The sequence below is a fragment of the Actinacidiphila sp. bgisy160 genome (genome assembly GCF_057707815.1).
Genome location: NZ_JBYIQW010000009.1, coordinates 1 through 55,364, shown reverse-complemented (window position 1 = coordinate 55,364; position 55,364 = coordinate 1). Strand labels below are relative to the sequence as shown.

Genomic DNA, 55,364 nt, shown 5'->3' with positions numbered 1-55,364 from the left:
AGGGAGTAGCGCAGCATGGGGCTCGGTTTCCAGCTCACGGTCGTTGCCACTTCCTTCGTTTCCCTCGTTCCGGTCCGCGGGACGGACCTGACATACCCGTATCAGTGAAGCACGGGCCCGGGACCGTCAGGTCAGCGGGAGCCACATCGTGATGTCGTCACGGTCGTCACCTGCGGCGACGCGTATCGCCGCGGGAACACGCCCGACCTCCTTGTAGCCGGCCGAGGCGTAGAAGCGCTCCAGCCCCATGCCGCCGCGGCAGGTGAGCTTCAGTCCCTCCAGACCGAGGTCGCGGCCGGCCCGCTCCGCCGCCCGCAGCAGCTCCGAGCCGTTCCCGCAGCCCTGCAGGGACGGGTCGACCATGACGGTGTACAGCCACGCCCAGTGCCTCATCAGGCGGTGGGTGTTGAAGGTGAGGAAAGCCGAGGCGACCAGCCGGTCGCCGCGGAAACCCGCGACCATGTGCGCCCTGCCCTCGGACAGCGCCGCGTAGTGCCGTTCGGCTTCGAGGGCGACGTCGGCCCGGCCCACGGGCGCGACGAAGCCGACGGCGCCGCCCGCGTTGGTGACGTCGGTCCACATGCGGACGAGCCGGTCCCGCAGTCCGGGGGTGAGCTCGGGGTCGAGGGTGAAGCGCAGTGCCATGGCGCACACCCTAGGCATCGAGGCTGACAGCACTCGACGGGCGTCCGGCCGCCGGCCGACATCGGGGTTAAGTCGGAACCTCGTCCCCGGTCTCACACGCGCATCGGCTGCGGCGACTCACGGCGGGCGGCATCGGGACCGGGGTACTCGCGGATGATCTCGTACCGGGTGTTGCGCTCGACCGGACGGAAGCCCGCGTCCTGGATGAGCTCCAGCAGGTCGTCGCGGGTGAGCTTGTTGGGCGTCCCGTAGTTGTCGGCGTCGTGCGTGATCTTGTACTCGACGACCGAGCCGTCCATGTCGTCCGCACCGTGCTGCAGCGCCAGCTGGGCGGTCTGCACGCCGTGCATGACCCAGAACACCTTCACGTGCGGCACGTTGTCGAACAGCAACCGGGAGACCGCGAAGGTCTTCAGCGCCTCGGCGCCGCTGGCCATCGTGGTCCGCGCCTGGAGGGTGTTGCGGACCTTGCCGTCCTTCAGGTCGACGAAGTCGTGCTGGTAGCGCAGCGGGATGAAGACCTGGAAACCACCGGTCTCGTCCTGCAGCTCGCGCAGCCGCAGCACGTGGTCCACCCGGTGCCGGGGCTCCTCGATGTGCCCGTACAGCATGGTGCACGGGGTCTTGAGGCCCTTCTCGTGCGCCAGGCGGTGGATGCGCGACCAGTCCTCCCAGTGGGTGCGGTGGTCGACGATGTGCTGCCGCACCTCCCAGTCGAAGATCTCCGCGCCGCCGCCGGTCAGCGACTCCAGGCCGGCCTCGATCAGCTCGTCCAGGATCTCGCTCGCGCTCATCCCGGAGATGGTCTCGAAGTGGTGGATCTCGGTGGCGGTGAAGGCCTTCAGGGAGACGTTCGGCAGCGCCTCCTTGAGCGCCCTCAGCGAGCGCGGGTAGTAGCGCCACGGCAGCGTCGGGTGGAGGCCGTTGACGATGTGGAGCTCGGTGAGGTTCTCGCCCTCCATCTGCTTCGCCAGCCGGACGGCCTCCTCGATGCGCATCGTGTAGGCGTCCTTCTCCCCCGGCTTGCGCTGGAAGGAGCAGTACGCGCAGGAGGCGGTGCAGACGTTGGTCATGTTGAGGTGACGGTTGACGTTGAAATGGACGACGTCACCGTTCTTCCTCGTCCGCACGTGGTGGGCGAGCCCGCCCAGCCAAGCCAGGTCGTCGGACTCGTAGAGGGCGATGCCGTCCTCGCGGGTCAGCCGCTCACCCGCGTAGACCTTCTCCTCCAGCTCGCGCTTGAGCCCCGCGTCCATCGTCCGCCTCGCCTTCACCATCCGAATCGACCGTTCGACCTTACGCCTAGCTTGTCTCGGGGAGTTCGCCGACCCGGTTCTCCCACTTCGTGGAGAGCACGATCGTGGTGCGGGTGCGGGAGACGCCCTTGGTGCCGGACAGCCGGCGGATGGTGTGCTCCAGGCCGTCCACGTCGGGGACGCGCACCTTGAGCATGTACGAGTCGTCGCCGGCGATGAACCAGCAGTCCTCGATCTCGTCCAGGTCGCGCAGCCGGGTCGCCACGTCCTCGTGGTCGGCGGCGTCGCTGAGCTGCAGGCCCACCAGCGCGGTCACCCCGAGGCCGAGTGCGGCGGGGCGGATCGTGGCGCGGTAGCCGGTGATCACGCCGGCCTGCTCCAGCCGGTTGATCCGGTCGGTGACGCTCGGTCCGGACAGGCCCACCAGCCGGCCCAGCTCGGCGTACGAGGCCCGGCCGTTCTCACGGAGGGCCTGGATGAGCTGCCTGTCCACCGCGTCCATCAGACTGGACCCCTTCATTCGTGCCGCGACTGCGCTGCCAGGACAAGAATCTAAGGCATGTACGGGGATGTGCCCTGCGCATCAATCCGCGGCAGCCCCGTCCACCCCGGCCCCGGCGGCGCCCAGCTCGCCGTCCCAGCGCCGGTACAGCTTGTGCGGGACCCCCACGGCGTCCAGCACCCGGCCGGCGACGAAGTCCACCAGGTCCTGTATGTCCCTGGCCCCCGCGTAGAAGGCGGGCGAGGCCGGGAGTACCACGGCGCCCGCCTCGTCCAGCGCGACCAGGTGCCGGAGCGTCTGGCCGCCCAGCGGCGTCTCCCGTACGGCGACCACCAGCGGCCGGCGCTCCTTGAGGGTGACGCTCGCCACCCGCTGCAGCAGGTCCTTGGAGAGCCCGAGGGCGACGCCCGCGACGCAGGCCGTGCTCGCCGGCACGATCAGCATCCCCTTGACCTGGTACGAACCCGAGCTCGGCCCGGCCGCGAGGTCCCCGGCGGACCAGTAACGCACCCGGCTCAGATCGGTCTCGAACCGGTCCGGGGTGCCGTCCGCGCCGCGGGCCAGCCAGCGGGCCAGGTCATCGCGCCAGTGGGCGTCCCGGAAGGGCGCCCCGGTCTCGTCCAGGACGGTGAGCCGGGCGGCCCGGCTGACCACCAGGTCCACCGCCTCACCGGCGTGCAGCAGCGCCCGCAGCACCGCCGCGGCGTACGGCGTCCCGGAGGCGCCGGAGACCCCGACCACCCAGGGTGCCCCGCGCTCGCTGTCGTCCATGACGCGAGCCTATCCGGCCGCTCGCACAACCTTCCGGCCACCTCGCGGATCCTTGGCGCGCTGCCGCTGTCCGTCGGCCTCGCCCCCGACGCGGCACCCGTCGCCGCCCCGGCAGGCGCCACCCCGCTCGACCCTCAGGACGTCATGGGCGCCATGACGCAGTTCATGATGGGCGGAATGGACGAGTAGGCCCGGGAACCGCCACGGATGCCGTGGCCGTTGTCTACCGTGAGGGAAGCCTGGCCGGCCAGGCGGGCGGTGGACCACCACGAGGGGGAACCTGTGGCGTACAGACCCATCGCCGGCCGTGACGCCGGTGGCCCCCGGCGAGGCGTTCACGGTGACGCCGCGCCGGGTGCGGGCGAGCGGGCCAAGACGGCCGCCGCGATCATGTTCATCTGGGTGGGGCTGCTCTGGCTGATCGAGTGCGTCGACCTGATGACCCATCACGCGCTCGACACCTTCGGCATCGTGCCGCGCCGGATCGGCGAGCTGCGGGACATCATCCCGGCCGCGTTCATCCACTTCGGCTTCGACCACGTCGCCACCAACAGCCTGCCGCTGCTGGTGCTGGGCTTCCTCGCGGCGCTGCGCGGCACCGGCCGCCTGCTGAGCGTGGTCTTCGTCATCGTGATGACGAGCGGTGGCGGGGTCTGGCTGGTGGCCCCGCCGCACACCAACACCGCGGGCGCCTCCGGCGTGGTCTTCGGGCTGTTCGGCTACCTGCTGGTGCGCGGCTTCGTCGACCGGCGCCTGATCGACATCGCGGTCGGCCTGGTCGTCGCGGTGGCGTACGGCTCGATCCTGTGGGGTGTCCTGCCCACCGCGCAGGGCGTCTCCTGGCAGGGTCACCTCTTCGGCCTCGTCGGCGGCGTCGTGGGCGCGTTCCTCTTCCGGGACCGCCCCCGCCGACGGGTTGATCAGTTGAGGCCGTAGGATCCCGGGAACGAAGCGACGGGGGGCGGTTGTCCATGACCGATTTCAGCAAGCACGACGAGGTACCGCCGCGGGACACGGCACCACCCGTGCCGCCCCAGGGACCGGCCCAGGGCCCCCACGCCATGGCGTCGCCGCCACCGCTGCCCCCGTACGGCTACGGCTACGCCCACGGGCCGCTGCCGTACCCGCCCCCGCCGCTGCGGCCGCCCACCACTCCGGCCATGTGGGCCCATCTGGGCGCGCTGCTCACCCTGGTGGCGGGCAGCAGCGTGTGCTGCGTCGGCTGGGCGCTGGCCTGGGTGGCCCCGCTGATCGTCCGCTCCAACCAGCCCAACAAACACGACCCGTTCATCCGGCACCACGCCGCCCAGGCGATCAACTACGGCATCACCACGGCCATCGTGGGCCTGCTCGGCATCATCGGCTACGGGGGCGGCTTCGCCTGCCTGGCTGCCTACGAGGACGGCGGGCCGGTCTGGCTGCCCATCACGGCCTTCTCCCTGACGGCCGCGGCCGCGCTGTACCTGCTGACCGGGCTGGTCTTCTGCATCATCGGCAGCACCAAGGCCAACAGCGGTCAGTGGTGGAGCTACCCCAGGTTCTTCGCCCTGCCGTTCGTGCGCGGCTGACCGGTCGCGGCCCGGGCGTCAGACGCCCAGGCCGCGCACCGCGAGGTCCAGCAGGGCGCAGAGGAACAGCGCCATGCCGATGAAGCCGTTGACCGTGAAGAACGCCCGGTTGAGCCTGCTGAGGTCGCCGGGCTTCACGATGGTGTGCTCGTAGACGAAGGCGCCGCCCACGATCAGCATGCCGGCCCACCAGAAGGCCCCTGCACCCACCGCCAGTCCGTACCAGACCAGCAGCACGGTCGTCACCACGTGGCTCACCCGCGCCCCGTACAGCGCGCCGTCGATGCCGAACCGGGCCGGCACCGAGCGCACCCCGTGGGCGCGGTCGGCGGCGACGTCCTGGCACGCGAAGATCAGGTCGAAGCCGCCGATCCACACGCCCACCGCGAGGCCGAGGATCACGGCGTCCCACGACCAGGAGCCGGTGACCGCGAGCCAGGCGCCGACCGGGCCCATGGCCTGGGCGAGGCCGAGGATGGCGTGCGGGTAGTCGGTGAACCGCTTGCCGTACGGGTAGACCACCATCGGGACGACCGCGATCGGGGCCAGCGCCAGGCACAGCGGGTTGAGCAGCGCGGCGGCGCCCAGGAAGAACACGACGGCGATCAGCGCGCCGGTCCACGCCGAACGCACGGACACGGCGCCGGTGACCAGTTCGCGTCCCGCGGTGCGGGGATTGCGGGCGTCGATCTCGCGGTCGATGATCCGGTTGCAGGCCATCGCGAAGGTGCGCAGGCCGACCATGGCGACGGTGATCAGGAAGAGCTGCCACCAGTGGACGGTCCGGTCCTGCGCGAACATCGCGCTGAGCGCGGCGATGTAGGCGAAGGGCAGCGCGAAGACCGAGTGCTCGATCATCACCAGCCGCAGGAACGCCCGTACCTTGCCGTCCGGGCGCGGAGAGGGTCCGAAGAGATCCGGAGTCGCGGATTCGGCGCTCACAGGCCGTACTCCTTCCAGCGGCGGTCGACCTTCGCGGCGGTCTCCGGGTCGGAGAGCACCATCTCGGGCCAGCCGCCGTCTCGGGTGTAGCCCTCCTCGGGCAGCTTCCGGGTCGCGTCGATACCCGCCTTGCCACCCCAGAACTGCTGGTAGGAGGAGTGGTCGAGGTGGTCCACGGGACCTTCGACCACCGACAGGTCCCGGGCGTAGTCGGTGTTGCCCAGCGCCCGCCAGGCCACCTCGTGCAGGTCGTGCACGTCGCAGTCGGCGTCGACCACGACGATCAGCTTGGTCAGCGACATCATGTGCGCGCCCCAGATGGCGTGCATGACCTTCTGGGCGTGCTTGGGGTACTTCTTGTCGATCGAGACGATCGCGCAGTTGTGGAAGCCGCCGGCCTCCGGCAGGTGGTAGTCCACGATGTCCGGCACGACGACCTTCAGCAGCGGGAGGAAGAACCGCTCGGTGGCCCGGCCCAGCGGACCGTCCTCGGTGGGCGGCCGGCCCACCACGATGGACTGGAGCAGCGGGCGGCGGCGCATCGTCACGCAGTCGATGGTCAGCGCCGGGAAGGGCTCCTGCGGGGTGTAGAAGCCCGTGTGGTCGCCGAACGGCCCCTCGGGCAGCATCTTCCCGGGCTCCAGCCAGCCTTCCAGGACCACCTCGGCCTGTGCGGGCACCTGCAGCGGCACCGTCTTGCAGTCGACCATCTCGATGCGCCTGCCGCCCACGAAACCGGCGAGGAGGTACTCGTCGATGTCGCCCGGCAGCGGCGCGGTCGAGGCGTACGTCACGGCCGGCGGGCACCCGAACGCGATGGCCACCGGCAGCCGTTCGCCGCGCCGCTGGGCCACCTGGTAGTGGTTGCGGCTGTCCTTGTGGATCTGCCAGTGCATCCCGATGGTGCGGCGGTCGTGCCGCTGCAGCCGGTACAGGCCCAGATTGCGGACGCCGGTCTCGGGGTCCTTGGTGTGCGTCAGGCCGAGGTTGAAGAAGGAGCCGCCGTCCCCTGGCCAGGTGAACAGGGCGGGCAGCGCGTCGAGGTCGACGTCGTCCCCGGTGAGGACGACCTCCTGGACGGGCGCGTCCTTCACCTTCTTCGGCGGCACGTGGGTCATCCCGGCGAGTTTGCCGAAGGCCTCGCGCACGCCGACGAAGCCGTGCGGCAGTTCCGGCTTGAGCAGCCCGCCGATCCGGTCGCCGATGTCGGCGTAGGACTTCAGGCCGAGGGCCTTCAGCAGCCGGCGGTCGGTGCCGTACACGTTCATCGCCAGGGGCATCGAGGAGCCCTTGACGTTCTCGAACAGCAGCGCCGGGCCGCCCGCCTTGTTGACGCGGTCGACGATCTCACCGACCTCCAGGTACGGGTCGACCTCTGCCTTGACACGCCTCAGGTCCCCCTCCTTCTCCAGGGCCCTCAGCAGCGAGCGAAGATCGTCGTAAGCCATGCGGTCCAGTATCCGGCACGCACTACCCTGGATCCGTCACCGGGGCCCTGCCACGCCCCGCCGTCGCTGTCTGGGGGGCATGCCCGCGATGATCCGGTACATCCCGTTCCTGCTGGTGCTGGCGTTGTGGATCTACGCCTTCATCGACTGCCTCAACACGCCCGAGGAGCAGGTCCGCGGCCTCCCCAAGGTCGTGTGGGTGATCGTCATCCTGCTCTTCGGCGAGGTGCTGATCGGCCCGATCGCCTGGCTGGTGGCCGGCAAGCACCGCACGGCCCCGGCGGGCGGGAGCACGCCCTCGGAGTGGCACCGCAACCACCGCACGCAGTGGGTCGCCCCGGACGACAACCCGGAGTTCCTGCACTCGCTCCGCGAGGAGAACAAGAAGGACGAGCAGCTGCTGAAGAGCTGGGAGGCCGATCTGCGGCGCCGCGAGGAGGAGCTGCGGCAGCGCGAGAACGGCTCCGGCGACAGCCAGGACAACCAGCCGCGCGGCTGATCCTGCGGGACACTGGGCGTCATGGACGACGCGCGGGCGATGCTGGCGACGGCCGTCGCGGAGGCCCGGGCGGGCCTCGCGGAGGGCGGGATCCCCATCGGGGCGGCCCTGTACGGCCCGGACGGGCACACGGTGCTGGGCCGCGGCCGCAACCGGCGTGTGCAGGACGGCGATCCGTCCATGCACGGCGAGACGGCGGCCTTCCGCGCGGCCGGGCGGCAGCGCACCTACCGCGGCACGACGATGGTGACCACGCTGTCGCCGTGCTGGTACTGCAGCGGCCTGGTCCGGCAGTTCGGGATCTCCCGGGTCGTCATCGGTGAGGCCCGTACCTTCCACGGCGGCCACGACTGGCTGGCCGAGCACGGCGTGGAGATCGTCCTGCTGGACGACCCGGAGTGCGTCGCCCTGATGACGGACTTCGTCGCGGCCCGTCCCGACCTGTGGAACGAGGACATCGGCGCGTGATCCCCGCCATCGGCGCCGGGCCCCGGCTCACCGCGGACGCCGTCGGCCGCGCCCGCGTCGCCGCCGCCGTCGACGAGGCGCTGTGCTCGGCCGGCCTGAAGGTCACCGGGCACGGTGCCGACCCGGGACTGCGCGCGGCGATCCGGGAGGCCGCGCGCGGCTTCTTCCGGCTGCCGGCCCCCCGGACCCGGGGTCAGAGACCCGCGTAGGAGTGCTTGCCGGTGATGAAGATGTTCACGCCGTAGTAGTTGAACAGGAAGCAGGCGAAGGCGAGCAGCGCCAGGTAGGCGGCCTTGCGGCCCTTCCAGCCGGCGGTGGCGCGGGCGTGCAGGTAGGCCGCGTAGACCACCCAGGTGATGAAGGACCAGGTCTCCTTGGGGTCCCAGCCCCAGTAGCGGCCCCAGGCGGCCTCGGCCCAGATCGCGCCGGCGATGATCGTGAACGTCCACAGCGGGAAGACCATGGCGTTCACGCGGTACGCGAACTTGTCCAGGCTCGCCGCGGACGGCAGGCGGTACATGATGTTCGCCCAGGTGCCCTCGTTGCCGCCCGGGGCCGCGAGGCCGGTCTCGTAGCGGTCGCGGAAGAGGTAGAGCACGTTCGCCACCGCGCCGAGGTAGAGCACCGCGCCGGAGATGATGGCGCACGAGACGTGGATCCACAGCCAGTACGAGTGCAGGGCCGGGACCAGCTGGTCGCTGTCGGTGTAGAGGACCGAGACCGCCAGGCCGAGGTCGAGCAGCACCGTGGTGGTCAGGAAGAGCCCGATCCAGCGGACCTTCTTGCCCAGCAGGAGCAGCACCAGGTAGGCGGTGACCGCCGTGGCGCCGAAGGTGGTGGAGAACTCGTACATGTTGCCCCAGGGGGCGCGCTGCACCGAGAAGGCACGCGCCGCCACGGCAGCCACGTGCAGCGCCCACGCCAGCACGGTCAGGGACACCGCGATACGGCCGTACAGGTCGCCCTGCTCGGTGTCGCCCGCCGCGCCGGGGCCGTCGGCGATGCCGCGGTCACTGGCGGAGGCCCGGGTGACGACCTTGGGGCGGGCCAGGGTGGCGGTGCCGCCGCCCTGCTTCACGGTCACGGTGACCGGGGGCGCGGCGGCGGCGCCGGGGGCGAGCGCGGCGGAGGTCCTGGCGACCTTGCTGCGGCTGCCGAAGACCCACTCCGCGATGTACGCGAGGAAGGCGAGCGTGTAGACCGCCATCGCCGAGTAGATCAGGTAGTTGCTGGTGTGGGCGACGTTCTCGTTGACCGCGGCAGCGATGGTCACGCGCGCGCTCCTTCGTCATGGGGCAGGGGTTCTTCTGAGGCTTGGGGGGCGGCTTGCGGGTCCGCCTCGGGCAGCGGCGGGGCCTCGACCGTGAGGTCGGCGGCGAGCGCGCCGAGCTCGTCGGCGATCCGCGCCGACTCGCTGCGGCCGAGTCCGGCCAGCTCGACGACGGTGGCTCCGTCGTCGCCGCGTACCGCGCGCACCCAGATCCGGCGGCGCTGGATGAACAGCGAGGCCGCCAGGCCGGCGATCGCGGCCACGGCACTGACCAGCGCCCAGCCGTTGCCGACCTGGTGGGAGACCTGGAAGGTGGCCCAGGTCTTGATGCCGTCGAAGGTGAGCGAGCCGTCGCCGCCGGGCAGCGCAAGGGTGTCGCCCGGCCGCAGCATGTCGCTGAGGATCTCGCCGTCGGCGCCCTTGTACTGCTTCATCTTCTTGGTGTCGAGCTGGTACACGTTCTGCGGCAGACCCGCGTCCACGCCCAGGTCGCCGTGGTAGGCGGTCAGGACCAGCACCGGGTAGTCCAGCGCCGGGAAGGTCGAGTGCGGGCCCTGCTGCGCGTCCAGCGCGAAGGTCGGGGTGAACAGACCCTGGAAGCCGTACTGCGTCTTCTTGCCGGCGTGGTCGCGGACGTCCATCGCCTTGATCACGCCGGCCGAGGTCTGGTTGCCGTCCCGCGGCAGGAACGGGACCGGGCCCTGGAAGACGACGTTGCCCTGGCCGTCCTTGACGGTGACGACGGGCGCGTAGCCGTGGCCGATCAGGTAGACCTTGGAGCTGTCCACCTCCAGCGGCTTGTTGACCTCGATCGTGGACTTCGTCTGCCTGCCGCCCGGGCTCGTCCAGTAGTGGATGTTGGCGCGGAAGGTGCGCGGGGTGCCCTTCTGCGGGCCGCTGCGCGCGTACGAGGCGGTGAAGCCGTCCAGCTTGAAGCCGAAGGTGTCCAGGTCGTCCGCGTTGTAGAAGGTGCCCGGCTTGAAGTCGTCGTACTGGGTGAGCGTGTTGTTGAAGCCGTCGCCCTCGACGATCAGCTTGCCGCCCTCCGCCTTGAACAGCCCGCCCACCGCGAAGGAGATCAGCAGGCCGAACAGGGCGATGTGGAAGGCCAGGTTGCCGGCCTCGCGCAGGAAGCCCTTCTCCGAGGCGACCGCCGTGCCGGTGATCCGGGTGCGGAAGCGGCGGCCGCGCAGCGCGCGCTGCGCGGCGGCGAGCACCGCGTCCGGCTCGGCCTCGGTGCGCCAGGTCGCGTGGGCCGGGAGCCGGGTGAGATTGCGCGGGGCGGCCGGGGGCTTGGCGCGGAGCTGGCCGACGAACTGCCAGCTGCGCGGCACGATGCAGCCGGCGAGCGAGACGAACAGCAGGATGTAGATCGCCGAGAACCACACCGAGCTGTAGACGTTGAACAGCCCGAGTTTCTCGTAGAGCGGCGTCAGCGTGGTGTGGGCGGCCTTGAAGTCCTGCGCCTTGAGCTCGTCGACGGCGGTCTGCGGCACCAGCGAACCGGGGACGGCGGCCAGCGACAGCAGGAAGAGCAGGATCAGCGCCACCCGCATCGAGGTGAGCTGACGCCACGTCCAGCGCGCCCAGCCCCCGACCTCGCGGCCGGTCCAGGCGAGTGCGCCGGCCGGGCCCGGCTTGCGGACGCCGCCGAAGGAGCCGGGCACGGCCTGGCCGAGGTCCTCGACGGGCGCGGTCGACAGCTGTGCGCCGGCCGCTCCGAGATCGGCCGCACCGGCGTCCGCCGCCGCGCCGGGGGGTGCCCCCGCGGTGTCTTTGGAGCTCATGGATCAGATCCCTGGAGTGAAGCCGGACGACCAGATCTGCATCTGGTAGACGATGTGGTCCCAAACGCCGGTGACGAGCAGCAGGCCGACGGCGACGAGCATGCCACCGCCGATCCGCATCACCCACACATAGTGGCGCTTGACCCAGCCGAAGGCGCCGAGCGCGCGGCGGAAGGCGATGGCGGCCACGATGAACGGCAGGCCGAGGCCGAGACAGTAGAAGACGGTGAGCAGCGCGCCGCGGCCCGCGCTGGCCTCGTTGAAGGCGAGCGTGTTGACGGCGGCCAGGGTCGGGCCGATGCAAGGGGTCCAGCCGATGCCGAAGAGCAGCCCGAGCAGCGGCGCCCCCACCAGCCCCATCGCGGGCCTGCGGTGGAAGCGGAACTCGCGCTGGGTGATCCCGCCCACCAGGCCCATGAACGCCAGGCCCATGACGATGGTGAGCGCGCCGAGCACCTTGGTGATGACCGTCTTGTGCTCCTGCAGTGTCCAGCCGAAGTTGCCGAACAGCGCGCCGCCGGAGACGAAGACGGCGGTGAAGCCCAGGACGAACAGCGATGCGCCCGCGAGCATCCGGCCGCGCCGGGCCTCGGCCAGGTCGGTGCCGGTGACACCGGTCACGTACGACAGGTAGCCGGGGACGAGCGGCAGCACGCACGGCGAGAAGAACGAGACCAGACCGCCGAGGAGCGCGATCGGCACGGCGGCGAGCAGGGCGCCGCTGAACACGGTCTGGTTGACGTCGCCGGTCGCGGCGAGTGCGCTCACGTCACTTCTCCGCGATCACCGGGTCGAGGACCTCGTGCAGTTCGTCCGCGCTGAGCTCCTTCAGCGCCCGCACCGCGATCTTCCCCTGGCGGTCGATGATCAGCGTGGAGGGGATGGCCTGCGGGTTGACGCTGCCCTTGGGGAAGCGCAGCACCAGGTCGCCGGACGGGTCGTAGAAGCTCGGGAAGGGAATGGCGAATTCCTTCTCGAAGGCCTTGGCCTGCGCGGTCTGCAGATCCCGGGTGTTGATGCCGAGGAACTGGACGCCCTGGGACTCGGTCTCCTTCGCCACCTTGGCCAGGTGCGGCGCCTCGGCCCGGCAGGGCGGGCACCACGAGCCCCAGATGTTGAGGACGACGACCTTGCCCTTGTGGTCGGCGAGGCTGAGCGGAGCACCCTCGACGGACTTCCCGCTCAGCTCCGGCGCGGCCACCCGGTGGCCCCGCTCGACCGTGGAGATCTCACCGGTGCCGCCGACATAGTTCGTTCCGGAGCCGGTGCCGTTGGAGGACGCTGTGGAGGTCGAGCAGGCCGTGACGGCCAGCGCGAACGCGGCTGCCCCGGCGAGTGCCGCGGCACCGCGGAGCGGACGGCGTCGGAGGGCGCGCGTAGGACTCATGTGAAAAGTTTCGCATGTGGCCCGGGGCGATCTCGCGCACCCCCGACAGCTTTGCCGAAAGCGGCAAATGCCCCAAGTAAGCGACGGTTAATCGCGGCTCCCGGTCTGGTGCGCGAACTCGTCCACCAGTGCGTCCTGGAAGGCCTTGAGGTCACCGGGCCTGCGGCTGGTGACCAGGACGTTGGGGCCGTCGCAGTCGACCACGACCTCCTGGTCGATCCAGGTGCCGCCGGCGTTGGTGACGTCGGTGCACACGCTGGGCCAGGAGGTGAGGGTACGCCCGTGCACGACGCCTGCCTCCACGAGCAGCCACGGCGCATGGCAGATCGCCGCGACCGGCCGGCCCTCGGTGAAGAAGTCCCTGGTGAAGCTCACGGCGTCCGGGTCCAGCCGCAGCAGGTCGGGGCTCACGACGCCGCCGGGGAGCACCAGCGCGTCGAAGTCCGCGGCGACCACCTCGCCGAGCGTGTCGTCCACCGGGAACGTACCCGCCCGGTCGAGGTGCTCGAAGGCCTGGACGCGGCCGCGGCGGGTGGAGACCAGCCGGGGCGTCCCGCCCGCCTCGCGCACCGCCTCCCAGGGGCCGGTGAGTTCGCTCTGCTCGGCGCCCTCCGGCGCCACCAGGAAGGCGATCTTCCTCCCGTGCAGGGACGCGCGCATGACCTCCGCCCTCCTCGGCTCGGTCCTCGGGGACGTTCCCGTTCACCGCCTCGCCTGCCCGCCGCTTTCCGAATGAAACGGACGGATCGCTCAGGAAGGGGAGGGAAGGAATGAAGGGGAGGAAGGGGATGAGGTGGACTTGGAGGAACGTTCCTGCGCGAGGAAGCGGCGCCAGCCGCCCGCGGGACGCTGCCCCGGCCCGAGGGTGCGCAGCTTCGCCAGCACCGCGGGGTCCTGCCCGTCCAGCCAGTCCACGAACTGGCGGAACGACACCAGACGCACGTCCCGGTGGTCGGCTATCCGCCGGAGCGCGTCCTCGACGGCGTCCATGTAGATCCCGCCGTTCCACTGTTCGAAGTGGTTGCCGATGAACAGCGGCGCGCGGTTGGTCTCGTACGCCCGGCGGAAGCCCCCCAGGTAGGCGTCGCGCGCCTGCCGCTGCCAGGCCGGGTAATGGGCGGGGTTGCCGCGCGTGGAGTTCACCGACTGGTTGGCCAGCATGTTGTAGTCCATCGACAGCACCTCGAAGGAGCGGCCGGGGAACGGCAGCGCCTGCAGCGGCAGGTTCCACAGCCCGTGGCTCCTGCCCGGCCACACCTGCAGACCGCCGGGTGAGCTGGCGTCGTAGCGCCAGCCCAGGCGGGCGGCGGTGGGCAGCAGCGAGCGCTGGCCCAGCAGGCAGGGCGTACGGCCGCCGACCAGTTCCTTGCGGTAGTCGAAGGGCAGCGGGGGCAGGTCGGTGAAGCCTGTGTGGGTGCGCCAGTTCTCCACGAAGCCGACGGCCTGGTCTATCTCGCTGCGCCAGTCGGCCGGGCTCCAGCGGCCCACCGAGCCGGATCCCGCGCAGAAGTGGCCGTTGAAGTGCGTGCCGATCTCATGGCCCTCCAGCCAGGCCAGCCGCAGCTGCTCCAGGGTGGCGCGGACGTGGGCGTCGGTGAGGTAGCCGATGTCGGAGGCGCCGACGGGATTGCGCGGCGGCTTGTAGAGCCTTCTCTTCGACTCGGGGAGCAGGTAGATGCCGGAGAGGAAGAACGTCATCTTCGCCCCGTGCTCACCCGCGACCTTCCGGAACCGCGCGAAGAGGCCGTTGTCCAGCTCGCCCGCCCCGTCCCAGGAGAAGATCACGAACTGCGGCGGCGTCTGGCCGGGTTCCAGGCGCTCCACGGCGGGCTGGTGGGGCTGCGGCCCGGTGTCGGCCGTGGAGCCGTCGCCGATCGCCCGCACCGACGGGGAGGGGGAGGGGGTGGGCTTCCCCTGCCGGCCCGTGGACGGTGTCGGCGAAGCCGGGGACCCCCCGTTCACGTGCCGGCCACCGGGATCCTCACCGGCACAGCCCACCAGGCCGGCGGCGGCCGCTCCGGCCGCCAGGCCCAGTACCCCTCGTCGGCTGATGTCCCGCATTCCGCGCCCCAATCCCCGTGCGTCGCCCCGGCCTCACCGCGTCACCGCCCTAGATGCCGTGCGGGCGCGGCGGGTTCCGTCGCGGGGAGCTGGATTTCACCGGACGGGCACCGGATCGGGCCGGGCGGCGGCAGCCGTCACAAGGCGTGACGGAGCGCACCGGCCTCCGTGGCCGGCGCCCTCGTGAGGGACGGTCGCCGGGTCCTGTCGTCAGCGTGCGGCTCCCCCGGCCGGCTCCGCGGCGGGGGCTCCGCCGACGACAGGACCTACGCGCCGAAGCCCTTGCTGCCGCCCTTGACCGGCTTGGCCCCGGCCAGCAGATGGGCCGGGACGAGGTCACGGGCGGGCTCGGTGTAGCCGACGGAGACGATCCTGTCGTCCTCGAACGTGAAGGAGGTCAGGCTCGCCAGGGTGCACTGCCGCTTGCGCGGGTCGTGCCACAGGCGTCGCTGCTCGACGGCGCTGCGCACGATCCAGATCGGCAGTTGGTGGCTGACGCACACCGCCTCGCGGCCGCGGGCCGCGTCGCGGGCCGCCTCCAGCGCGGCCGTCATACGGACGACCTGGTCCGCGTACGGCTCGCCCCAGCTCGGCCGGAACGGGTTGACCAGGTGCTTCCAGTTGGCGGGGCGCTTGAGCGCGCCGTCGCCGACCCCGAAGGTCTTGCCCTGGAAGACGTTGTCCGCCTCGATCAGCCGCTCGTCGCTCGCGACGTCCAGGCCGAGGACGGCGCCGATCGGCGCCGCCGTCTCCTGGGCGCGCTCCAGCGGCGAGGCGACGACGTGGGTGATGTCACGGCCCGCGAGGTGCTCGGCGACCCGGTCGGCCATCTTCCGGCCGAGGTCGGACAGGTGGTAGCCGGGCAGGCGCCCGTAGAGCACGCCGGTGGGGTTCTCCACCTCGCCGTGCCGCATCAGGTGGACGACCGTGATCTCGCTCATGCCGTGGCCTCCGCGGCGGCGCGGGCGGCGGCCGGCAGGGCGGCGGCGACACGCTCGACGGCGGCGGCGTCGTGCGCCGACGACACGAACCACGACTCAAAGGCGGAGGGCGGCAGGTACACGCCCTGGGCGAGCATCGCGTGGAAGAAGGCGGTGAAGCGGAACGCCTCCTGCTTCCTGGCCTCGTCGTAGTTCGTCACCCGGTCCTCGGTGAAGAACACCGAGAACATGTTGCCCGCGGTCTGCAGGCTGTGCGCCACGCCCTCCTTGGCGAGAGCGGCGGAGACCAGGCCCGACACCTCCGCGGCGACGGAGTCGACGGTCTCGTACACCGCGTCGTCCAGCAGCCGCAGCTGGGCGAGGCCCGCGGCGGTGGCCACGGGGTTACCGGAGAGCGTGCCCGCCTGGTAGACCGGGCCGGCGGGCGCGAGGTGCGCCATCACGTCGGCACGGCCGCCGAACGCCGCGGCGGGGAAGCCGCCGCCCATCACCTTGCCGAAGGTCATCAGGTCGGGGCGGACGCCGTCGATGCCGTACCAGCCGGCCTTCGAGACGCGGAAGCCGGTCATCACCTCGTCGGAGATGTACAGCGCGCCGTTCTCCCGGCAGAGGTCCGCCAGGCCCTGGTTGAAGCCCTCGGCCGGCGGCACGACGCCCATGTTGCCGGGCGACGCCTCGGTGATCACACAGGCGATCTCGCCGCGGTGGGCGGCGAACGCGGTCCGTACGGCCTCGAGATCGTTGTACGGGAGCACGATCGTGTCTCCGGCCTGCGCGCCCGTCACCCCAGGGGTGTCCGGCAGCCCGAAAGTGGCAACCCCGGAACCCGCGGCGGCCAGCAGCGCGTCCACATGACCGTGGTAACACCCCGCGAACTTGATCACCTTGGCCCGGCCCGTGAACCCGCGCGCCAGCCGGATCGCCGACATCGTGGCCTCGGTGCCGGAGGAGACCAGCCGCACCAGCTCGACCGGCGCGACGCGCGCCACGATCTCCTCGGCCAGTTCCACCTCGCCCTCACCGGGCGTGCCGAAGGACGTACCCCGCGCAACCGCCGCCTGCACGGCGGCGATCACCTCGGGACGCGTGTGGCCGAGGATCATCGGCCCCCAGGAGCAGACGAGGTCGACGTATTCGCGACCATCCGCGTCCTTCAGGTAGGGACCCGTTCCGGACACCATGAACCGGGGCGTACCGCCCACGGCACGAAAGGCGCGCACCGGGCTGTTCACCCCACCAGGGGTCACGGCGGCCGCTCGATCGAACAAGGTCTGAGAAACTGGCGCTTCGTAGGCGTACGGATAGCTCACAAGCACATGTTCTCAAATGCCGGGCGTTGCGCGACAAGGTATCGACCGTGCATCTGAGACGATGATCGGGTTGCGCGGTTGGGTCTGCGGATGGTCGGGTAGTGGAATGCAGCGCGGTGGCGAACGCGGTGACGTGGGCGGCGGGGCGGACGACCCCGACGCGGAGCACGCCCGCCCCACCGGTCGGCGCCGCCGGCCGCCGAAAGAGCGCGACAGGGCCGTTGAGAAAAGCGGGAGCAGGGGTGGCCGAGTGGGGGTGACCTACAAGTACTTCGGCGCACCCGATGGTGCCACCGCCGCGCGGGTCCCGATCTCGATGCGACCCGAGGAACTCGGCGGTGACGAGCTGGGCCAGGGCATGTACACCAAGGTCAAGCCGGAGACGATGGCCGCCATGGTGCTGACCGGGATCGAGGGCATACCCCCGGCGAAGGTCCCGCCGCTGGAACTCGTCGTGCTCCATCCCGACTACGCCGTCGTCAAGCTGCCCCACTCCGTCGTCGAGCCGTTGCGCAAGGCCGACGAGGAGGCCCTCGGCGCCGCCGCCTTCATCTGGTCCACCGTCCCCGACCGCCGCGGTCCGCGGGACGCTTTCGTGATCTACAAGATGCTGCACGAGTGGCAGGACTTCGCCCAGCGCTGTCACGAGAGCGGGCACCAGCTGTACTGCCTGGTGTGGCCTTGACGGGCGCCGGGCGGATGCGGGTTCACTGACGGTTACAGGACCACCACGACGACGCCGTTGTCATAGCCGTAGCCGTATCCGCCGTAACCTCCGTAGCCATGGCCGTAGCCGTAGCCGTAGCCACAGTCGTCGTGGAAGCGATCGTTGTAACGCCATCCGTAACCCCAGTCGCCGTAGCCCCCACAGCCGTCCCCATGGGTGACGACGGACTGGTGCGAGGCGGGGGCGGCCTGTTGCGGAGCCGCCCCGGCCGCGCCGGCTCCGACGAGGGCGAGGATGGGTGCCGCGAGTGCCGCTGCGGCGACCCGGCGGATGGTGATGCTCGTGACGCGCATTGTCGTTCCCCTTCGAGGTGCGGAACGTGGGCGCCGGTCGCGTGCGCGACCGTGCGCGGATCGCACCGGCCGATGGGGGTGGCACTGGTGCGACAGGGGGTGCGCCTGGACCTCGGGTGCGGACGCACCATCACAGACGTGAAGTGTCGGACGGGATGCGGCTCATAGGAGTCGCCCTCTGACATGAACCTTAGGTTCCATTACTCCCCGCAGTCAATACATAGGGTGAAATACCCTAATTTCGGACCCGATTCATGCGGTGGGAACTCCTCCGGTCACGAAGGGTGACCAAACCGGTGACGTTCCGTCGTGCGCCGGTCACACGGGAGCATCGCGCAACCGGGGTTGATCCGGACGGATCGGGCACAACCTGGCAGGCGGGGCGGTTCACCGCCCTCCCCAGCGCCGTTCGCGCGGACGAAGACGAGCATGAGCGAGTCCCACGAGGTGCGGCCGGCGGAGACCAGCGGCTGCCCGCTCCGCCGGCGGCGGATCCTGCTGCGGCGGCCACCCCACCACGAACTCACCGGTCGCCCGCGGCCGTTGACCGGGCCACCCGGGCCGCCGGGTCCGGCGGCCCGGGTGGCCCGGCGCACGGGACGTGACGGCCCGCGCGGCGAAGTGCAGTTCGCTCAGCCGGGCGAGGGCGTCGCTCGCGCCGAGCAGTACCCCGCACAGCCGCCCGGGCGGCACTCGGGGCAGCGGTGGCTGCGGTGCGGGCGGCCGGCTGCGGCCCGGCATGACGCTTGCCCTCAGGCTCCTGCCCGGCGTCCCTCACTCAAGGACGCCGGTCCTGGCCTGTCAATCGGCGCCCGGGGCACGACGGGGCCCCGGGCGGGCCCGTCGGGGCCCACAGGGAGGCCGGCGACGGGCGGTGGCCGCCGGGACGCCGCGGCGCCGGCTCGCGCACGGGCTCCCGCCAGGGCCGATCGTACGACCGGCCGAGCCCCGGACCCGCCGTCTGCGGTACGTCCGGCGCCCGCGGCGCTGCGATCGCCGCGGGCGCCGGCACGCGGACATACTGGGCTACTGCACCACAAAGGGCGTGACCCACCCGGAGGCACCACGATGCCCGTGTACGAGATGCGCGCGGAGTACGACACCGAGGATGGCGGACCGGCCGGCGACGGCGCGGTGCGGGCGTGGCACATGGTCCAGGACGGCGCCGCGACGGGGCTGTGCGGTCGGGGGCTCTCCCCCGCCGCGGCCGTACAGCCGGAGGACGTGTGGGGGACGCCGCAGGCACAGCCCTTCTGCCACAGTTGCGGCGCGCTGTATCTGCGTCAAACCGCCTGAGGCGGCGGAGGATAGCCGCTCGAACGCTTGTCCCGCATGCGGAACCCCGAGATTCCGGAGCGGGTGGAATCATGTGCGGATGCTGCTCACCGAGATCGACGCCGTCAATTGGAATGCCATTCCCTCGCCACGGCCACGCCCTCGGACCGCGGATGCCCGGGACGGCCTGAGGGCACTTGCCGCCGCGCGGGACCTCGACTCGGTCGCCTCCGCCGTGGCGGCTCTGACCAGCGGTTCGCTGCTCCGCGGGGGCAACGGCGAGGTGCTGCCCGGCGCCGTGGTCGCGACCCCTTTCCTGCTGGACATCGCCGAGCACGGGCATCCGCACGCCCGGGAGTCGGCGGTCGTCCTCGTCGACCGCGCCATGCGGTCCGCCCCGCTCGCCGGTTTCAGCCGCTTTCGCACGACGGCCGGACATGACGCGCCGTTGTGCTGCGCGATAGCCGAACTCGTCCGCGACCGCCGGGATTCCCTGGCGGAATGCGGGAGGTCCGGGAAATACCTCCTCAAAGCGAGTGACGCCCATTGGCGTTTCGACATCCGGGAGGCCTCGGGCACGTCCGGTGACGTCGTCGCCCTCGGCACCCTCCAGGGCGGGCTGCCCGCGCCCTGCACGGGCGGGGAACTGCACCACGACGGCGCGGTGACCGAGGTCGGCTCCGTGGGCGTCGAGTGCCCGCCGGTGGACGCCACCGCCGAGGCCTGCCTGCGGCTGTCCGGCCTCGCGGCCGGTGCCGCCGAGGACGGCGGCCTGGTCGGCGCCGTGCTCTACCCGGCGGCGTGCGGCGGCCATGGCCGCTGAACCCGCGGCCGGCTGGGAGCCGGGCGCACCGGGGGTGCTGCGGCTGCCGTCGGGGCGGCTGGTGCGCGGGCGGGGGCTGCGCCACCCGCTGCCGGCCGGGCCCGTACCCGCGTTCGGGCTGTACCTGCTGGGCCACGAACCCCCGGCGGTGGCCTGGGAGAGCCGCTGGGTGCGCTGGCCGGACTTCCGGCTGCCCGCGGACCGTGCGGACGCCGCTCAGGCGCTGCGCGCGGCATGGCGGCGTGCCGCGGACGAGCGGGTGGAGGTCGCCTGCGGCGGCGGACTCGGCCGTACGGGGACGGCCCTGGCGTGCCTGGCGGTGCTGGACGGGGTGCCCTCCGGTGAAGCCGTCGCCTACGTCCGGGAGCACTACACCCGGCGCGCGGTGGAGACGCCCTGGCAGCGACGCTACGTGTCGCGCTTCGCCTGAAGGTGCGGGGCGTACGCCCTGACCGCCTCCCTCAGCTGCCGCAGCGAGGGGTTGACCATGGGCCGTCCCGCCACGGTGACGGTCGGCACGGTCTCGTTCCCGTCCGCCACCGAGCGCACGAAGGCCGCGGCGTCCGGATCACGCCAGATGTTGACCTTGGTGTGGCGCAGCCGCGCGAACCACAGCTGCGCCCGCAGCTTCATGCAGAAGGTGCAGCCGGGCCGCCAGTAGACGATGATCCCGCCCTCGTCCGTGTACGCGTCGCTCATGCTCCCCCGATCGGCAGGCGTGGCAGCCGGGTCCCGTGCAGCCATGGATGGAAGACCAGCGCCTCCAGCGGCCGGTCGGTGTGCTCCCGGGCCAGGGCGGTGAACTGCCCGGTGGTCACGGTGCCATGGCGGTGGGCGGCGGTCCAGGCCCGCAGCAGCCGGAAGAACGCCGGATCGCCCATGACCGTGCGCAGCGCGTGCAGCGTGAGGGCGCCGCGCTTGTACACCCGGTCGTCGAACATGCGCCGGACACCGGGGTCGGCGAGCCGCAGGTCCTGGGGCTGGGCGGCGAGCTTGGCGTGGGCGCGGGCCGCGTTGCGGGCGGCGGTCGTCTCGCCGCAGGACTCCGCCCACAACCATTCGGCGTACGCGGCGAAGCCCTCGTTCAGCCAGATGTCCCGCCAGTCGGCGAGGGCGAGGCTGTTGCCGAACCACTGGTGGGCGAGTTCGTGGGCGACGAGGCGTTCGCAGCCGCGGCGGCCGTCCAGGTGGTTGCGGCCGAAGACGGACAGCCCGTGCGCCTCGACGGGGACCTCCAGCTCCTCGTCGACCACGACGACCGCGTACTCGCCGAAGGGGTAGGGCCCGAAGAACTCGGTGAAGGCCTCCACCATCCGCGGCTGGCGTCCGAAGTCGTGGGCGAAGTCGGCGGTCAGGCGCGGCGGGACGGCGGCCGGCTGCGGCAGCGGGCCGCCGAGGTGGTCGATCAGCTCGTACCGGCCGATCTGCACGGTCGCCAGGTACGGCGGCATCGGATGCGGCTGGTCGTACACCCAGGTCGTGGTGGAGGCGCCCACCCGGTACGACTCCAGGCCGCCGTTGGCGACGACCGTGTACGGCGAGGGCGCGGTCACCGTGATCCGGTAGCCCGCCCGGTCGCCGAGGTGGTCGTTGCAGGGGAACCAGGAGGGCGCGCCGATGGGCTGGCTGGCGACGAGCGCGCCGTCCTCCAGCTGCTCCCAGCCCAGCTCCCCCCAGTCGCGGGAGCGGACGGGCGACGGGTTGCCGGCGTAGCGGACCTCGACCGTGAACGGCCCCTCGGGCAGCGCCTTCGTGGGCTTGACCCGGAGCTTCCCCGCCCGGTGCGTGTACCGGGCGGGCCGTCCGTCGACGAGGACCCGGTCGAGGCGGAAGGCGCCGAGGTCGAGGCTGAACGCGGAGAGGGCCCGGTCCGCCACCGCGGAGATCCGGGCCCGGCCCGAGAGGCGGTTGGCCGCCGGGCGGTACTCGAGTTCCAGGTCGTAGCGGGTGACCCGGTAGCCGCCGTTGCCGTGCTCGGGGAAGTAGGAGTCCGCGGACACCTCCGCCCCGGGCGTGGCGGGGACGACGGCCCCGCCACGCACGCGCTTGCCGTTGCTCACCCTGTGCGGGCCCCCTCTGTGTGCCAGGCGGAGATCGGGTTGCCGAGCCAGCGAGTGCCCTCCGGCACGCTCTCGCCCCGCATGACGAGCGAGGCCGGGCCGATCGTGCCCCGGGCCCCGACGGCCGCGCCGGGCAGCACGATGCCGTGCGGGCCGAGGCTCGCGCCCTCCCCGAGTACGACCTCGTCCATCCGCAGGATCCGATCGTGGAACAGGTGTGTCTGTACCACGCAGCCGCGGCCGATGGTCGCGCCGTCCCCGACCCGGACCAGGTCCGCCTCCGGCAGCCAGTACGTCTCGCACCATACGCCGCGCCCGATCCTCGCCCCCAGGCACCTCAGCCACAGGTTCATCAGCGGCGTGCCGCCGACCGCCCCGACCAGCCACGGCACGGCCAGCACCTCGACGAAGGTGTCGGCCAGTTCGTTGCGCCACACGAACGAGCTCCACAACGGCCGTTCGCCCACCCGCACCCGCCCGACCAGCAGCCACTTCATCACGACGGCCACCGCACAGGCGACCGCACCGGCGCCCGCGAGCAGCGCTCCGCCGGCGGCGAGCGCCACGGGCACCCCGTAGCGGCCCGCCAGCGCCGCGTACCCGGCGAGCACCAGCACCGCCAGCGCGACCGCGCACATCACGGGGACGACCCGGCACAGTTCGACGGCCGCGCGGGCCAGCACGAGCCGCCGGGGCGGCGCGAAGGTGCGGCTGCGGTCGCCCTCCTCGGGGACCCGGGGCAGCTTCATCGGCGGCATGCCCAGGTACGAGCTGCCCGCCTTGGCGCCCTTGGGCGTCGCGGAGAGCACGCCGACCAGGCCGTTCTTCGGCACCGCGCGGCCGGGGGCGGTCATGCCGGAGTTGCCGAGGAAGGCCTTCTTGCCGATCCGGGCCTCGGCGATACGCATCCGGCCGCCGCCCAGCTCGTAGCTGCCGACCATGGTGTCGTCGGCGAGGAAGGCCCCGTCGCCGAGGGTGGTCATCGCGGGTAGCGCCAGCACGGTGGACGCCTCCACACGGCGGCCGACCTTCATACCGAGCGCCCGCAGCCACACCGGCGTCAGCAAGCTGGCGTAGAACGGGAACAGGTGCGCGCGGGCCCGGTCCATCAGCCGGGCCGTCGTCCAGGCCTGCCAGGCGACGCGGCCGTGCACGGGGTGGTGGCCCTCGCGCAGCCCGACGCCCAGCAGCCGCACCCCGGCCAGCACCAGCAGCGCGTACGTCAGGAGCCAGGCGAGCGTGGCCAGGGGGACGGCCGTGAGCGCGGCGGGCAGCGGCGCGGCGGCGCCGCGCAGGCACGGTGCCAGCACCAGCAGGGCGGGCAGCGCCGACACCGCGGGCAACAGTTCCAGGGCGAAGGCGGTCGCCTCGTACGCCGCCGACCAGCGCAGCCGTCGCGGCGGACGGGAGTCGGCGCCGCGGTGCGGGGCCTTGCCGGTACGGACGGCCGGCACCCCGCCCCAGCGCAGCCCGGCCCGGACGGCGCCCACGACCCCGGAACCGGGGGCGATCTCGGCGCGCTTGCCGATCCGGGCGCCGGGCAGAAGGGTGCTGCGCGAGCCGACCGTGGCACCCGCCCCGACACGGATCTTGCCGATGTGCAGCAGGTCGCCGTCGAGCCAGTGCCCGGACAGGTCGACCTCGGGCTCCACCGCGCTGCCCTTGCCGAGCTTGAGCATGCCCGTGACGGGCGGCAGGGAGTGCAGGTCGGCGCCGTCGCCGACCCTGGCGCCCAGCGCGCGGGCGTAGTGGCTCAGCCAGGCGCCGGTGAGGTTGCCGGCGCCGCTGACCTGCGCGAGGCGTTCGGCGGCCCACAGGCGCAGGTGCACCGCCCCGCCTCGCGGATACGTGCCGGGGCGCACTCCGCGCAGCAGCAGCCGGGCACCGCCCGCGGAGACGGCGACCCGTCCGGCGGGGCTGATCAGCAACGCCCAGCCGGCCAGCACCCACCACCAGGAGATGGCCGGGACCCCCGGGAAGGGACCGAGGAGGTGCAGCGCGTTGCCGATCGCGGCCGCCACGACGCCCCAGCGCAGTCCGGCCAGGACGAGCAGCGGCGGCAGCAGCGCCAGCTGCACGGCGGCGGCCCGCCGGGGCACCGGCCGTACCGGGCGCGCGGCGGCGCGGCGGGCGTCGGCCTCCTCCAGCCGGGCGGCGAGCGCCCCGAGGGTGGGGTGCTGGTAGACGTCGCCGACCGCGGCCGAGGGGTAGCGGCTGCGCAGCTGCGAGACGAGGCGGGCGGCGGTCAGACTGCCGCCGCCGAGCGCGAAGAAGTCGGCGTCGGGCCCGGTCACCGGGGCGCCGAGGATCTCGCCCCACAGCCCGGCGAGCAGCCCCTCGGTGCCGGTGAGTTCCGTGGCGGGCGTGGTGGGCGTGGCGAGTTCGGGCAGCGGCCAGGGCAGCGCGTCCCGGTCGACCTTGCCCGAGGTCCGGGTGGGCAGGGTGCCGACGACGGCGACCAGCGGGACGAGGGCGGCGGGCAGCGCCTCGCGGAGCCGGGCGAGGGCGTCGGCCTGGTCGAAGTCCTCGGTCACCGCGACGTAGCCGACCAGGATCTGGTTGCCGCCCTTGGTGGTGCGTACGGCGGCGGCCGCGCCGGCGACGGCGGGCAGCGCCTGCAGGGCCGCGTCGATCTCGCCCAGTTCGACGCGGCGCCCGCCGAGCTTGACCTGCTCGTCGGCTCGGCCCACGAAGACCAGGCCCTCCGCGTCCGCGCGGACCAGATCGCCGCTGCGGTAGGCGCGGTCCCAGCCGAGGGCGGGCAGCGGCGCGTACTTCTCGGCGTCCTTGGCGGGGTCCAGGTAGCGGGCGAGGCCGACCCCGCCGATGACCAGCTCGCCGGTCGCGCCCATGGGCAGCGGTTCGCCGTGGGCGTCCACGACGGCCAGTTCCCAGCCGTCCAGGGGCAGCCCGATGCGGACCGGGCCCTCGCCGGTGAGCTGGGCGGCGCAGGCCACGACGGTGGCCTCGGTCGGGCCGTAGGTGTTCCACACCTCACGGCCCTCGACGGCCATCCGCTCGGCCAGTTCGGGCGGGCAGGCCTCGCCGCCGAAGATCAGCAGGCGGACGTCGTCGAGCGCCTCGACCGGCCACAGCGCGGCCAGGGTGGGCACCGTGGAGACGACGGTGATGCCCTGCTCGACGAGCCAGGGACCGAGGTCCGGGCCGGCGCGAACGAGGGAGCGCGGCGCGGGCACCAGGCAGGCGCCGTGCCGCCACGCCAGCCACATCTCCTCGCAGGACGCGTCGAAGGCCACCGACAGCCCGGCCAGCACCCGGTCGCCGGGTCCCAGCGGCTCCTCGGCGAGGAAGAGCCGGGCCTCGGCGTCGACGAACGCGGCGGCCGAACGGTGGGTGACGGCGACGCCCTTGGGTGTGCCGGTGGAGCCGGAGGTGAAGATGATCCACGCGTCGTCGTCCGGCCCGGGACGGCGGCCGACCGTACCCCCGGGCTCGGCGCACGGGGTGATCGTGAGGTGCTCGCCGATGACGGCGCACACCCGCGCCTCGGAGAAGACCAGCCGGGCGCGTTCCTCCGGGTCCTCGGCGTCGACCGGCACATAGGCGGCGCCCGCGGAGAGCGCGGCGAGGACCGCCACGTACAGGTCGGCGGTGCCCGAGGGCACCCGCACCCCCACCCGGTCGCCGGCGCCGATGCCCGCCTCCGCCAGACGGCGGCGCAGGCGCTCGGTCGCGGCGGCCAGGGCGCGGTAGCTCAGCGTCGTGGTGCCGTCGTCGACCGCGGGTGCGGTGGGGTGCGCCCGGGCGGTGGCGGCCAGGACGCCGAGCAGGGTGCGCTCGGGGGCGGCGTCGCCGGCCCGGAAGAGCGCGGGCGCGGGACCGGTTTCGCCGGTGCCCCCGGCGACTCCGGCCGACGCGGGGTCCTCCAGGAGAGGGACGGGCGAGTCGACGAGCGTCATACGGTGCTCCCCGGCTCGGCCGAGCCGGGGGTCGGCGGCGCGGCCGCGGACGCGCTGGGCACCTTGTCACGGTCGCTCACGGCCAGAGACGGACGCATGTCGAACCCTCCAAAAAGCTCACGACCACTGCGGTGCCGGTGACCTTCGACCGGCCGGGGACCACGGCGTCCCGGCCCGCGGGCTCGTTCCCGCGACTGGCGTACGCCCGGCATCCCCGTACCGCGGCCGTCCGGACCGGACGGCGGGCGGGCTCCTTCACCCAGCGTCACACATGACGAACAGGGAGTTTACCGGCGCTCGATCCCCCCGGCCCGCCGAAAAGGAGGCCACGTGGCCGCTCTCACAGCCGTGCCGGGCCGCGCGGGCGTCGTCACGACCCTCCTTCCCGCGGCCGCTCCAACGGTCCCGACGCCGTTCACCCGCCCTTCCCGGGTGGTGGGCCGGGGCCCGCACGCCGCGCATGGCGTCCTCGCCCGACGCTGCCCGACCTGCGAGACGCGGGATCATGCGCTTGCCGCCGCTCCCTGCTGGTGGGGGGCGGGACTGGCGGGTGCCGCCGTCGCGGGACCGTCCGCGGCGGCGGCCGCGTCTGCCGCGCCCATCACGGCGACGACGCCGCACGGCGGTCCGTGGCGCCCCGACACCGACGACCCCCGCTTCACGCTGGTCGTGATGCCGGACACGCATTACCTCTTCGACGGGGCGAGCATCCATCCGGCCCCCGTCGAGGCGTCGTTCCGCAAGGTGAGCGGCTGAGGCCGGACGAACTGCGCGAACCGTCCGCCGACGATCCGGCGGCCGACGGCTGGAACGCGATTCCACGGGGGCGACCTGTCCAACTGTGCGCCATTGCAGAGGAGTTCGCGGTACGGGCGGGACTCCCGGCCTCCCGCCGCGGCGAGTTCGTCCTCGCGGTCAACGAGGTAGCCTCCAACGCCATCACCCACGGCGGCGACCGTGGCCGCCCGATGCTGCGCCGCATCGACGGCAAGGTGCAGTGCCGATCACCGACTCCGGCCCCGGCTTCACCGCCGCCGTCAACCCCGAACAGCTCCCGGGCCACGACTCCCACTGCGGGCGCGGCCTGTGGCTCACCCGCACGGTCACCGACCACCTCACGATCGCCACGGCCACGGTCGGCGCCGTCGTCACCCTCGCCCTCCGCCCCCACTGAACTGGCGACGCCGGCGCCCGGGGCGGCTCGACGCACGGCGACGCGTCAGGTCACCAGCCGGGCACCCGCGGATGTCACCACGCGAACAGGCCCGCCACCCAGGCGAACCTCCCGGCGGCGCCATCGAGCACGCCCCCGAGTGCGCCGCGCCGGGGCGCTCACGGCAGGACCGGGAGGGTGCCCGCGCGGGGGATGTGGATCCAGCCCTCGACGGCGGCCGCGTGGGTCTCCTCGGGGCCGGCCGGGGCGCGGGTGAGTCCGCGCCGGACGGCCCGGGCGGCCAGCGCGGCGATCAGCGCGTCGAAGGCGTGCTCGCTGCCGTCGTACGCGGCGCGCTCGGCCGGGCCGAGCCTCAGCCAGGGCGCGGCCGCGCGGAGTTCCGCCGTCGAGCGTTCGGGGCCGAGGCCCCATTGCCGCCGGGACGCCGCCGGGTACACCTCGGCGATCCGCCCGGAGCCGTCGCGGGCCACCGGCCGGTCACGGGCGGCGAGTTCGTCGGCGAGGTGGGCCCAGCGGGCGGTGGTGGCACCGAGCCGGTCGAAGGCGACGGACAGCGGCCACCGGCCGCCGAGTTCCTGGTGGGTGAGGATGTCGGTGCGGCGGTGGCGCAGGGTCGCCCGGTGCGCGGAACTGCCGGTGCCCCGTCCGGGCCAGGGCGTGCCCGCCGCGTGCGCGGCGACGGCCTCGACGAAGGGGATCGGCCAGCCGAAGGGGCAGTCCACCCCGGCCCCTTCCCCCTGTTCCAGGCCGCCGAGCAGGTCGACCAGTACCTCGTCGGTGCACCCGAGCAGCGGCGGGGAGACGACGGCCGTGCCGTCGCCGGGCCAGGTGACGACCGCTGCCGCTGTCGTCCGGGGGCTCGCGGCCAGGTCGATCCCGAGGGTGCGCACCGTCCCATCGTCCCCGCCGCGCGGGGACCCCGCCCGCGCGGCTGAACGTTCCGGTGCCGGCGTGCGTATCCCCTGGCGTACCGCACTGCAGCCAATGGTGAGGACCGGCCGATGAACGCTCAGAGCAACGTCCCCTTCCAGGGCCTTCAAGCGCTCCCCGACGGCGAGGCGGAACTGCCGCTCGTCGTGCACCTGCGCTGGGAGGACCTCGCCGCGCTGGGCCGTGAGGCGAGCCGGCTGGCGGTGCGGCTGCAGCGGCCCGTGAGCCTCGACGAGGCGGCCGGGCACCACCTGCGGACGCGGTTCGGGGTGAGCCACACGCCCGACAAGGACGAGCACCCGAAGACCGAGGCGCCCCGCGCGGTCACCGCGGCGGTGCCCTCCTCCGCGGCCCCGATGGCGATCGCCCCGGGTACCGCGCAGCAGTCCGGCGGCGCCCACGCGGCCCCCGCCCAGACGACCCCCACCCACGCGCCCCACACATCGGCGCACACGACCGCCCCGGCCTCCGGCACCGGACTCACCTCGGCCCGGCAGCCGGAGCCCCCGGGCCGGGTGGCGCCGCTCGGCGGCCGGAACGTGGTGGAGCAGCCCGCGAGCGCCGCCGGATAGCCGGCCCCCGGCGGCCGCTCACATCGCCGCGAGCGCGCGTCCGACGTCCCGCGGACGCCGTACGTGACAGGTCCGGCGAGTCCGGGCCGAGCGTCACCCGGCAACGGCCCTCGTCCAGCGGCTCGCCCGCCCGGGCGGCGGTCAGCGTCGCGTCGAGGTACGCGGCCGGGTCGGTGCCCGGGCCGCCGGGAAGGTCGCGTCCCCGACCTCACCGGGCAAGACAGCTAGCCCTGCCGGACGGCCCTGGCCTCAGCGACCCACCGGCCGAGGACGTCGCGGACGTGGTGGGCGTGGTCGGCGGGATAGCCCCGCGGGCCGCACTCGACGACCAGGATCAGTCCCAGGTAGACCCGGTACAGGGCCAGCCGGTGCAGCGTGGAGGGCCCGAAGTCGAGTGCGCCGCCCGCCTCGTGGTAGCCGGCGACGAGGTCGCTGCGGGGGCCGGCGTCGCCGCCGAGGGCCAGGGAGACCAGTTCGGCCACCGGGTCGCCCCAGAAGGCCCGCTCGTGGTCGATGAGCCCGGTGACGGCGGAGCCGTCGTCGGCGACGAAGACGTTGCCGGGCCACAGGTCGAAGTGGACCAGCCGCGGTTCGATCACCTCCGCCAGGACGTCCGCGCCCTCCGCGACCAGCGCGCGGATCTCGTCGGGGGCGACGCCGAGCGGGGTGCGCCAGTGCTCGGCGTCGTCCAGCATCGCGTCCACCATGGCGCCGAACGCCGTCGGCCAGTCCGCCGCGGACAGCTCTGCCTCGGGCGCCGGGTAGCCGTACCAGCCGTCCTCCGGGGCGAGCGTGTGCAACCGCGCCACGATCCGGCCCAGTTCACGGCGCAGCCCGGCCTGCCGGTGCGTGGGGATGCGCTCGGCCGCCTTGTCCCAGGGGGTGCCGGGCAGGACCGACAGCGCCATGAAGTCCGGTGCGGTGTGCAGGAGCTCCGGCAGCGGCACGTCGCCGAGGGCGGCCATGCGGCGGTGCGCCATGACCTCGGTGGCCATGATGCCGCGCTCGTAGCGCAGCACCACGGCGTCCGGCGGTGGGGCGATCTTCACCACCGCAGGACGCCCGTCGTCGAGCCGCACCCGATAGGCGGCGTTGAACCAGCCGTCCGTCAGCTCGGCCTCCATCGTGCAGCCGACGCCCGCCGACTCCCGCAGCAGGGCAGCCAGTTGCTCGGCGGACAGGGCGCGTTTGGTGAGGCTCCTCATGTCCCCGCATGCTATGAGAGCGCTCCCACGCTGTCACCGGCCGCATGCGGCACCGCCCTCACGGCGCCGGCCCGGGCGACGGCGCGTCCGTGGCACGCCGTCGCCCGGATTGCGGGGCGGGGGCTACACCGTCACACCCGGTACCGCAACCCCTACGCGACTGGTCTGTTCCCGGGCCACTTTCATATGGCAATCTCATCTTCACGTCGTACGCTCAGGCCCCACGTCCCCCACGCTCACCTCCTCAGCCCCAGGTTCCTCAGGATCGACGAAGAGAAGACCGCCGTGGCGTCCCTGCCCCTCACCCTGGCGGCTCGTCTGCTGCCCACCGCCGTACTCGCCATCGTCGGCTGGACGATGGCCTCCTCGTCCCACGAGGACGCCGGCCGCACGTCGGCGAACGGGTCCCAGACCGGCTCCGCCGCCCCGTCCACATCGGACTCCGGCTCGGGTTCGGACTCCGGTTCCGGATCGGACGGCTCCAAAGACGTGCCCGCCACGTACTCCAAGCCGCCCGCGCCGTGCACCGCGATCAAGACCGCGACCATCAAGAAGCTGGTGCCGGAGGCCAAGACGGCGGGCAAGCAACTCTCCCTCACCGACCCCTCGCACCGCACGGGCTGCTCGTGGAACGCCCTCAAGGGCTTCGACTACCGGTGGCTCGACGTGACCTTCGAGGTGTCGACGACCAGCGGCGGCCAGGACGGCGAGGCGGCGGCGAAGGCCTCCTACAAGCGCCTGAAGAAGGCGACCACGGCCTCCGGCATCGGCGACGAGGCGTCCGTGTCCGTGGAGCTGACGACCGAGGACAAGCAGCAGACGCGCGAGGCGGTCGTGGTGTTCCGCAAGGGCAACGCGGTCGTGACCGTCACCTACAACGGCAGCGACTTCGAGAACAAGAAGGCGCCGGGCGAATCCGAGGTCCGAGACGGCGCGCTGGCGGTGGCCAAGGACGCGCTGGCCGGGCTCGGCCCGGGCACCAACGTCGAGGGCGACCAGAGCGCCTGAGCCGGGCCCGTCCGGCCCGGTTCAGGCCCCCGGTGTGCACCACGTCGCGTGGCGGACGCCGGGCGAGGCGCGCGGCCGTCACGGGGGCCGGCGCGGTCGTGATCACGTGGGTCGCGGCCGGCGCGGCCGGGTCCCCGTCGGCGGACTCGGCGTCGGGGACGGCGGCCCGGCCCTCGAAGAGCCCGGCCGGACCGGCACCGATGCCGCGGCCCCGACGCGCGGCACGATGACCGCGAGGACGTTCTCCGGCTCCATACGTCGTCACCCCCTCGTTCGCGGGTCCGCTCCCGCGGACACCGGCCGTCGCCGGATCAGGGCGCCGCGGCCGTCAGGTAGCGCTGGACGGTGGGTCCCAGCCAGGCCACGACCCGCTCGCGCGGCATCGCCGCGGCCGGCGGGAAGCGGAGGACGTACCGGCTGACGGCCATGCCGAGGATCTGCGAGGCCACGAGCACGGCGCGTTCCGCGGCCCGGCCGGGCTCCGGATCGGGGCACACGGCGGCGACGACCGGCGCCAGTTGCCGCTGCAGGATCGACCGCATCCGCTCGGCGCCGGCCGGGTTGGTGACGCCGACGCGCAGCAGGGCGGTCAGCGCCTCGTCCTCCTCCCAGCGCTCCAGGAAGTGCGCGACGAGGACGGCCCCGACGTCCCCTGGCGCGACCGCGGTCAGGTCCGGCATACGCAGGTCGAACTCGGAGGCGGCGGCGAAGAGGCCCTCCTTGTTGCCGTAGTAGCGCATGACCATCGACGGGTCGATGCCCGCGTCCCTGGCGATGGCGCGGATGGTCGCGCGCTCGTAGCCGTCGGCGGCGAAGCGGTCGCGGGCCGCGGCGAGGATCGCCGCACGGGTGACGTCGGAACGGCGGGTGGAGGGGGGCTTCGCGGTCATGCCCACAACTGTAGGCCAACAGTTGTTGACATAGCCAGCCGGACAGGAATACGTTTGCCAACAAGCGTTGACCAACACACGTTGGCCCACAAGCGTTGGCACTCGAGGAGGCCGCCATGAACACCGAGAACCGCAACCACGCCGCCCGCCTGGGCGGCAAAGACCGCCCGGCCGGGGTCCTGGTCGTGGGGGCCGGTCCGACCGGCCTGCTCCTCGCCGGGGACCTCGCCGCCGGCGGCGTCCCCGTCACCGTCCTGGAGCGCCGCGCCCCGGGGCACGGCAACCTGAGCCGGGCCTTCGGCGTCCACGCCCGCACCCTCGAACTCCTCGACGCCCGCGGCCTGGCCGACGAGCTGGTCGCCACCGGCCACCGCCTGCGCGGCCTGCGGCTCTTCCGCCGGCTCTCGCTGGACCTGACCGACCTGCCCTCCCGCTTCCCCTACCTGCTGATCACCCCCCAGTACGAGGTGGAGCGGCTGCTGGAGCGCCGGGCCCGCGCCGCGGGCGTGCGCTTCGAGCACGGCACCGAGGTCCTCGCGGTACGCCAGGACGACGCGGGCGTCACACTCGACGTCCGCGCCGCGGACGGCACCCTCGCCACCCGCCGCGCCGCGTACGCCGTCGGCACCGACGGCCACCGCAGCGCCGTCCGGACCGCCCTGGGCCTGCCCTTCCCCGGCCGGTCCGTGATCCGGTCGATCGTGCTCGCCGACGTCCGGCTCGCCGAACCGCCCCCGGAACTGCTGACCGTCGGCGGCACGGGCGACGCCTTCGCCTTCGTCGCGCCCTTCGGCGACGGCTGGTACCGCGTGATGTGCTGGGACCGCACCGGCGAGCGGCCGGACGGTGACCCGGTCGGCCTCGACGAGGTCCGCGACATCACGCGCCGCGCCCTGGGCACCGACCTCGGCATAGGAGAGGCCCGCTGGCTCTCCCGCTTCCACAGCGACGAACGCCAGGTGCCCGTCTACCGCGCCGGCCGCGTGCTGCTCGCCGGCGACGCGGCACACGTCCACTCCCCCGCCGGCGGCCAGGGGATGAACACCGGCCTCCAGGACGCCGCCAACCTCGGCTGGAAGCTCGCCGCCGTGGCGCGCGGACGCGCGTGCGACGCCCTGCTCGACACCTACCAGGCCGAACGCCACCCGGTGGGCGCGATGGTGCTGCGCAGCAGCGGCGGCATCATCCGGCTCGCCATGGCCCGCAACGCCCTCCAGCGGGCCTTCCGCGACCTGGTCTCCCTGGCCGTCGGCCACCTCCCGCCGCTGCGCCGCAGGGCCCTGGGCGCGGTCACCGGCATCGGCATCGCCTACCCCGCCCCGCGTGGCGCCCACCCCCTGACCGGCGGGCGCGCGCCGGACCTGCCCCTGCGGGAAGGGCGGTTGTACGAGGCCCTGCGCGCCGGCCGCTTCGTGCTCGTCACCCCCGAGGGCCGCGCGGACGGTCCCGCCGACCCGCGCGCCGTCCACGTCACCCGTACGGACGGCGGCCGCACGACGTTGCTCGTCCGCCCCGACGGATACGTCGCCTGGGCAGCCGAGGGCGCCGACGACGGCGTACGCGCCGCCGCGCTCACCGCGTGGGCCGGGGAGGCGTGACGAATCGAGCGTCCCGGCCCTGGCCGCGCCGACGGGCGGCGCGACGGTGTTCTGGCCGTGGTTCACCCGGCGGACCGCCCTGAGAGCCCTCGGCGTCACCGCGCCTATGCTGCAAGCGTAGGCGGGCACTTGTCGCTCCCGACCTCCCGACCTCCCGACCGGCGAAAGGCAGCACGACCATGAGCCCCCGTACCGCAGTCGTGACCGGCGCGAGCAGCGGCATCGGTGCCGCCACCTCCCGCAGGCTGGCCGAAGCCGGCTACCACGTCGTGCTCACCGCGCGGCGCGCCGACCGTCTGGAGGCGCTCGCCAAGGAGATCACCGCGGCGGGCCACTCCGCCGCGGCCGTCGCCCTCGACGTCACCGACCGCGGCGCCGTCGACGCGCTCGCCGCCTCGCTGGACCGGGTGGACGTCCTGTTCGCCAACGCCGGCGGCGCCCTCGGCGCGGACCCGGTCGCCACCGCCGACCCCGCGGAATGGCGCACGATGTACGAGGTCAACGTCCTCGGCGTGCTCAACACGGTCCAGGCGTTCCTGCCGGGGCTGATCGCCTCCGGCGACGGCACCGTCGTCGTGCTCTCCTCCACTGCCGCGTTCACCCCCTACGAGGGCGGCGGCGGCTACGTCGCGGCCAAGCACGGCGCCCACGCCCTCGCCGGCACGCTCCGCCTGGAGCTGCTCGGCGAGCCGGTCCGCGTGATCGAGATCGCCCCCGGCATGGTGAAGTCCGAGGGCTTCGCCCTCACCCGCTTCCACGGCGACAAGGAGAAGGCCGCCGCTGTCTACGCGGGAGTGGCCCAGCCCCTCACTTCCGAGGACATCGCCGACACGGTCACCTGGGCGGTCACCCGCCCGTCCCACGTCAACGTCGACCTGCTGGTCGTCCGCCCCCGCGCCCAGGCCGCCCAGCACCGGGTGCACCGCGAGCCGTAGTCGCCCGGCGCGGTCGGGGGGGAGCACGAGCGACGTGCCGGGGGTAACCGTCCGGGCCCGCGGAGCGCCCTCGGCCGGTCGACCCGGCACGGGTCGACGACGGCCTGTCCCCCCGGCCCGCGCACCCCGGGCGTCGCCCAGAGCTCTGCGGGAGCCGCCGGAGGGGGCGCGCGTTCGCGCAACTCGGCGACGCGCGGCGCGGCGAGACCCGCCCGGCCACTCAGACCGCCTCGACCCGGGCCGCACAGGCGCACCGCCCGCCCTCGCCGTCACCGTACGGCCGGCACCCCCGGCCGGGCTCAGCCCTTCACGCAGACGACCTGCTTGAGCTTCGCGACGACCTCAACGAGGTCCCGCTGCTGCTCGATCACCTTCTCGATCGGCTTGTACGCGCCCGGGATCTCGTCCACCACACCCGAGTCCTTGCGGCACTCGACGCCCTTCGTCTGCTCCTCCAAGTCCCGCGTGGAGAACCGCTTCTTCGCCGCGTTGCGGCTCATCTTGCGGCCCGCGCCGTGCGAGGCGGAGTTGAAGGCGTCGGTGTTGCCGAGGCCCCGGACGATGTACGAACCGGTGCCCATGGAACCCGGGATGATGCCGTGGTCACCACTGCCGGCCCTGATCGCGCCCTTGCGGGTGACGAGCAGGTCCATGCCGTCGTAGCGCTCCTCGGCCACGTAGTTGTGGTGGCAGGAGATGACCTCGCCGAAGGTGACCTCGGCCTTGCGGAACTCGCGCCGCAGCACCTCCTGGAACAGGGCCATCATGATCGCCCGGTTGCGCTTCGCGTAGTCCTGCGCCCAGAACAGGTCGCGCCGGTAGGCCGCCATCTGCGGGGTGTCCGCGATGAAGACGGCCAGGTCGCGGTCGACCAGGCCCTGGTTGTGCGACAGCTTCTGGGCCTCGCCGATGTGGTGCTCGGCGAGTTCCTTGCCGATGTTGCGCGAGCCGGAGTGCAGCATCAGCCACACCGCGCCGTCCTCGTCGAGGCAGACCTCGATGAAGTGGTTGCCGGAGCCGAGCGTGCCCATCTGCTTCGTCGCGCGCTCGTGCCGGAACCTGACGGGCTCGGCCAGGTCGTCGAAGCCGTCCCAGAAGCCGTCCCAGCCGGCCGCGGACAGGCCGTACAGCCGGGCCGGGTCGACGGCCTCGTCGTGCATGCCGCGGCCGACCGGGATGGCCTGCTCGATCTTGGAGCGGAGCCGTGAGAGGTCACCGGGCAGGTCGCTGGCCGTCAGAGAGGTCCGCACCGCGCTCATGCCGCAGCCGATGTCCACGCCGACCGCGGCCGGGCAGACCGCGCCGTGCATGGCGATCACCGAGCCCACCGTGGCGCCCTTGCCGTAGTGGACGTCGGGCATGACGGCGAGTCCCTTGATCCACGGCAGCGAGGAGACGTTGCGCAGCTGCTGCATGGCGACGCCCTCGACCGCGGCCGGGTCGGTCCACATGCGGATCGGCACCCGCACTCCGGGCACTTCTGTGTACGACATCTGTTCCCCCCGGGTCGGACGGTGAGATCCATCAAGGCAACACAAGCAACGCGCCTCAATGGAAAGCGGAATAAAGGGCGAAGTCGCGCATACAGCCCTATGATCCGGCGACGGCCGCAGCGCGTGCGGTAGACATTGTGTCTACCCGTCGCCCACCCCCGCCAAGGGATTTACGCGGGCGCCGGACCGATCGCCGGAGGAAGGGGCCACCTCAGTGCAGCCAACGGGAGACCGCGTCCACCGGGTCCGGGGCCTGGTGGCCGCGGCGTGCATGACCGCGTTCGGCGTCGCGGCGCTGGCCGGCTGCTCGGGGTCGAGCGGCTCCGGGGACGGCGCGCGCAACGGCGACATCGCGGACGGCGGGCAGTCCACCCCGGCGGCCCCGCCCGGCCGGTACCGGGTGCTGCCCGAGCCGTGCGGCTCGGTCGCCCCGGACACGCTCAAGAAGTTCGTCCCGGACGCGGACGACTACGCCGGCGAGGCGACCGTGACGTTCGACACGGACCGCAAGGCGGGCTGCAAGTGGACCGGCCGCACCGGCCTCGGCAACCGCTACCTGCACATCGACCTCGAGCGCGTCGTGTCGTACGACACATCCGTCAGCGACGAGAGCCAGGCCACGGCGGACTACGACAACCGCGCCGCCCAGGCCCACATCCCGGCCTCCACGGCACCGGCCGGCGCCGCCGCCTCCGCGTCGGCGGCCTCGGGTCAGCCCAGCTCGGAAGCGGGGAGCCCGGTGGCACCGGACATCCCTTCGCCGTCCGCGACCGCCACCGGCGACACCTCCCCTCGCACCCTCGACGACCTCGGCGACGGGGCCTTCCTCGATGACGTCCTCAGGAACCAGGACTCCGGACTCCACCGCGACGTCACCGTCGTCTTCCGCATGGCGAACGTCCTGGTCACCGTCGAACTCTCGCAGTGGTCAACGGACAAATCGGTCGAACCGCCCAGCGAGCAGCTGCAGCTGGGGGCCCGCCAGGTCGCGGCCGAGCTGGCAGATCAACTCGACGAATGAGACGAAGCGCGTAGTCTGGCCGTTTGTGCCATGACATGACACGCAACGAAATGAGCGAAGGATCCATGCACCGATCAGCCCCGCACCTCGCCCGCCTGCTCGTGGGCGCGGCCGTGCCGGTGATGCTCGTCGCCGGCTGCTCCTCCGGCTCGGACTCGTCCAAGGACGACGCGCAGAAGGCGGCCGCCGCCTCGGCCCCCGCGTCGAAGTCCGCGTCACCGTCGCCCAGCGCCGTCGCCGCCACGTACGCCGAACTCCCCGACCCCTGCCGGGTCATCGGCGCCAAGACCGTCAAGTCCCTGGTCCCGAAGGCGAAGAAGCCCGCGGGCACCCCCGCGCACTCGGCGCAGCGCGACGAGCGCGGCGGCTGCTCCTGGAACGGCCTGGACGGCTACCAGTACCGCTGGCTGGACGTCTCGCTCCAGCGCTACGACTCGGTCGCGGGCCTCGGCTCGGCCGAGGAGCAGGCGAAGAAGCGCTACGCCGAGCAGGTCGCCGAGGCCGGCCGGGCGAAGGGCGCCAAGAGCGCGCCGGTGACGGTGGACGGCGTGTGGGACGCGGGCACCGCCGTCACCTCGACGGTGAAGAAGGACAAGGAGGAGTACCGGGACGTCACGGTCGTCGCCCGCACCGGGAACGCCGTGCTGGTGCTCACCTACAACGGCGCGGGCCTCGAGGACGCCAAGACCCCGGCCGAGTCCGGCCTGAGGTCCGACGCCCTCACGGCGGCCAAGGAGGCGGCCACCGCGATCGCGGCGGCGAACGCGTAACAACTGCGGAATCCGCTGTACCGATTCACCACGTTTGGGCAACCTGCCCGTTGCCCCGTGTGGCAGGCTTGGCAGGCCAGTTTCCGAGCCTGGGAGGGTCGCGGGTGTCCGCGATACGCATGAACCGGACGCACCGGATCCTGACCGGTGTGGTCGTCACGGGCGCGGTGGTCATCGCCGCGATCGGCTTCGCGGGCTCGTACGCGGCCGTGCGCGAGCTGGCGCTGCACAAGGGCTTCGGCTGGTTCGCCAACGTCTTCCCGATCGGCATCGACGCCGGGATCGTGGTCCTGCTCGCGCTCGACCTGCTGCTGACCTGGCTGCGCATCCCGTTCCCCCTGCTGCGCCAGACGGCGTGGCTGCTGACGGCGGCGACGATCGCCTTCAACGGCGCGGCGGCCTGGCCCGACCCGCTCGGCGTCGGAATGCACGGCATCATCCCGATCCTCTTCGTCGTCTCGGTGGAGGCGGCCCGGCACGCGATCGGCCGGGTCGCCGACATCACCGCCGACAAGCACATGGAGTCGGTGCGGCTCGCCCGCTGGTTGCTGGCCCCGTTCGCGACCTTCCGCCTCTGGCGGCGCATGAAGCTGTGGGAGCTGCGCAGCTACGACGAGGTCATCCGGGTCGAGCAGGAACGTCTCGTCTACCGGGCCCGGCTGCGCGCCCGCTATGGCCGGGCCTGGCGCCGCAAGGCCCCGGTCGAGGCCCTGATGCCGCTGAAGCTCGCCCGGTACGGGGTACCCATGGAGCAGACGGCCGCCGTCGGCCTCGCCGCCGCGGGCATCGACCTGCCGGCCCCGGCCGGGCTCACGGCGGCGGGAAACGACCCGCGGCCGCGCCCCACGCAGGCGGCGGCTTCCGCCGTCGCAGCGCCGGATCACGATTCCAGGATCGTCCGGGCCATGACGCCCGCCCAGGCACCGATGGCGACCGCTGTGGCGGAAGGGCCGAGCAAGTGGTTCGCCGCTCCCGAGCCCGTGCGTTACCAGGGCGGCTACGCCCCGGACAACGGGTCGTCAGCGTTTGCGCCGCCGCAGCAGCAGGCCTTCGCCAACGGAAGGCCGCAGCAGGCCCCTGTGCCGCAGCCCCGCGCGCCGGAGCCCGAGCACGCTCCGGAGCCGGCGCCCGTGCCGGTACAGGAGCAGGCGCCGGAGCCGGAGCCGGAGCCGTCCGTACAGGTCCCGAACGGCGCGGGCGGCACGCGCCCCCTCGGCGAGGGCGTAACGGAAGCAGGGCCGTCGGACGAGGACCTGTACCGGGTGTTCCGGCAGTCGATAGTGGGTGAGGGCATGCCCACAACCCGCACCTTCGCCGCGGACATCGAGACGGCGTACGGACTGCGCCTCCCGTCTCGCGATCTGAACCACCTTATGGAGCGGTTCACGGCCCGCCTCAACAGTCAGATGATGGAAGACCACATCGCGTAAGGCCCACGGAGCCTGGCGTGTTCGGCGCCCGGTAGGCGGCCTTCGGCGCCAGGAACCCTGATGAGGATGCCGGAGTCGCACTGCCGGCAGGCCTCTTGGCGAGGTCCCGGGCGAGTCGGTCACGCACTCGTACAGGCACGCGGACAGGCACCCCTCGAATATTCGCGCCCCGGTGCGCACGACGGCGGCGGGTGGCCGTGCCACTCGCCGCCGTCACGTGCACGTCCGGTTCAGCTCGCCGCGAGCAGTTCCCGCACACGATCCTGACCCACCGCCAGGAGCAGCGTGGGCAGCCGCGGGCCGGTGTCCCGGCCGACCAGCAGCTGGTAGAGCAGGGCGAAGAAGGACCGCTGGGCGACCTTCATCTCCGGTGTCGGCTTGGCGTCGGGCGCGAAGCCGGCCTGGATCTTCGGCACGCCGTAGACCAGGGTGGTCAGCCCGTCCAGCGACCAGTGCTCGGCGAGCCCGTCCACCAGCAGTTTCAGCGCCTCCCGCTCCTCGCCGGACAGCGCCGCCAGGGCCTCGGCGTCCGGCTCGGTGCGCACCCGTGTGCGGGCCTCCGGCTCCACGTGGGTGTTCACCCAGCGCTCTGCGCAGTCCAGCCGCGGCCGGGCCTCCTCCAGGGAGGCCAGCGGCCGCTCCTGGTCGAAGTCGCGCAGGATGCGCAGGGTCTGCTCCTCGTCGCCGGTCGTGATGTCCACGACCGAGGCGAGGGTGCGGTACGGCAGCTTGCGCGGGGTGGTCGGGAGCTCACCGCTCGCGGTGCCCGCGGCCCGCGAGTGCACCGCGAGGTCCACCGGGGCGGCCGTGCCCTCGGCGACCTTGCGCTCCAGCGCGTCCCACTCGTCGTAGGTGCGGGAGATCTCGTCGCCGAAGGAGATGTTGAACGCCTGGTTGGGCCGGCGGCGGGCGTACAGCCAGCGCAGCAGCTGCGGCTCCATGATCTGCAGGGCGTCGGCCGCGATCGGCACCCCGCCCTTGGAGCTGGACATCTTGGCCATGCCGCTGATGCCGACGAAGGCGTACATCGGGCCGATGGGCGGCTCGGCGCCGAAGATCTCGCGCACCAGTTGCTGACCGACCATCCAGGAGGAGCCGGGGGACTGGTGGTCCACGCCCGACGGCTCGAAGTCCACGCCCTTGAAGGCCCAGCGCATCGGCCAGTCGACCTTCCACACCAGCTTGCCGCGGTCGAACTCGGTCAGCCGCACCGTCTCGCGGTTGCCGCAGGCCTGGCACTCGTAGGTGAGGTCGGTGGTGTCGTCGTCGTAGGCGACGACCGTGGTCAGGTCCTTGCCGCAGGCCGAGCAGTACGGCTTGTACGGGAAGTACTCGGGGGCCTGCGCGAGTGTGGCCTCCTCGTCGTCCTGCTCCTCGCCGCCGCCCTTCTTCTTCGTCCGGTAGCGGCCGAGCACCTCGTCGATCCGCCGGCGCTCGCGCATCGCGTGCAGGATCTGCTCGCGGTAGGTGCCCGAGGTGTACTCGACGGTCTGGCTGATCTCGGTCACCTCGACGCCGAGCGCCGCCAGCGCCTCCCGGAAGGGGGCCTTGAAGTGGTCCGACCACGTCTCGTACGCGCTGCCCTCGGGCGCCGGCACGGAGGTCAGCGGCTTGCCGATGTGCTCGGCGTACGAGGGGTCGTAGCCGGCCGGCACCTTGCGGTAGCGGTCGAAGTCGTCCCAGGACAGGATGTGCTCGCAGGGCACGCCACGCCGCTTGATCTCGTCGGCGACCAGGTGCGGGACCATGATCTCGCGCAGGTTGCCCAGGTGGATCGGCCCGGAGGGGCTGATCCCGGAGGCGACGATGATTTTCTTGCCCGGAGCCCGCCGCTCGGCTTCCGCGATGACGTCGTCCGCGAAGCGGGCGACCCAGTCGGCCTCGGTGCTCTGAGCCACTGTCTCGACTTCCTTCCACCTGTGCAGCGGGTAGCGCGGTACCCGGCAATTGTCCCAGAGAAAAATGAGTGGTAGCGCGTGGGATACTGAGGGTTGATCTCTGATCCCTCTCAGGAAGCACCCATCCCATGGCCTCGGTCAACTCGCTTTCCGCCTCGATCCAGCAGCGCGTCGCTGACGCCCTCGGTGCCGATCCGCTGCTGCGACGTAGCGACCGGGCCGACTTCCAGGCCAACGGTGTTCTGGGCCTCGCCAAGCGGAACAAGGCGAACCCGCGGGAGCTGGCCGCCCAGGTCGTCGAGGCCCTCCCGGCCGGCGATGAGCTGATCGCCTCCGTCGAGGTCTCGGGACCGGGCTTCCTCAACATCACCGTCGCGGACGCCGCGATCACCCGCACGCTCGCCGCCCGGGCCGCCGACGACCGGCTCGGCGTGCCCGCGAAGGCCGCGCCCGGCACCACGGTGATCGACTACGCGCAGCCGAACGTGGCCAAGGAGATGCACGTCGGCCACCTGCGGTCCTCCGTCATCGGCGACGCGCTGGTCAAGATCCTCGAGTTCGAGGGCGAGACGGTGATCCGGCGCCACCACATCGGCGACTGGGGCACCCAGTTCGGCATGCTCATCCAGTACCTGGTGGAGCACCCGCACGAGCTGGACCACGGGGCGTCCGAGGCCGGCGAGGAGGCCGGTGAGGCCTCCATGTCACGCCTCAACCGGCTCTACAAGGCCTCCCGGACGGTCTTCGACGCCGACGAGGAGTTCAAGACCCGCTCCCGCAAGCGCGTCGTCGACCTGCAGGCCGGCGACCCGGAGACGCTGGCGATGTGGCAGCGCTTCGTGGACGAGTCGAAGATCTACTTCAACTCGGTCTACGACAAGCTCGACATCGAGATCCGCGACGAGGACGTCGTGGGCGAGTCCGGTTACAACGACATGCTCGTGGAGACCTGCAAGCTGCTGGAGGAGTCCGGCGTCGCCGTGCGCTCCAACGGCGCGCTGTGCGTCTTCTTCGACGACGTCAAGGGCAAGGACGGCGAGCCCGTCCCGCTCATCGTGCAGAAGGCCGACGGCGGCTTCGGCTACGCCGCGACCGACCTGTCCGCGATCCGCGACCGCACCGCGGACCTGCACGCCGACACGCTCCTGTACGTCGTGGACTCCCGGCAGGCCCTGCACTTCAAGATGGTCTTCGAGACGGCCAGGCGGGCCGGCTGGCTGACCAACGAGGTCACGGCGCTCCACATCCCGTTCGGCACGCTGCTCGGCAAGGACGGCAAGCCGTACAAGACCCGGTCCGGAGAGACCTTCCGGCTGGTCGACCTGCTGGACGAGGCGGTGGAGCGCGCCGCGACCGTCATCCGGGAGAAGTCCTCGGAGCTGACGGACGAGGAGGTCGCGGACCGGGCCAAGGAGGTCGGCATCGGCGCGATCAAGTACGCCGACCTGTCCACCTCGCTCGGCCGGGACTACGTCTTCGACCTGGACCGCATGGTCTCGCTCAACGGCGACACCAGCGTGTACCTGCAGTACGCGTACGCCCGTATCCAGTCGATCCTGCGCAAGGCGGGCGACACGAAGCCGGCCGCGCACCCCGAGCTGCCGCTGGCCCCGGCCGAGCGGGCGCTCGGCCTGCTGCTGGACGAGTTCGCGGAGACCCTGGCGGGCGTCTCGGAGACGTACGAGCCGCACAAGCTGGCCTCGTACCTGTACGCGCTGGCCTCGGCATACACCACCTTCTACGACCAGTGCCCGGTCCTGAAGGCCGAGACCCCGCAGCTGCGGGAGAACCGCCTGTTCCTCTGCGACCTGACCGCCCGCACCCTGCGGCAGGGCATGTCGCTTCTCGGCATCCGCACGCCCGAGCGCCTCTGACGCACCCCGCGCCCGTACGACGGCGGCCCCGACGGCAGTCACAACCTCCCGTCGGGGCCGCCGTCGTCAGTGGCCACGCCTCCATTCACGCCCATGGCGTGCTCCCAACCAGCTCCCGAAGCTCGCGCAGGACCCGGCCGGCCGGTCCCTGGGCCTCGACCTCCCGCCCGGCACGCTCCTCGACGCCACGAGCGACGGCCGCCGGCACGAACCTCTGCTCCGGCACGCGGAAGGGCCCGCCGAGCCCGGCTCCTGGGAACGGCTGCTCCCCACGCGGATGCCGGCGGGGCCGCACCCGGTGCTGCTCTCCATGGAACCGGCACTGCCCGCCACCAGGGATCTGGACCCCGGAGCGATGTCCTGTCCGGGCGACCACGACGCCGACGAGGTCCTGGCCGGTCTCTGGGGGGACAAGGACGAGGACGAGGACAGGGACGCGGGGGACCTGGTCGCCCCGTTGGGCCGGACGTGGCCCGGCCTCGCCCCGGCGCGGGAGTTCGAGGCCGACCCGGACGTCAGGGCGGCCGAGGTCGCCGCCTCCGTGGTCGAGGCGGGGTGGATCAAGGACCCCCGAGCGGCCCTCGCCCCGCCCGGCGCAGCGCCGACGTCCCCGTGGCCATCGGCTGGGGGGCCGTGCAACCACCAGAACGACGTGGCCCGGCTCTGTTCGGTCCCGCGTTCCTGGGAGGAGCGCTTCGGCGTGCGCGTCGTGGCCGTGGCCTTCGACGTGCTCGTCCTGTCCATGGCCGCACCGCCGGCCACCGTGGAGGAGGCCGAGTCCGTGGCCGCCGGGCACGCCGCCTTCTGTTCCGGACAACGTCACCCAGGGCAGCGGCTCGCTCCGCGCGTACGCGGAGTCCCTGGTGGACGCGCCCGCTGGTCCTTCTGGTGGGACTGGACGGTCCCCGGCCGGGCCCGGGGTACGGGTGTCCTTCCCCGCGGTGGAAGGACACCCCCGAGACGACCCGGTCAGGACCGCTCAGCGGCGGCGATGCCGCTCAGCGGCGGAAGTGCCAGCGGTGGTCGTGGCGGTGGTGGCGGTGGTGCCAGCGCGGGTGGTGCCGGTGGTGACGGTGGTACCAGCGGCCGTCACGCCCCCGGTCGCGGCCGAACTCACGGCCGCCCCAGCCGCGGTCACCGTGGTACCGGTACTCGCCGCCCCGGCCGCGGTCACCGTGGTACCGGTACTCGCCGCCCCGGTCATGTGTCGCCTGGGTGGTGTGCGACACCGCCGCCGTGGGCGGCGTTGCGGCGCCGGCGGCGCCGGCCCCGCCCAGCAGGACGGCGGCCGCGACGCCCAGCGCGGCGGCGAATCGGGGAATCCGCATCGCGGTTCTCCTTTCACGGCGGAGGCCCTTCTGCCTCCGCCTGCTGTGGACTTGCTGTGAATTTCCCACCCACATCAGCCGTTAAGTCCGAATCAGCACCAAAGCCGCTGGATGTAATGAAATGCCGGGCAGCATGGAACCGCACCGCCCACGCCCGCGTCCTGCGCGCGATCATCTGAGGGCGCCACGTCAGGGCGGGCGTGAAGGGCGCCGCCCTCAACCTTCGGCACGTGACCGCCCCGACCGCAGACCCGGCCGGGCGCGATCACTCCTCTGCCGCCGATGGCGCCCCGGCCGGTGCCCCATGTGCGCCGGGCGCTCCGCGACCTGACGGTGCGTGCGCCACGCCCCGGTCCCGGCGGCCGTCGGCACGCCCTCGACGGGGAGAACGCCCGGCGCGCGTCGACGGTCGTACCGGCGACCGAGGTGGCCGCGCTCAGAGCTGCGCGGCCACCTCGGTCGCCCAGTAGGTCAGGATCAGCTGGGCGCCGGCCCGTCGGATGCCGGTCAGGGTCTCCATGATCGCCCGGTCCCGGTCGATCCAGCCGCGCTCGGCGGCCGCCTCGACCATCGCGTACTCTCCGCTGACCTGGTACGCCGCCACCGGCACGTCCACCGACTCGGCGACCTTGGCCAGCACGTCCAGGTACGGCAGCGCGGGCTTCACCATCACCATGTCGGCGCCCTCGGCGATGTCCAGCGCCAGCTCGCGCAGCGACTCGCGCAGGTTCGCCGGGTCCTGCTGGTAGGTCTTGCGGTCGCCCTTCAGCGAGGAGCCAACGGCCTCGCGGAACGGCCCGTAGAACGCCGACGCGTACTTGGCCGTGTAGGCCAGCATGGACACGTCCTGGTGACCGGCGGCGTCCAGGGCGCCCCGGATCACGCCGACCTGACCGTCCATCATGCCGCTGGGGCCCACGACGTGGACGCCGGCGTCCGCCTGGACCCGGGCCATCTCGGCATAGCGCTCCAGGGTCGCGTCGTTGTCCACCCGGCCCTCGGAGTCCAGCACGCCGCAGTGGCCGTGGTCGGTGTGCTCGTCAAGGCACAGGTCGGACATGACCACCAGCGCGTCACCGACCTCGCTGATCACGTCACGGATCGCCACCTGCAGGATCCCGTCCGGGTCCGTGCCGGGCGTGCCGACAGCGTCCTTCTTCTCGTCCAGCGGCACCCCATAGAGCATGATCCCGCCGACGCCCGCCTCCGCCGCCTCGACGGCGGCCTTGCGGAGGGTGTCCCGGGTGTGCTGCACGACGCCCGGCATGGCGGAGATCGGCACGGGCTCGTGAACGCCCTCACGGACGAAGGCGGGCAGGATCAGCTCGGCCGGGTGCAGCCGGGTCTCCGCGACGAGGCGGCGCATCGCGGGCGTCGTGCGCAGCCGCCTGGGCCTCGTACCGGGGAACTGACCGTATCCGCTTCCGTTTCCGTTCATCACCGCGCCGCGCCTCTCTCCGTCCCGGGCCGTTTCCGCGTTCCACGGTACGCCCGTACGCGCCGTGCTCATGCCGACCCGTTGTCGGCCCCGGAACGCGGCGGCCCCCGGCTCCGCCGAGGGAGCCGGGGGCACACGGAACGAACCGCGGGATGCGTCAGACGCGGGCCCTGCGCCGGGACCCGGGACGGCGCTCGCTGGGACGCGTCACGGGGTCGCCCGCGGCGACCGCCGCCTCGCGCCGGCGGACGCCGAAGTCCGCCAGCGCCTGCGCGAGCGCGTGGACGGACGGCTCCGGGGCCATCACGTCCACCCGCAGCCCGTGCTCCTCCGCGGTCTTCGCGGTGGCCGGGCCGATGCAGGCGATCACCGTCACGTTGTGCGGCTTGCCGGCGATGCCGACGAGGTTGCGCACCGTGCTGCTCGAGGTGAACAGCACCGCGTCGAACCCACCGCCCTTGATCGCCTCACGGGTCTCCGCCGGCGGCGGAGAGGCCCGCACGGTCCGGTAGGCGGTGACGTCGTCGACCTCCCAGCCGAGCTCCACCAGGCCCGCCACGAGCGTCTCCGTCGCGATGTCGGCGCGCGGCAGGAAGACCCGGTCGATCGGGTCGAAGACGGGGTCGTAGGGCGGCCAGTCCTCCAGCAGGCCCGCGGCGGACTGCTCGCCGCTGGGCACCAGGTCCGGCTTCACACCGAACTCCACCAGCGCCGCCGCGGTCTGCTCGCCCACCGCCGCGACCTTGATCCCGGCGAAGGCGCGCGCGTCGAGCCCGTACTCCTCGAACTTCTCGCGGACGGCCTTGACCGCGTTCACCGAGGTGAAGGCGATCCACTCGTACCGTCCGGTGACCAGGCCCTTCACCGCGCGTTCCATCTGCTGCGGGGTACGGGGCGGCTCCACCGCGATCGTGGGCACCTCGTGCGGCACGGCACCGTAGGAGCGCAGTTGGTCGGAGAGGGACGCGGCCTGCTCCTTGGTCCGCGGGACGAGCACCTTCCAGCCGAACAGCGGCTTGGTCTCGAACCAGGAGAGCAGCTCGCGCTGCGTGGTCGGCTCGCCGACCACGGCTATCGCCGCGATCGGGCCCTCCGGCGTGGGCAGCGCCTTCGTCGCCTTCAGCTCGGCCGCGATCGTCGACAGCGTCGCCGTCCAGGTGCGCTGACGGGTCGTCGTACCGGCCACGGTCACCGTCAGCGGGGTGTCCGGCCTGCGGCCCCCGGAGACCAGCTCCGCCGCGTTGGCGGCGACGGTCTGCAAGGTGGTGGAGACGACCAGGGTCGCGTCGCTGGCGCCCGCCTCGCTCCAGCACCGCCCGGACGCGGTCGCGGCCTCCACGAACCGCACGTCGCCGCTGAGCGGGACGCCGGCGTACGCGGGCACGCCCACAGCCGCGGCGACGCCCGGCACGACCTCGAAGGGGATGCCGGCTCGCGCGCAGGCGAGCATCTCGGCGGCGGCCGCGGAGTCGAGTCCGGGGTCGCCGGCGATCGCACGGACCACCCGCTTGCCGGAGCGCGCGGCGGCCATGAAAAACTTGGCAGCGGCGGCCGAAGGGCTCAACTCCCCCTCGGCGTCGCCCGGCTGCGCCGTGTCCACGCCCGGCCGGGCGTGGGTCCGTACGACGTCCAGCACGTGCTGGTCGCCGACCAGCACATCGGCGTGGGCGAGCGCCTCGACGGCGCGCAGGGTCAGCAGCCCGGGGTCACCGGGCCCGGCACCGAGGAAGGTGACGTGCCCGAGGGCGGAACCCGGCGTACCCGTGCCCGCGGTCCCGGTGTGGGCCGCGGCTGCCGCGGTACCCGTCCTGCCTGCCGTGCCGGCCGGTCCTTCCGGCCCGGCCGCGGTGGCGTCTACGGTCGTGTTGGTCGCTGCGGCGGCGGTGGGGCTCAAAGTTCGCGCTCCCCCATAAGACCGGCCGCGCCCTTGGCGAGCATCTCGGCGGCGAGCTCGTGACCGAGGGCCACGGCTTCGTCCCGGGATGCGGGGGTCGGACCGGTGATGGACATCTGCACCAGCGAGGAGCCGTCGGTCGTCCCGACGACACCGCGCAGGCGCAGCTCGGTGATGGGCTCGCCGACGCCTTCGAAAGCAGGCTCGGCCAGCGCGCCCACGGGCGCGGAGCAGCCGGCCTCCAGGGCGGCGAGCAGTGCGCGCTCGGCGGTCACGGCGACCCGGGTGAACGGGTCGTCGAGCCCGGCGAGCACGGAGGCGAGCCCTGCGTCGGCCGCAGAGCACTCGACGGCCAGCGCCCCCTGTCCGGGAGCGGGCAGCACGACGTCGGAGGAGATCAGCTCGGTGGCCTCCGAGAGGCGGCCCAGCCTGATGAGTCCGGCGGCGGCGAGCACCACGGCATCGAGGTCGCCTGAGGCAACATATCCGATGCGCGTGTCGACGTTGCCGCGGATCGGCACGGTCTCCACGCGCACCCCCATCGAGCGGGCCCAGGCATTCAGCTGCGCCATGCGGCGCGGCGAGCCGGTGCCGATGCGGACGCCCCGGGGAGAGGCGGCCAGCTGCTCGAAGGTGAGGCCGTCGCGCGCGATCAGCGCGTCGCGCGGGTCCTCACGGAGGGGGACCGCGGCAAGGGTGAGGCCCTCGGGGTCGGCGGTCGGGAGGTCCTTGAGGGAGTGGACGGCGAAGTCGATCTCACCGCGCAGCAGCGCGTCGCGCAGGGCGGAGACGAAGACGCCGGTACCGCCGATCTGCGCCAGGTGCTCGCGCGAGACGTCGCCGTAGGTGGTGATCTCCACCAGCTCCACGTCACGGCCGGTGATCTGGCGGACCTGCTCGGCCACCATGCCGGACTGCGCCATCGCCAGCGCGCTGCGCCGGGTTCCCAGTTTCAGTGCGGTTGGGCTCGTCATGCCCGCCCTCGATTCGAGTCACTCGTTGCTGAAGCAGCCGACGCCGCCGGCGGGACGGCCGCGGAGGGGATCACCGGGGTGCCCGGTGAGTCGGCCCTGCTGACCGCGGCGACCGCCTGGGGGTCCAGGTCGAAGAGTTCGCGCAGCGCGTCGGCGTACCCGGCGCCGCCGGGCTCTCCCGCGAGCTGCTTGACCCGCACAGTAGGCGCGTGCAGGAGCTTGTCGACGACGCGGCGCACGGTCTGGGTGACCTCCGCGCGCTGCCGGTCGTCCAGGTTGGGGAGGCGGCTGTCGAGGCGCGCCAGTTCGGTGGCTACCACGTCCGCTGCCATGGCGCGCAGGGCCACGACGGTCGGCGTGATGTGCGCGGCGCGCTGGGCGGCGCCGAAGGCGGCCACCTCAGCGGAAACGATCTTTCGCACCTCGTCGACGTCGGCGGCCATCGGGGCGTCGGCCGCGGCCGCGGCGATCGTCTCCAGGTCCGTGACGTGGGCGCCGTCCAGGGAGTGCACCAGCGGGTCGATGTCGCGCGGCAGGGCGAGGTCGAGCATCCCGATGGGCGCGACGGGCTCGCCGCCGGAGCGCAGGGCCCGCGAGAGCGTGGCGCGGGCGACGGTGTCGGCGGTGAGCACCAGGCCGGTCGCCCCGGTGCAGGACACGACGATGTCGGCGTACGCCAGCTCGCCGGCCAGGTCGTCCATAGGCGCGGCACGTCCGCCAATGCTCTCGGCGAGGCGCTCGGCGCGCTCGTGCGTGCGGTTGACGACCACGATCTCGCCCGCCCCCGCGCGGGCCAGGGTGGCCGCGGCGAGCGAGCTCATCGAGCCGGCGCCGACGACGAGGGCGCGCTTGCCCTTGCCCCACTCCTCGAAGGGGACGCCGCCGATGGCCTGGGCCATCTGCTCCAGCCCGAAGGTGACCAGCGACTGCCCGGCCCGGTCGATCGCGGTCTCGGAGTGCGCGCGCTTGCCGACCCGCAGCGCCTGCTGGAACAGGTCGTTCAGGGACCGGCCTGCGGTGTGCAGCTCCTGGCCGAGGCCCAGGGTGTCCTTGATCTGGCCGAGGATCTGGCCCTCGCCGACGACCATGGAGTCCAGACCGCAGGCGACCGAGAACAGGTGGTGGACGGCCCGGTCCTCGTAGTGCACGTACAGGTGCGGGGTCAGCTCGTCGAGACTGACGCCGCTGTGCGTCGCGAGCAGCGTGGACAGCTCGGCGACGCCGGCGTGGAACTTGTCGACGTCCGCGTACAGCTCGATGCGGTTGCAGGTGGACAGGACCGCGGCCTCGCTGGCGGGCTCGGCGGCCATGACGTCGAGCAGCAGCTTGCCCTTGGTGTCCTCACCGAGCGCCGCGCGCTCCAGCACGCTGACGGGGGCGGTGCGGTGGCTCAGTCCGACGACGAGGAGGCTCATGCCGGCATCACGGCGGGGACGTCCCCGTCAGGTCCCGGACGGCCGCTGCCGTCGCGGGCCGCCTTGGCCGCCACCGGGGGCGCCGTGAGGCTGCCCTCCAGCTCCTCGCCGGCCTTGCGCTGCTCGTGGAAGGCGAGGATCTGCAGTTCGATGGAGAGGTCGACCTTGCGGACGTCGACCCCGTCGGGGACGGTCAGCACGGTCGGGGCGAAGTTGAGGATCGAGGTGACGCCGGCGCCCACCAGCCGGTCGCAGACCTCCTGGGCCGCCCCGGCGGGCGTGGTGATCACGCCGATGGACACCTGGTTGTCCTGAACGATGCCCTCCAGCTCGTCCGCGTGCCGCACGGGCAGCCCGGCGATGAGCCGGCCGGTGAGCTGAACGTCCGCGTCGATGAGCGCGGCGATGCGGAAACCGCGGGAGGCGAAGCCGCCGTAACCGGCGAGCGCGGCCCCGAGGTTTCCCATGCCGACGATGACGACCGGCCAGTCCTGGGTGAGGCCCAGCTCGCGGGAGATCTGGTACACGAGGTACTCGACGTCGTAGCCGACACCGCGGGTTCCGTACGAACCGAGGTAGGAGAAGTCCTTGCGCAGCTTGGCGGAGTTCACCCCGGCGGCGGCCGCGAGTTCCTCCGAGGAGACGGTGGGCACCGATCGCTCGGACAGCGCGGTCAGGGCCCGCAGGTACAGCGGGAGCCTGGCGACGGTGGCCTCGGGAATCCCTCGGCTGCGGGTCGCCGGTCGGTGAGTTCGGCCAGTTGCCACGATGCTCCTGCGGGTAGAGCTGGGCTGCAGGCGGCACCCGTCTTTGGGACCGCCCCGTGCACGCCAGGCTATGTCTTTGTGAACGCGTGCACAAAGATGGTGTCCGATTTGCCCGGGAGAAGTGACAGGCATCACGCACCCCCATTGCAGGCATAAGAAACGTTCTGCTGCGACGGAACGTTCCACGCGGGCGCCCGGTCGGCGCCCCGGCGCCCCACCCACAGCGCGTCCGCTCCGGCGAGTTGCGGCCATTCGACGGCCGTCGCGCGCGCCAGCGCCTTCTCGGCCTGCACGGGCCCACCCGGGTGGTCCAGGACGTACGAGGCGAACAGCCGGGCCGTCGTGCGGGCGTCCCCGAGCGCCGTGTGCGCGGTCCAGCCGGTCAGCCCGGCCGCCTCGGCGCACGCCAGCAGGCTCAGCCCGCCCGGCGCGGGCTCGCGCAGCGCGGCCATCCGCATGGTGCACAGTTCGGGAACGACGGGGAACTCCACCCCGAGCCGGGCGTACTCCGCCGCCAGGAACGCGCGGTCGCAGCCGACGTTGTGCCCCACCAGCACCCGCCCGCGCAGCAGCCCCAGCAGCCTCGGGGCGATCTGCCCGAACAGGGGAGCGCCGACCGCCTCGACGTGGCGCGACTCGATGCCGTGGATATGGGTGGGGCCGACCGGCCCCTCGGGGTCGACGAGGGTGGAGAACTCGCCCTCGTGCACGAAGTCGCGGTCGAGCAGCACCACGGCCAGCTCGACCACCCGGTGGCGCCGCGAACTGGAACCGGTGGCCTCCAGATCGACCACGGCGAAACCGCCGCGCGCCTGAAGCCTTCCGGGGAGCACGCAGTCACCGTCCTTACTCACGCACCCCCGCTGTACAAAACGCCTTGATGGTAAACGAGCACCTGCGTCCAGAGGAACACGCGCAAATCGCCCACCTGTCGCACCAGGGCCCTCAGGCGCCCAGCCCGCGCCGCAGCCGGCCCTCGTCGACACGCCAGAAGGTGTGCTGTTCCCCGTCGATGAGGACGACCGGGATCTGCTCCCAGTACCGGTCGTGCAGCTCCTCGTCGCGCGTGATGTCCCTCTCCTCGAAGCGCGCGCCCAGGTCGTCGACGACCCTGCGGATCACCGTCCGCGCGTCGTCGCACAGGTGGCAGCCGGGTTTGGCGATCAGCGTCACAGTCCGATCGGCCGGGGTTTTCCGGTCATTGCGGGCGTCGCGTCCGAACAGAGGGCTCATGCCGGCCATTCTGCCCCCGCCAACCGCCGACCCGCGGTAACACCCTCGTCGCGAGGAGTTCATTCACCTGCTCCATCGGTGCACCGGAGTTGCCCAACGGACTGGCTATGCTCGCCTCATGGCCGCTCTGCGATGGCTCACCCCCCGTAAGCGCTCCGCCACCGCGCGCAGCGTGCTGGCCGGCGAGGCCGCGGCCGAGGCCGCGCTCGCGGCACCCGCGGAGAAGGAGGACGGCCGGGCCGGCGTCCCGGCGTTCCCGGTGGCCGGCGATCCGCACGCGGCCGCCTTCTTCGACCTGGACAACACCGTGATGCAGGGCGCCGCGATCTTCCACTTCGGGCGCGGCCTGTACAAGCGGAAGTTCTTCCGGAGCCGCGACCTCGCGCGCTTCGCGTGGCAGCAGGCGTACTTCCGGATCGCCGGGTCCGAGGACCCCGAGCACATGCAGGAGGTGCGGGAGAGCGCGCTCACGATCATCAAGGGGCACCGCGTCGAGGAACTCATGTCCATCGGCGAGGAGATCTACGACGAGTACATGGCGGACAAGATCTGGCCCGGCACCCGCGCGCTCGCCCAGGCCCACCTCGACGCCGGCCAGCGGGTCTGGCTGGTGACCGCCGCCCCGGTCGAGACGGCCACGATCATCGCCCGCAGGCTCGGCCTCACCGGCGCCCTCGGCACCGTCGCCGAGCACGTCGACGGCGTCTACACCGGCCGATTGGTCGGCGAGCCGCTGCACGGCCCCTCCAAGGCCGAGGCCGTCAAGGCACTCGCCGCCGCGGAGGGACTCGAACTCTCGCGCAGCGCCGCGTACAGCGATTCGTCGAACGACATCCCGATGCTGTCGCTCGTCGGACATCCATACGCGATCAATCCCGATACGCGTCTGCGTAAACACGCGCGCGAAATGGGCTGGCGGCTGCGCGATTACCGTACGGGCCGCAAGGCGGCGAAGATCGGCATCCCGGCGGCCGCAGGTGTGGGCGCCGTGGCGGGCGGCGCGGCCGCCGCGATGGCCCTGCAACGCCGCCGCCGCTAGGAACGCGGGCGACACGCCCGGGTCCCCCTCTTGCGCCCCGTCGGTTCACGCTGGGCCACACAGCCACAACACGCTCTCCACGCGAGCATTTCACGACGCTATGTGGTCAACACCGTTTCGATGTTCGATAATTGCTCGATCACCATTCCGCCAGAGAGTGGGCGGAACCGACGATTTCAGCAACTGGGTGTAGCGTCGCCTGTACGAAGCGTTATTCTCCTCAGACGCAAGCCGGTACCCACACGTCGCTACGACGGGTGAACGGTTCCGTACTGCACGTGATGGAAGTTCTGCCTCTGGGAGTCCCGTGTACCCACACACCGGGGTTGACGCCTCTGGCCTGGCTACGCTGCGCGCACTGGTGGCTGAGCACCTGCTGCGCGTCGTCCCCGCGTATGCCGTGCCCGTCCCCGCACTCGCCACGGCGGCAGCGCCCGCCGGCCGCGCCTACGCGCTGGCCGACGGCCGGGCCACGGTCGGCAGGCGATCCCGCAGCACCCAGCAGGCCGACCGGTCCACGGGCGCCACCCCGCGCCGTCCGGCGGCCGACAGCGACAGCGGACGCATGATGGATCTGGTCGAGCGCGCCCAGGCGGGCGAGACCGAGGCCTTCGGGCGGCTCTACGACCACTACTCCGACACGGTCTACCGCTACATCTACTACCGCGTCGGGGGCAAGGCCACCGCCGAGGACCTGACCAGCGAGACCTTCCTGCGCGCCCTGCGCCGCATCGGCACCTTCACCTGGCAGGGCCGTGACTTCGGCGCGTGGCTGGTCACCATCGCACGCAACCTGGTGGCCGACCACTTCAAGTCCAGCCGCTTCCGGCTGGAAGTGACCACCGGGGAGATGCTCGACGCCAACGAGGTCGAGCCCAGTCCGGAGGACTGCGTCCTGGAGGCGCTGTCCAACGAGTCGCTGCTCAGGGCCGTCCGCAAGCTCAACCCCCAGCAACAGGAGTGCGTGACCCTGCGTTTCCTGCAGGGGCTCTCGGTGGCGGAGACGGCCCGCATCATGGGCAAGAACGAGGGCGCGATCAAGACCCTGCAGTACCGGGCCGTACGGACCCTCGCCCGGCTGCTCCCCGACGACGCGCGATGAGCGCGATGGATGGATCTTCATCTTGCGACTGCCTCCACGGTCAGATCATCATGACTGCGTAACCCAACTCGGGCGGCACTCGTTGCATCACATGCGGACCCCCCAATGCCGTGCCCTGCCCGCTTCCGATCACTCGATCGGGTGGAAAGGCTCAAGGTGCACAACCTTGAAGGCACTACGGGGAGTCGAGGTGGATGACGAGAGGAGGTGCCGCCCGTGATCGCGAATCCAACGGCGCACCGGCGGGCCAACGCCTTCGCCGACGCCCTCGAGGGCGAAGGCCCCCAGACGGGTGCCGGCGTACAGCACGGCGCCCACGCCGCGGACCGGCATGCGGATCCGGACCAGGACACGTTCCTGGTCCTGGCGGACGCCCTGCGGGACGTGCCGCGACCGACGCTGGACCCGGAGACCAAGACCGTCCAGCGTGCCCAGTTGATCGCCGCCATGGAGGCCGCGCTCGCCGACGGCACGCTGACGGTTCCCGTACAGCGCGACGGCGGCCGGGGCGCGCACCGTGCCGACGGCCACGGTCTCGGCAAACTGAAGCCGCGCTCCGCGTGGTCGCGCAGGCTCGCCGCCGGCGGCCTCTCGGTCGGTGTGGCGGCCGGTGCCCTCGGCGGCGTCGCCGCGGCGAGCACGGACGCGCTGCCCGGCGACACCCTCTACGGCCTCAAACGGGGCATGGAGGACATGCGCCTCAACCTCGCCGACGACGACGCCGACCGCGGCAAGGTCTATCTCGACCTCGCCTCCACCCGGCTCCAGGAGGCCCGCCGCCTCATGGAACGCGGCCGGGGCGGCGAGCTCGACGACGAGTCCGTGGGCGAGATTCGCAGGGCGCTGTCAGGGATGCAGCAGGAGGCCTCCGAGGGCCACCGGCTGCTCGCCGCCGCGTACCGCAAGGACGGTTCGCTGCAACCGATCGAGACGCTCTCCGCGTTCTCCAGCAACCACCGCAGGGGCTGGACCGAACTGCGCGGCAAGCTCCCCTCCCGGCTCGACGACGTGGGCAACAAGGTCACTTCCGTCTTCGACGCCATAGAGGACGAAGTGGCCCCGCTGCAGAAGCTGTTGCCGCCCTCCACCGGGACCGGCGACAGTGACGGCCGCGGCATCCCGGGCAGCGGCGACCGCTCCGCGAGCGGCACCCGGGGGCCCTCACCCTCGGTCAGCGGGTCGGCGAGCGGCTCCGCCGAGGAGCGCGACGGCGACAAGGCCGGCCCGTCGGCGTCACGCAGCTCGGACAACGGCCTCATCGGCGGCACGGGCGATCTGCTCGACCCCACGCCGAGCAGCGGTTCCCCGGGCGACGACGGCCACCAGCCCTCGGTCACCCTCCCGCCGCTGCTGCCGGGGCTGCTCCCGGGCCTCGGACTCAGCGCCGAGGACGACGGGGGCGACTGAGCACGCACCGCACGGG

General features: G+C 72.7%; 54 protein-coding genes and 2 pseudogenes (1 of these 56 running past the window's edge). 24 read left to right on the top strand and 32 right to left on the bottom strand.

Translation table 11 applies throughout. From position 1 onward, the window contains the following. The 5 genes from AC3EUJ_RS10775 to AC3EUJ_RS10755 all read right to left on the bottom strand — a co-directional run. Positions 1-17, bottom strand: the 5' end (the start) of a protein-coding gene (locus tag AC3EUJ_RS10775) for a DUF4229 domain-containing protein (RefSeq protein ID WP_431960973.1). Its footprint begins 283 nt before the window's first position; only the first 17 of its 300 coding nucleotides appear in the window; the start codon lies at positions 15-17; its stop codon lies beyond the left edge, outside the window. Between the two features lie 109 nt (positions 18-126). Beyond that, entirely contained in the window at positions 127-645 is a 519-nt protein-coding gene (locus AC3EUJ_RS10770; protein ID WP_431960859.1) for a GNAT family N-acetyltransferase, read from the bottom strand. 92 nt (positions 646-737) lie between these two features. Further along, positions 738-1,901, bottom strand: a complete 1,164-nt coding sequence (gene mqnE / locus AC3EUJ_RS10765) for an aminofutalosine synthase MqnE (protein ID WP_431960972.1) — start codon at positions 1,899-1,901, stop codon at positions 738-740. Between the two features lie 46 nt (positions 1,902-1,947). Further along, positions 1,948-2,403, bottom strand: coding sequence for an Lrp/AsnC family transcriptional regulator (locus tag AC3EUJ_RS10760; RefSeq protein WP_431960858.1), 456 nt, complete (start codon positions 2,401-2,403; stop codon positions 1,948-1,950). A gap of 81 nt (positions 2,404-2,484) precedes the next feature. Then, positions 2,485-3,174, bottom strand: a complete 690-nt coding sequence (locus AC3EUJ_RS10755) for a UbiX family flavin prenyltransferase (RefSeq protein WP_431960856.1) — start codon at positions 3,172-3,174, stop codon at positions 2,485-2,487. Positions 3,175-3,564: 390 nt separating this feature from the next. On the opposite strand from AC3EUJ_RS10755, the gene AC3EUJ_RS10750 reads away from it, so the two are divergent. Together AC3EUJ_RS10750 and AC3EUJ_RS10745 are read left to right on the top strand one after the other, a co-directional pair. Continuing rightward, complete coding sequence (locus tag AC3EUJ_RS10750) at positions 3,565-4,110, top strand: rhomboid family intramembrane serine protease (protein ID WP_431960971.1); 546 nt, start codon at positions 3,565-3,567, stop codon at positions 4,108-4,110. Between the two features lie 35 nt (positions 4,111-4,145). After that, the gene (locus tag AC3EUJ_RS10745) at positions 4,146-4,742 is read left to right on the top strand and encodes a magnetosome magnetite crystal formation protein family (RefSeq protein ID WP_431960855.1); all 597 of its coding nucleotides are present in this window, start codon (positions 4,146-4,148) and stop codon (positions 4,740-4,742) included. Between the two features lie 18 nt (positions 4,743-4,760). On the opposite strand, the gene mqnP is transcribed toward AC3EUJ_RS10745, so the two are convergent. Together mqnP and AC3EUJ_RS10735 are read right to left on the bottom strand one after the other, a co-directional pair. Next, on the bottom strand, positions 4,761-5,684 hold the full coding sequence (mqnP, locus tag AC3EUJ_RS10740) for a menaquinone biosynthesis prenyltransferase MqnP (RefSeq protein ID WP_431960854.1): 924 nt from the start codon (positions 5,682-5,684) through the stop codon (positions 4,761-4,763). Then, the gene (locus tag AC3EUJ_RS10735; protein ID WP_431960853.1) at positions 5,681-7,132 is read right to left on the bottom strand and encodes a menaquinone biosynthesis decarboxylase; all 1,452 of its coding nucleotides are present in this window, start codon (positions 7,130-7,132) and stop codon (positions 5,681-5,683) included. Before AC3EUJ_RS10735 ends, mqnP begins: the two co-directional genes overlap by 4 nt. Positions 7,133-7,220: 88 nt before the next feature. Between AC3EUJ_RS10735 and AC3EUJ_RS10730 the strand changes: the two genes are divergently transcribed. The 3 genes from AC3EUJ_RS10730 to AC3EUJ_RS10720 are packed head-to-tail and all read left to right on the top strand — an operon-like array spanning position 7,221 to position 8,308. Then, positions 7,221-7,631 (top strand): PLD nuclease N-terminal domain-containing protein, encoded by a 411-nt coding sequence (locus tag AC3EUJ_RS10730; protein ID WP_431960970.1) that lies wholly within the window; start codon positions 7,221-7,223, stop codon positions 7,629-7,631. A 21-nt stretch (positions 7,632-7,652) separates the two neighbouring features. Continuing rightward, on the top strand, positions 7,653-8,099 hold the full coding sequence (locus tag AC3EUJ_RS10725; protein ID WP_431960851.1) for a nucleoside deaminase: 447 nt from the start codon (positions 7,653-7,655) through the stop codon (positions 8,097-8,099). Beyond that, the gene (locus tag AC3EUJ_RS10720; RefSeq protein WP_431960850.1) at positions 8,096-8,308 is read left to right on the top strand and encodes a hypothetical protein; all 213 of its coding nucleotides are present in this window, start codon (positions 8,096-8,098) and stop codon (positions 8,306-8,308) included. The genes AC3EUJ_RS10725 and AC3EUJ_RS10720 overlap by 4 nt, the downstream gene beginning before the upstream one ends. On the opposite strand, the gene ccsB is transcribed toward AC3EUJ_RS10720, so the two are convergent. From ccsB to hemL, 8 genes are all read right to left on the bottom strand, one after another. Next, the gene (gene ccsB / locus AC3EUJ_RS10715; protein ID WP_431960849.1) at positions 8,293-9,372 is read right to left on the bottom strand and encodes a c-type cytochrome biogenesis protein CcsB; all 1,080 of its coding nucleotides are present in this window, start codon (positions 9,370-9,372) and stop codon (positions 8,293-8,295) included. The two genes, AC3EUJ_RS10720 and ccsB, sit on opposite strands and share 16 nt — an antisense overlap. Beyond that, positions 9,369-11,156, bottom strand: coding sequence for a cytochrome c biogenesis protein ResB (resB, locus tag AC3EUJ_RS10710; protein WP_431960848.1), 1,788 nt, complete (start codon positions 11,154-11,156; stop codon positions 9,369-9,371). The genes ccsB and resB overlap by 4 nt, the downstream gene beginning before the upstream one ends. Positions 11,157-11,159: 3 nt before the next feature. Continuing rightward, on the bottom strand, positions 11,160-11,924 hold the full coding sequence (locus AC3EUJ_RS10705; RefSeq protein ID WP_431960847.1) for a cytochrome c biogenesis CcdA family protein: 765 nt from the start codon (positions 11,922-11,924) through the stop codon (positions 11,160-11,162). 1 nt (position 11,925) lies between these two features. Then, entirely contained in the window at positions 11,926-12,543 is a 618-nt protein-coding gene (locus AC3EUJ_RS10700; RefSeq protein WP_431960846.1) for a TlpA family protein disulfide reductase, read from the bottom strand. A gap of 87 nt (positions 12,544-12,630) precedes the next feature. Beyond that, on the bottom strand, positions 12,631-13,203 hold the full coding sequence (locus AC3EUJ_RS10695; RefSeq protein ID WP_431960844.1) for a type 1 glutamine amidotransferase domain-containing protein: 573 nt from the start codon (positions 13,201-13,203) through the stop codon (positions 12,631-12,633). Between the two features lie 90 nt (positions 13,204-13,293). After that, on the bottom strand, positions 13,294-14,604 hold the full coding sequence (locus AC3EUJ_RS10690; RefSeq protein ID WP_431960843.1) for a polysaccharide deacetylase family protein: 1,311 nt from the start codon (positions 14,602-14,604) through the stop codon (positions 13,294-13,296). Positions 14,605-14,870: 266 nt separating this feature from the next. After that, positions 14,871-15,545 carry a histidine phosphatase family protein gene (locus tag AC3EUJ_RS10685; protein ID WP_431960841.1) on the bottom strand — a complete coding sequence of 225 codons (675 nt, stop codon included), beginning with the start codon at positions 15,543-15,545 and terminating at the stop codon, positions 14,871-14,873. Next, the gene (gene hemL, locus AC3EUJ_RS10680) at positions 15,542-16,855 is read right to left on the bottom strand and encodes a glutamate-1-semialdehyde 2,1-aminomutase (RefSeq protein WP_431960840.1); all 1,314 of its coding nucleotides are present in this window, start codon (positions 16,853-16,855) and stop codon (positions 15,542-15,544) included. The genes AC3EUJ_RS10685 and hemL overlap by 4 nt, the downstream gene beginning before the upstream one ends. Positions 16,856-16,961: 106 nt before the next feature. On the opposite strand from hemL, the gene AC3EUJ_RS10675 reads away from it, so the two are divergent. After that, on the top strand, positions 16,962-17,540 hold the full coding sequence (locus tag AC3EUJ_RS10675; protein WP_431960839.1) for a hypothetical protein: 579 nt from the start codon (positions 16,962-16,964) through the stop codon (positions 17,538-17,540). A gap of 32 nt (positions 17,541-17,572) precedes the next feature. Here the strand turns inward: AC3EUJ_RS10675 and AC3EUJ_RS10670 are convergent, their stop codons facing one another. Then, entirely contained in the window at positions 17,573-17,875 is a 303-nt protein-coding gene (locus AC3EUJ_RS10670; protein WP_431960838.1) for a hypothetical protein, read from the bottom strand. 1,068 nt (positions 17,876-18,943) lie between these two features. On the opposite strand from AC3EUJ_RS10670, the gene AC3EUJ_RS10665 reads away from it, so the two are divergent. The 3 genes from AC3EUJ_RS10665 (at position 18,944) to AC3EUJ_RS10655 (ending at position 20,403) form a co-directional block, all read left to right on the top strand. Then, entirely contained in the window at positions 18,944-19,171 is a 228-nt protein-coding gene (locus AC3EUJ_RS10665) for a hypothetical protein (protein WP_431960837.1), read from the top strand. 79 nt (positions 19,172-19,250) lie between these two features. Further along, positions 19,251-19,973, top strand: a complete 723-nt coding sequence (locus tag AC3EUJ_RS10660; RefSeq protein ID WP_431960836.1) for a hypothetical protein — start codon at positions 19,251-19,253, stop codon at positions 19,971-19,973. Next, positions 19,963-20,403, top strand: a complete 441-nt coding sequence (locus tag AC3EUJ_RS10655) for a protein-tyrosine phosphatase family protein (RefSeq protein ID WP_431960835.1) — start codon at positions 19,963-19,965, stop codon at positions 20,401-20,403. The genes AC3EUJ_RS10660 and AC3EUJ_RS10655 overlap by 11 nt, the downstream gene beginning before the upstream one ends. Here the strand turns inward: AC3EUJ_RS10655 and AC3EUJ_RS10650 are convergent. From AC3EUJ_RS10650 to AC3EUJ_RS10640, 3 genes are read right to left on the bottom strand one after another with little or no spacing between them, the layout of a single operon-like run. After that, a complete protein-coding gene (locus AC3EUJ_RS10650; protein ID WP_431960834.1) occupies positions 20,382-20,672 on the bottom strand; it encodes a glutaredoxin domain-containing protein in 291 nt (96 codons plus the stop codon). The genes AC3EUJ_RS10655 and AC3EUJ_RS10650 overlap by 22 nt on opposite strands. Then, positions 20,669-22,033 (bottom strand): M1 family metallopeptidase, encoded by a 1,365-nt coding sequence (locus AC3EUJ_RS10645; RefSeq protein WP_431960833.1) that lies wholly within the window; start codon positions 22,031-22,033, stop codon positions 20,669-20,671. The genes AC3EUJ_RS10650 and AC3EUJ_RS10645 overlap by 4 nt, the downstream gene beginning before the upstream one ends. Then, positions 22,030-25,953, bottom strand: a complete 3,924-nt coding sequence (locus AC3EUJ_RS10640; protein ID WP_431960832.1) for a Pls/PosA family non-ribosomal peptide synthetase — start codon at positions 25,951-25,953, stop codon at positions 22,030-22,032. Before AC3EUJ_RS10640 ends, AC3EUJ_RS10645 begins: the two co-directional genes overlap by 4 nt. Before the next feature lie 330 nt (positions 25,954-26,283). Here AC3EUJ_RS10640 and AC3EUJ_RS10635 point away from each other — a divergent pair, with 330 nt between their 5' ends. The 3 genes and pseudogenes from AC3EUJ_RS10635 (at position 26,284) to AC3EUJ_RS10625 (ending at position 27,127) form a co-directional block, all read left to right on the top strand. Then, the gene (locus AC3EUJ_RS10635; protein WP_431960831.1) at positions 26,284-26,709 is read left to right on the top strand and encodes a hypothetical protein; all 426 of its coding nucleotides are present in this window, start codon (positions 26,284-26,286) and stop codon (positions 26,707-26,709) included. Then, positions 26,706-26,858, top strand: a pseudogene (locus tag AC3EUJ_RS10630) (ATP-binding protein); the annotation flags it as partial. The gene AC3EUJ_RS10635 and the pseudogene AC3EUJ_RS10630, both read left to right, overlap by 4 nt. 92 nt (positions 26,859-26,950) lie before the next feature. Further along, positions 26,951-27,127: an ATP-binding protein gene (locus AC3EUJ_RS10625; RefSeq protein ID WP_431960830.1), complete on the top strand. Its 177-nt coding sequence runs from the start codon at positions 26,951-26,953 to the stop codon at positions 27,125-27,127. Between the two features lie 158 nt (positions 27,128-27,285). Here the strand turns inward: AC3EUJ_RS10625 and AC3EUJ_RS10620 are convergent, their stop codons facing one another. Beyond that, complete coding sequence (locus tag AC3EUJ_RS10620) at positions 27,286-28,017, bottom strand: DUF429 domain-containing protein (protein WP_431960829.1); 732 nt, start codon at positions 28,015-28,017, stop codon at positions 27,286-27,288. A 111-nt stretch (positions 28,018-28,128) separates the two neighbouring features. Between AC3EUJ_RS10620 and AC3EUJ_RS10615 the strand changes: the two genes are divergently transcribed. Next, positions 28,129-28,629 carry a hypothetical protein gene (locus tag AC3EUJ_RS10615; protein ID WP_431960828.1) on the top strand — a complete coding sequence of 167 codons (501 nt, stop codon included), beginning with the start codon at positions 28,129-28,131 and terminating at the stop codon, positions 28,627-28,629. Positions 28,630-28,853: 224 nt separating this feature from the next. Here the strand turns inward: AC3EUJ_RS10615 and AC3EUJ_RS10610 are convergent, their stop codons facing one another. Continuing rightward, positions 28,854-29,834: a phosphotransferase family protein gene (locus AC3EUJ_RS10610; protein WP_431960827.1), complete on the bottom strand. Its 981-nt coding sequence runs from the start codon at positions 29,832-29,834 to the stop codon at positions 28,854-28,856. Between the two features lie 285 nt (positions 29,835-30,119). Between AC3EUJ_RS10610 and AC3EUJ_RS10605 the strand changes: the two genes are divergently transcribed. After that, complete coding sequence (locus AC3EUJ_RS10605) at positions 30,120-30,842, top strand: hypothetical protein (RefSeq protein WP_431960826.1); 723 nt, start codon at positions 30,120-30,122, stop codon at positions 30,840-30,842. A 311-nt stretch (positions 30,843-31,153) separates the two neighbouring features. On the opposite strand, the gene AC3EUJ_RS10600 is transcribed toward AC3EUJ_RS10605, so the two are convergent. Next, on the bottom strand, positions 31,154-31,732 hold the full coding sequence (locus tag AC3EUJ_RS10600; RefSeq protein ID WP_431960825.1) for a TetR/AcrR family transcriptional regulator: 579 nt from the start codon (positions 31,730-31,732) through the stop codon (positions 31,154-31,156). A 116-nt stretch (positions 31,733-31,848) separates the two neighbouring features. Here AC3EUJ_RS10600 and AC3EUJ_RS10595 point away from each other — a divergent pair, with 116 nt between their 5' ends. Continuing rightward, a complete protein-coding gene (locus tag AC3EUJ_RS10595) occupies positions 31,849-33,330 on the top strand; it encodes an FAD-dependent oxidoreductase (protein ID WP_431960824.1) in 1,482 nt (493 codons plus the stop codon). A gap of 179 nt (positions 33,331-33,509) precedes the next feature. Beyond that, positions 33,510-34,265 carry an SDR family NAD(P)-dependent oxidoreductase gene (locus AC3EUJ_RS10590; protein WP_431960823.1) on the top strand — a complete coding sequence of 252 codons (756 nt, stop codon included), beginning with the start codon at positions 33,510-33,512 and terminating at the stop codon, positions 34,263-34,265. A 299-nt stretch (positions 34,266-34,564) separates the two neighbouring features. Here the strand turns inward: AC3EUJ_RS10590 and AC3EUJ_RS10585 are convergent, their stop codons facing one another. Continuing rightward, on the bottom strand, positions 34,565-35,758 hold the full coding sequence (locus tag AC3EUJ_RS10585; protein ID WP_431960822.1) for an RtcB family protein: 1,194 nt from the start codon (positions 35,756-35,758) through the stop codon (positions 34,565-34,567). Between the two features lie 214 nt (positions 35,759-35,972). Between AC3EUJ_RS10585 and AC3EUJ_RS10580 the strand changes: the two genes are divergently transcribed. The 3 genes from AC3EUJ_RS10580 to AC3EUJ_RS10570 all read left to right on the top strand — a co-directional run bounded on the left by AC3EUJ_RS10580 (position 35,973) and on the right by AC3EUJ_RS10570 (position 38,979). Further along, positions 35,973-36,779 carry a hypothetical protein gene (locus AC3EUJ_RS10580; protein ID WP_431960821.1) on the top strand — a complete coding sequence of 269 codons (807 nt, stop codon included), beginning with the start codon at positions 35,973-35,975 and terminating at the stop codon, positions 36,777-36,779. A 65-nt stretch (positions 36,780-36,844) separates the two neighbouring features. Beyond that, entirely contained in the window at positions 36,845-37,549 is a 705-nt protein-coding gene (locus AC3EUJ_RS10575; protein ID WP_431960820.1) for a DUF3558 family protein, read from the top strand. A gap of 119 nt (positions 37,550-37,668) precedes the next feature. Further along, positions 37,669-38,979, top strand: coding sequence for a DUF2637 domain-containing protein (locus AC3EUJ_RS10570; RefSeq protein WP_431960969.1), 1,311 nt, complete (start codon positions 37,669-37,671; stop codon positions 38,977-38,979). 230 nt (positions 38,980-39,209) lie between these two features. Here AC3EUJ_RS10570 and lysS read toward each other — a convergent pair whose 3' ends face one another. After that, positions 39,210-40,877 (bottom strand): lysine--tRNA ligase, encoded by a 1,668-nt coding sequence (gene lysS, locus AC3EUJ_RS10565; RefSeq protein WP_431960819.1) that lies wholly within the window; start codon positions 40,875-40,877, stop codon positions 39,210-39,212. A 128-nt stretch (positions 40,878-41,005) separates the two neighbouring features. Between lysS and argS the strand changes: the two genes are divergently transcribed. Then, a complete protein-coding gene (gene argS / locus AC3EUJ_RS10560) occupies positions 41,006-42,751 on the top strand; it encodes an arginine--tRNA ligase (protein WP_431960818.1) in 1,746 nt (581 codons plus the stop codon). Positions 42,752-43,028: 277 nt separating this feature from the next. Beyond that, a pseudogene (locus tag AC3EUJ_RS10555) lies at positions 43,029-43,634 on the top strand (DUF4253 domain-containing protein); the annotation flags it as partial. 115 nt (positions 43,635-43,749) lie between these two features. Here AC3EUJ_RS10555 and AC3EUJ_RS10550 read toward each other — a convergent pair. The 8 genes from AC3EUJ_RS10550 to AC3EUJ_RS10515 form a co-directional block, all read right to left on the bottom strand. Further along, positions 43,750-44,079 (bottom strand): hypothetical protein, encoded by a 330-nt coding sequence (locus AC3EUJ_RS10550; RefSeq protein ID WP_431960979.1) that lies wholly within the window; start codon positions 44,077-44,079, stop codon positions 43,750-43,752. A 436-nt stretch (positions 44,080-44,515) separates the two neighbouring features. Next, positions 44,516-45,517, bottom strand: a complete 1,002-nt coding sequence (gene hemB, locus AC3EUJ_RS10545; protein ID WP_431960817.1) for a porphobilinogen synthase — start codon at positions 45,515-45,517, stop codon at positions 44,516-44,518. Between the two features lie 157 nt (positions 45,518-45,674). Beyond that, on the bottom strand, positions 45,675-47,411 hold the full coding sequence (locus AC3EUJ_RS10540) for a bifunctional uroporphyrinogen-III C-methyltransferase/uroporphyrinogen-III synthase (protein WP_431960816.1): 1,737 nt from the start codon (positions 47,409-47,411) through the stop codon (positions 45,675-45,677). Next, on the bottom strand, positions 47,408-48,385 hold the full coding sequence (gene hemC / locus AC3EUJ_RS10535) for a hydroxymethylbilane synthase (RefSeq protein ID WP_431960815.1): 978 nt from the start codon (positions 48,383-48,385) through the stop codon (positions 47,408-47,410). The genes AC3EUJ_RS10540 and hemC overlap by 4 nt, the downstream gene beginning before the upstream one ends. After that, positions 48,382-49,800 (bottom strand): glutamyl-tRNA reductase, encoded by a 1,419-nt coding sequence (locus AC3EUJ_RS10530; protein WP_431960814.1) that lies wholly within the window; start codon positions 49,798-49,800, stop codon positions 48,382-48,384. Before AC3EUJ_RS10530 ends, hemC begins: the two co-directional genes overlap by 4 nt. After that, positions 49,797-50,567 (bottom strand): redox-sensing transcriptional repressor Rex, encoded by a 771-nt coding sequence (locus tag AC3EUJ_RS10525; protein ID WP_431960813.1) that lies wholly within the window; start codon positions 50,565-50,567, stop codon positions 49,797-49,799. The genes AC3EUJ_RS10530 and AC3EUJ_RS10525 overlap by 4 nt, the downstream gene beginning before the upstream one ends. Before the next feature lie 131 nt (positions 50,568-50,698). Next, entirely contained in the window at positions 50,699-51,421 is a 723-nt protein-coding gene (locus AC3EUJ_RS10520) for a 3'-5' exonuclease (RefSeq protein ID WP_431960812.1), read from the bottom strand. Between the two features lie 91 nt (positions 51,422-51,512). Then, positions 51,513-51,809, bottom strand: coding sequence for a glutaredoxin family protein (locus AC3EUJ_RS10515; protein ID WP_431960811.1), 297 nt, complete (start codon positions 51,807-51,809; stop codon positions 51,513-51,515). 109 nt (positions 51,810-51,918) lie between these two features. Here AC3EUJ_RS10515 and AC3EUJ_RS10510 point away from each other — a divergent pair, with 109 nt between their 5' ends. The 3 genes from AC3EUJ_RS10510 to AC3EUJ_RS10500 all read left to right on the top strand — a co-directional run bounded on the left by AC3EUJ_RS10510 (position 51,919) and on the right by AC3EUJ_RS10500 (position 55,348). Next, positions 51,919-52,839 (top strand): HAD family hydrolase, encoded by a 921-nt coding sequence (locus tag AC3EUJ_RS10510; RefSeq protein ID WP_431960810.1) that lies wholly within the window; start codon positions 51,919-51,921, stop codon positions 52,837-52,839. 307 nt (positions 52,840-53,146) lie between these two features. After that, a complete protein-coding gene (locus AC3EUJ_RS10505) occupies positions 53,147-53,941 on the top strand; it encodes an ECF subfamily RNA polymerase sigma factor, BldN family (protein WP_431960809.1) in 795 nt (264 codons plus the stop codon). A gap of 216 nt (positions 53,942-54,157) precedes the next feature. Continuing rightward, entirely contained in the window at positions 54,158-55,348 is a 1,191-nt protein-coding gene (locus tag AC3EUJ_RS10500) for a DUF5667 domain-containing protein (protein WP_431960807.1), read from the top strand. Positions 55,349-55,364 lie beyond the last annotated feature (16 nt).

Coding starts and splice junctions, on each gene's coding strand:
- AC3EUJ_RS10760 (WP_431960858.1), bottom strand. CDS start 2,403: ATGGACGCGGTGGACAGGCAGCTCATCCAGGCCCTCCGTGAGAACGGC.
- AC3EUJ_RS10675 (WP_431960839.1), top strand. CDS start 16,962: ATGCAGCGCGGTGGCGAACGCGGTGACGTGGGCGGCGGGGCGGACGAC.
- mqnE (WP_431960972.1), bottom strand. CDS start 1,901: ATGGACGCGGGGCTCAAGCGCGAGCTGGAGGAGAAGGTCTACGCGGGT.
- AC3EUJ_RS10640 (WP_431960832.1), bottom strand. CDS start 25,953: ATGACGCTCGTCGACTCGCCCGTCCCTCTCCTGGAGGACCCCGCGTCG.
- AC3EUJ_RS10650 (WP_431960834.1), bottom strand. CDS start 20,672: ATGAGCGACGCGTACACGGACGAGGGCGGGATCATCGTCTACTGGCGG.
- AC3EUJ_RS10735 (WP_431960853.1), bottom strand. CDS start 7,132: ATGGCTTACGACGATCTTCGCTCGCTGCTGAGGGCCCTGGAGAAGGAG.
- AC3EUJ_RS10530 (WP_431960814.1), bottom strand. CDS start 49,800: ATGAGCCTCCTCGTCGTCGGACTGAGCCACCGCACCGCCCCCGTCAGC.
- AC3EUJ_RS10700 (WP_431960846.1), bottom strand. CDS start 12,543: ATGAGTCCTACGCGCGCCCTCCGACGCCGTCCGCTCCGCGGTGCCGCG.
- resB (WP_431960848.1), bottom strand. CDS start 11,156: ATGAGCTCCAAAGACACCGCGGGGGCACCCCCCGGCGCGGCGGCGGAC.
- AC3EUJ_RS10770 (WP_431960859.1), bottom strand. CDS start 645: ATGGCACTGCGCTTCACCCTCGACCCCGAGCTCACCCCCGGACTGCGG.
- AC3EUJ_RS10595 (WP_431960824.1), top strand. CDS start 31,849: ATGAACACCGAGAACCGCAACCACGCCGCCCGCCTGGGCGGCAAAGAC.
- AC3EUJ_RS10655 (WP_431960835.1), top strand. CDS start 19,963: ATGGCCGCTGAACCCGCGGCCGGCTGGGAGCCGGGCGCACCGGGGGTG.
- AC3EUJ_RS10590 (WP_431960823.1), top strand. CDS start 33,510: ATGAGCCCCCGTACCGCAGTCGTGACCGGCGCGAGCAGCGGCATCGGT.
- AC3EUJ_RS10670 (WP_431960838.1), bottom strand. CDS start 17,875: ATGCGCGTCACGAGCATCACCATCCGCCGGGTCGCCGCAGCGGCACTC.
- AC3EUJ_RS10685 (WP_431960841.1), bottom strand. CDS start 15,545: ATGAGCGAGATCACGGTCGTCCACCTGATGCGGCACGGCGAGGTGGAG.
- AC3EUJ_RS10750 (WP_431960971.1), top strand. CDS start 3,565: ATGTTCATCTGGGTGGGGCTGCTCTGGCTGATCGAGTGCGTCGACCTG.
- AC3EUJ_RS10600 (WP_431960825.1), bottom strand. CDS start 31,732: ATGACCGCGAAGCCCCCCTCCACCCGCCGTTCCGACGTCACCCGTGCG.
- AC3EUJ_RS10510 (WP_431960810.1), top strand. CDS start 51,919: ATGGCCGCTCTGCGATGGCTCACCCCCCGTAAGCGCTCCGCCACCGCG.
- hemB (WP_431960817.1), bottom strand. CDS start 45,517: ATGAACGGAAACGGAAGCGGATACGGTCAGTTCCCCGGTACGAGGCCC.
- AC3EUJ_RS10610 (WP_431960827.1), bottom strand. CDS start 29,834: ATGAGGAGCCTCACCAAACGCGCCCTGTCCGCCGAGCAACTGGCTGCC.
- AC3EUJ_RS10660 (WP_431960836.1), top strand. CDS start 19,251: ATGCTGCTCACCGAGATCGACGCCGTCAATTGGAATGCCATTCCCTCG.
- AC3EUJ_RS10725 (WP_431960851.1), top strand. CDS start 7,653: ATGGACGACGCGCGGGCGATGCTGGCGACGGCCGTCGCGGAGGCCCGG.
- AC3EUJ_RS10515 (WP_431960811.1), bottom strand. CDS start 51,809: ATGGCCGGCATGAGCCCTCTGTTCGGACGCGACGCCCGCAATGACCGG.
- AC3EUJ_RS10665 (WP_431960837.1), top strand. CDS start 18,944: ATGCCCGTGTACGAGATGCGCGCGGAGTACGACACCGAGGATGGCGGA.
- AC3EUJ_RS10615 (WP_431960828.1), top strand. CDS start 28,129: ATGAACGCTCAGAGCAACGTCCCCTTCCAGGGCCTTCAAGCGCTCCCC.
- AC3EUJ_RS10695 (WP_431960844.1), bottom strand. CDS start 13,203: ATGCGCGCGTCCCTGCACGGGAGGAAGATCGCCTTCCTGGTGGCGCCG.
- AC3EUJ_RS10550 (WP_431960979.1), bottom strand. CDS start 44,079: ATGCGGATTCCCCGATTCGCCGCCGCGCTGGGCGTCGCGGCCGCCGTC.
- AC3EUJ_RS10570 (WP_431960969.1), top strand. CDS start 37,669: ATGAACCGGACGCACCGGATCCTGACCGGTGTGGTCGTCACGGGCGCG.
- AC3EUJ_RS10730 (WP_431960970.1), top strand. CDS start 7,221: ATGATCCGGTACATCCCGTTCCTGCTGGTGCTGGCGTTGTGGATCTAC.
- AC3EUJ_RS10575 (WP_431960820.1), top strand. CDS start 36,845: ATGCACCGATCAGCCCCGCACCTCGCCCGCCTGCTCGTGGGCGCGGCC.
- hemC (WP_431960815.1), bottom strand. CDS start 48,385: ATGACGAGCCCAACCGCACTGAAACTGGGAACCCGGCGCAGCGCGCTG.
- AC3EUJ_RS10755 (WP_431960856.1), bottom strand. CDS start 3,174: ATGGACGACAGCGAGCGCGGGGCACCCTGGGTGGTCGGGGTCTCCGGC.
- argS (WP_431960818.1), top strand. CDS start 41,006: ATGGCCTCGGTCAACTCGCTTTCCGCCTCGATCCAGCAGCGCGTCGCT.
- AC3EUJ_RS10745 (WP_431960855.1), top strand. CDS start 4,146: ATGACCGATTTCAGCAAGCACGACGAGGTACCGCCGCGGGACACGGCA.
- AC3EUJ_RS10585 (WP_431960822.1), bottom strand. CDS start 35,758: ATGTCGTACACAGAAGTGCCCGGAGTGCGGGTGCCGATCCGCATGTGG.
- AC3EUJ_RS10690 (WP_431960843.1), bottom strand. CDS start 14,604: ATGCGGGACATCAGCCGACGAGGGGTACTGGGCCTGGCGGCCGGAGCG.